At 66.9% G+C, this 55135-nt stretch carries 55 protein-coding genes, 1 tRNA gene and 2 pseudogenes; 24 read left to right on the top strand and 34 right to left on the bottom strand.

Annotated elements, in window-relative coordinates:
* Positions 1–15: 15 nt before the first annotated feature.
* The gene (locus tag K206_RS0102915) at positions 16–687 is read right to left on the bottom strand and encodes a hypothetical protein (RefSeq protein ID WP_155887924.1); all 672 of its coding nucleotides are present in this window, start codon (positions 685–687) and stop codon (positions 16–18) included.
* 202 nt (positions 688–889) lie between these two features.
* Positions 890–2542: an iron ABC transporter permease gene (locus K206_RS0102920; RefSeq protein WP_020200908.1), complete on the bottom strand. Its 1653-nt coding sequence runs from the start codon at positions 2540–2542 to the stop codon at positions 890–892.
* Positions 2543–2796: 254 nt separating this feature from the next.
* Here K206_RS0102920 and K206_RS37385 point away from each other — a divergent pair, with 254 nt between their 5' ends.
* The 5 genes from K206_RS37385 (at position 2797) to K206_RS0102945 (ending at position 8162) form a co-directional block, all read left to right on the top strand.
* Positions 2797–3915: an ABC transporter ATP-binding protein gene (locus K206_RS37385; RefSeq protein ID WP_020200909.1), complete on the top strand. Its 1119-nt coding sequence runs from the start codon at positions 2797–2799 to the stop codon at positions 3913–3915.
* 61 nt (positions 3916–3976) lie between these two features.
* Complete coding sequence (locus K206_RS37390) at positions 3977–5023, top strand: TRAP transporter substrate-binding protein (RefSeq protein WP_052165774.1); 1047 nt, start codon at positions 3977–3979, stop codon at positions 5021–5023.
* Positions 5024–5168: 145 nt separating this feature from the next.
* On the top strand, positions 5169–6521 hold the full coding sequence (locus K206_RS0102935; RefSeq protein WP_020200911.1) for a replication-associated recombination protein A: 1353 nt from the start codon (positions 5169–5171) through the stop codon (positions 6519–6521).
* 157 nt (positions 6522–6678) lie between these two features.
* The gene (gene serS / locus K206_RS0102940; protein ID WP_020200912.1) at positions 6679–7992 is read left to right on the top strand and encodes a serine--tRNA ligase; all 1314 of its coding nucleotides are present in this window, start codon (positions 6679–6681) and stop codon (positions 7990–7992) included.
* A gap of 80 nt (positions 7993–8072) precedes the next feature.
* Positions 8073–8162, top strand: a tRNA-Ser gene (locus tag K206_RS0102945).
* Positions 8163–8302: 140 nt separating this feature from the next.
* Here K206_RS0102945 and K206_RS41300 read toward each other — a convergent pair.
* On the bottom strand, positions 8303–8560 hold the full coding sequence (locus K206_RS41300) for a helix-turn-helix domain-containing protein (RefSeq protein WP_081651300.1): 258 nt from the start codon (positions 8558–8560) through the stop codon (positions 8303–8305).
* A gap of 71 nt (positions 8561–8631) precedes the next feature.
* On the opposite strand from K206_RS41300, the gene K206_RS0102955 reads away from it, so the two are divergent.
* Together K206_RS0102955 and K206_RS42590 are read left to right on the top strand one after the other, a co-directional pair.
* On the top strand, positions 8632–9051 hold the full coding sequence (locus K206_RS0102955; RefSeq protein WP_155887926.1) for a hypothetical protein: 420 nt from the start codon (positions 8632–8634) through the stop codon (positions 9049–9051).
* A gap of 92 nt (positions 9052–9143) precedes the next feature.
* The gene (locus tag K206_RS42590; protein ID WP_155887927.1) at positions 9144–9587 is read left to right on the top strand and encodes a hypothetical protein; all 444 of its coding nucleotides are present in this window, start codon (positions 9144–9146) and stop codon (positions 9585–9587) included.
* Between the two features lie 54 nt (positions 9588–9641).
* Here the strand turns inward: K206_RS42590 and K206_RS0102960 are convergent, their stop codons facing one another.
* The 8 genes from K206_RS0102960 to K206_RS0102985 all read right to left on the bottom strand — a co-directional run bounded on the left by K206_RS0102960 (position 9642) and on the right by K206_RS0102985 (position 15242).
* Positions 9642–10361: a hypothetical protein gene (locus K206_RS0102960; RefSeq protein ID WP_020200914.1), complete on the bottom strand. Its 720-nt coding sequence runs from the start codon at positions 10359–10361 to the stop codon at positions 9642–9644.
* A gap of 60 nt (positions 10362–10421) precedes the next feature.
* On the bottom strand, positions 10422–10880 hold the full coding sequence (locus K206_RS42595) for a hypothetical protein (RefSeq protein WP_155887928.1): 459 nt from the start codon (positions 10878–10880) through the stop codon (positions 10422–10424).
* A gap of 2 nt (positions 10881–10882) precedes the next feature.
* A complete protein-coding gene (locus K206_RS0102965) occupies positions 10883–11170 on the bottom strand; it encodes a hypothetical protein (RefSeq protein WP_231401534.1) in 288 nt (95 codons plus the stop codon).
* Positions 11171–11181: 11 nt separating this feature from the next.
* Positions 11182–11463, bottom strand: coding sequence for a hypothetical protein (locus K206_RS0102970; protein WP_020200916.1), 282 nt, complete (start codon positions 11461–11463; stop codon positions 11182–11184).
* Positions 11464–11528: 65 nt separating this feature from the next.
* Positions 11529–12962, bottom strand: coding sequence for an AAA family ATPase (locus tag K206_RS40780; protein ID WP_196812832.1), 1434 nt, complete (start codon positions 12960–12962; stop codon positions 11529–11531).
* A gap of 105 nt (positions 12963–13067) precedes the next feature.
* Entirely contained in the window at positions 13068–13409 is a 342-nt protein-coding gene (locus K206_RS41305; protein WP_369796861.1) for a helix-turn-helix transcriptional regulator, read from the bottom strand.
* Between the two features lie 13 nt (positions 13410–13422).
* Positions 13423–13917: a hypothetical protein gene (locus K206_RS0102980; RefSeq protein WP_020200918.1), complete on the bottom strand. Its 495-nt coding sequence runs from the start codon at positions 13915–13917 to the stop codon at positions 13423–13425.
* The gene (locus K206_RS0102985) at positions 13914–15242 is read right to left on the bottom strand and encodes an integrase arm-type DNA-binding domain-containing protein (RefSeq protein ID WP_043365230.1); all 1329 of its coding nucleotides are present in this window, start codon (positions 15240–15242) and stop codon (positions 13914–13916) included. The genes K206_RS0102980 and K206_RS0102985 overlap by 4 nt, the downstream gene beginning before the upstream one ends.
* A 762-nt stretch (positions 15243–16004) precedes the next feature.
* Between K206_RS0102985 and K206_RS41310 the strand changes: the two genes are divergently transcribed.
* Positions 16005–17411, top strand: a complete 1407-nt coding sequence (locus K206_RS41310; RefSeq protein WP_081651303.1) for a beta-propeller fold lactonase family protein — start codon at positions 16005–16007, stop codon at positions 17409–17411.
* A gap of 509 nt (positions 17412–17920) precedes the next feature.
* Here the strand turns inward: K206_RS41310 and K206_RS42600 are convergent.
* Positions 17921–18151, bottom strand: a complete 231-nt coding sequence (locus tag K206_RS42600; RefSeq protein ID WP_196812833.1) for a hypothetical protein — start codon at positions 18149–18151, stop codon at positions 17921–17923.
* Between K206_RS42600 and K206_RS44740 the strand changes: the two are divergent.
* Positions 18133–18263: pseudogene (locus K206_RS44740) on the top strand (recombinase family protein); the annotation flags it as partial. The gene K206_RS42600 and the pseudogene K206_RS44740 sit on opposite strands and share 19 nt — an antisense overlap.
* 206 nt (positions 18264–18469) lie before the next feature.
* Here K206_RS44740 and K206_RS0102995 read toward each other — a convergent pair.
* Positions 18470–19909, bottom strand: a complete 1440-nt coding sequence (locus tag K206_RS0102995) for a PepSY domain-containing protein (protein WP_020423644.1) — start codon at positions 19907–19909, stop codon at positions 18470–18472.
* Positions 19910–20238: 329 nt separating this feature from the next.
* Between K206_RS0102995 and K206_RS0103000 the strand changes: the two genes are divergently transcribed.
* A complete protein-coding gene (locus K206_RS0103000) occupies positions 20239–22314 on the top strand; it encodes a TonB-dependent siderophore receptor (protein WP_020423645.1) in 2076 nt (691 codons plus the stop codon).
* A 193-nt stretch (positions 22315–22507) separates the two neighbouring features.
* Here K206_RS0103000 and K206_RS0103005 read toward each other — a convergent pair whose 3' ends face one another.
* Positions 22508–23077: a TetR/AcrR family transcriptional regulator gene (locus K206_RS0103005; RefSeq protein WP_020200925.1), complete on the bottom strand. Its 570-nt coding sequence runs from the start codon at positions 23075–23077 to the stop codon at positions 22508–22510.
* Between the two features lie 125 nt (positions 23078–23202).
* On the opposite strand from K206_RS0103005, the gene K206_RS0103010 reads away from it, so the two are divergent.
* Genes K206_RS0103010 through K206_RS0103025 form a run of 5 tightly spaced genes read left to right on the top strand, consistent with a single transcriptional unit; the run spans position 23203 to position 27488 of the window.
* The gene (locus K206_RS0103010) at positions 23203–24054 is read left to right on the top strand and encodes an alpha/beta fold hydrolase (protein WP_020200926.1); all 852 of its coding nucleotides are present in this window, start codon (positions 23203–23205) and stop codon (positions 24052–24054) included.
* On the top strand, positions 24051–25145 hold the full coding sequence (locus tag K206_RS0103015; RefSeq protein WP_020200927.1) for an alkene reductase: 1095 nt from the start codon (positions 24051–24053) through the stop codon (positions 25143–25145). The genes K206_RS0103010 and K206_RS0103015 overlap by 4 nt, the downstream gene beginning before the upstream one ends.
* A gap of 60 nt (positions 25146–25205) precedes the next feature.
* Entirely contained in the window at positions 25206–25994 is a 789-nt protein-coding gene (locus tag K206_RS0103020) for an SDR family oxidoreductase (protein WP_020200928.1), read from the top strand.
* 43 nt (positions 25995–26037) lie between these two features.
* Positions 26038–26484 carry an SDR family NAD(P)-dependent oxidoreductase gene (locus tag K206_RS41320; RefSeq protein WP_081651304.1) on the top strand — a complete coding sequence of 149 codons (447 nt, stop codon included), beginning with the start codon at positions 26038–26040 and terminating at the stop codon, positions 26482–26484.
* A complete protein-coding gene (locus K206_RS0103025; protein WP_020200929.1) occupies positions 26481–27488 on the top strand; it encodes an NADP-dependent oxidoreductase in 1008 nt (335 codons plus the stop codon). Before K206_RS41320 ends, K206_RS0103025 begins: the two co-directional genes overlap by 4 nt.
* A gap of 144 nt (positions 27489–27632) precedes the next feature.
* Here K206_RS0103025 and K206_RS0103030 read toward each other — a convergent pair whose 3' ends face one another.
* The 7 genes from K206_RS0103030 to K206_RS0103060 all read right to left on the bottom strand — a co-directional run bounded on the left by K206_RS0103030 (position 27633) and on the right by K206_RS0103060 (position 33434).
* Complete coding sequence (locus K206_RS0103030) at positions 27633–28508, bottom strand: IclR family transcriptional regulator (RefSeq protein WP_231401538.1); 876 nt, start codon at positions 28506–28508, stop codon at positions 27633–27635.
* A 78-nt stretch (positions 28509–28586) separates the two neighbouring features.
* Positions 28587–29345: an alpha/beta fold hydrolase gene (locus K206_RS0103035; RefSeq protein ID WP_020200931.1), complete on the bottom strand. Its 759-nt coding sequence runs from the start codon at positions 29343–29345 to the stop codon at positions 28587–28589.
* Positions 29342–30259, bottom strand: a complete 918-nt coding sequence (locus K206_RS0103040; RefSeq protein WP_029043174.1) for an alpha/beta hydrolase — start codon at positions 30257–30259, stop codon at positions 29342–29344. Before K206_RS0103040 ends, K206_RS0103035 begins: the two co-directional genes overlap by 4 nt.
* Positions 30260–30270: 11 nt before the next feature.
* Positions 30271–31089 carry an enoyl-CoA hydratase/isomerase family protein gene (locus K206_RS0103045; protein WP_020200933.1) on the bottom strand — a complete coding sequence of 273 codons (819 nt, stop codon included), beginning with the start codon at positions 31087–31089 and terminating at the stop codon, positions 30271–30273.
* Between the two features lie 12 nt (positions 31090–31101).
* A complete protein-coding gene (locus tag K206_RS0103050; protein ID WP_020200934.1) occupies positions 31102–31554 on the bottom strand; it encodes a hypothetical protein in 453 nt (150 codons plus the stop codon).
* Between the two features lie 33 nt (positions 31555–31587).
* On the bottom strand, positions 31588–32577 hold the full coding sequence (locus tag K206_RS0103055; RefSeq protein ID WP_020200935.1) for a tripartite tricarboxylate transporter substrate binding protein: 990 nt from the start codon (positions 32575–32577) through the stop codon (positions 31588–31590).
* Positions 32578–32630: 53 nt separating this feature from the next.
* Positions 32631–33434: an SDR family NAD(P)-dependent oxidoreductase gene (locus tag K206_RS0103060; protein WP_020200936.1), complete on the bottom strand. Its 804-nt coding sequence runs from the start codon at positions 33432–33434 to the stop codon at positions 32631–32633.
* A gap of 430 nt (positions 33435–33864) precedes the next feature.
* Here K206_RS0103060 and K206_RS0103065 point away from each other — a divergent pair, with 430 nt between their 5' ends.
* The 5 genes and pseudogenes from K206_RS0103065 to K206_RS0103080 all read left to right on the top strand — a co-directional run bounded on the left by K206_RS0103065 (position 33865) and on the right by K206_RS0103080 (position 37558).
* Positions 33865–34647, top strand: coding sequence for a membrane protein (locus K206_RS0103065; RefSeq protein ID WP_020200937.1), 783 nt, complete (start codon positions 33865–33867; stop codon positions 34645–34647).
* A gap of 48 nt (positions 34648–34695) precedes the next feature.
* Entirely contained in the window at positions 34696–35148 is a 453-nt protein-coding gene (locus K206_RS0103070; RefSeq protein ID WP_020200938.1) for a hypothetical protein, read from the top strand.
* Between the two features lie 36 nt (positions 35149–35184).
* Positions 35185–35517 (top strand): annotated as a pseudogene (locus tag K206_RS41325) (hypothetical protein); the annotation flags it as partial.
* Positions 35518–35564: 47 nt separating this feature from the next.
* Positions 35565–36230, top strand: a complete 666-nt coding sequence (locus tag K206_RS0103075) for a response regulator transcription factor (protein WP_020200939.1) — start codon at positions 35565–35567, stop codon at positions 36228–36230.
* Entirely contained in the window at positions 36206–37558 is a 1353-nt protein-coding gene (locus tag K206_RS0103080; protein ID WP_020200940.1) for an ATP-binding protein, read from the top strand. The genes K206_RS0103075 and K206_RS0103080 overlap by 25 nt, the downstream gene beginning before the upstream one ends.
* Positions 37559–37582: 24 nt before the next feature.
* On the opposite strand, the gene K206_RS0103085 is transcribed toward K206_RS0103080, so the two are convergent.
* Positions 37583–38509, bottom strand: a complete 927-nt coding sequence (locus K206_RS0103085) for a LysR substrate-binding domain-containing protein (RefSeq protein ID WP_020200941.1) — start codon at positions 38507–38509, stop codon at positions 37583–37585.
* Between the two features lie 134 nt (positions 38510–38643).
* On the opposite strand from K206_RS0103085, the gene K206_RS0103090 reads away from it, so the two are divergent.
* Positions 38644–40047, top strand: a complete 1404-nt coding sequence (locus tag K206_RS0103090) for an FAD-binding oxidoreductase (protein WP_020200942.1) — start codon at positions 38644–38646, stop codon at positions 40045–40047.
* A 114-nt stretch (positions 40048–40161) separates the two neighbouring features.
* Here K206_RS0103090 and ybaL read toward each other — a convergent pair whose 3' ends face one another.
* The 10 genes from ybaL to atpD form a co-directional block, all read right to left on the bottom strand.
* On the bottom strand, positions 40162–41883 hold the full coding sequence (gene ybaL, locus K206_RS0103095; RefSeq protein ID WP_020200943.1) for a YbaL family putative K(+) efflux transporter: 1722 nt from the start codon (positions 41881–41883) through the stop codon (positions 40162–40164).
* A 406-nt stretch (positions 41884–42289) separates the two neighbouring features.
* The gene (locus K206_RS0103100; RefSeq protein ID WP_020200944.1) at positions 42290–43198 is read right to left on the bottom strand and encodes a F0F1 ATP synthase subunit gamma; all 909 of its coding nucleotides are present in this window, start codon (positions 43196–43198) and stop codon (positions 42290–42292) included.
* Positions 43195–44769 carry an alternate F1F0 ATPase, F1 subunit alpha gene (locus tag K206_RS0103105; protein ID WP_020200945.1) on the bottom strand — a complete coding sequence of 525 codons (1575 nt, stop codon included), beginning with the start codon at positions 44767–44769 and terminating at the stop codon, positions 43195–43197. Before K206_RS0103105 ends, K206_RS0103100 begins: the two co-directional genes overlap by 4 nt.
* A complete protein-coding gene (locus tag K206_RS0103110) occupies positions 44766–45602 on the bottom strand; it encodes a hypothetical protein (RefSeq protein WP_020200946.1) in 837 nt (278 codons plus the stop codon). The genes K206_RS0103105 and K206_RS0103110 overlap by 4 nt, the downstream gene beginning before the upstream one ends.
* Before the next feature lie 10 nt (positions 45603–45612).
* Positions 45613–45894: a F0F1 ATP synthase subunit C gene (locus tag K206_RS0103115; protein ID WP_020200947.1), complete on the bottom strand. Its 282-nt coding sequence runs from the start codon at positions 45892–45894 to the stop codon at positions 45613–45615.
* Between the two features lie 33 nt (positions 45895–45927).
* A complete protein-coding gene (locus K206_RS0103120) occupies positions 45928–46632 on the bottom strand; it encodes a F0F1 ATP synthase subunit A (protein WP_020200948.1) in 705 nt (234 codons plus the stop codon).
* Complete coding sequence (locus K206_RS0103125; protein ID WP_020200949.1) at positions 46616–46966, bottom strand: ATP synthase subunit I; 351 nt, start codon at positions 46964–46966, stop codon at positions 46616–46618. Before K206_RS0103125 ends, K206_RS0103120 begins: the two co-directional genes overlap by 17 nt.
* Entirely contained in the window at positions 46953–47369 is a 417-nt protein-coding gene (locus K206_RS37400; RefSeq protein ID WP_020200950.1) for an AtpZ/AtpI family protein, read from the bottom strand. Before K206_RS37400 ends, K206_RS0103125 begins: the two co-directional genes overlap by 14 nt.
* Positions 47366–47761 carry a F0F1 ATP synthase subunit epsilon gene (locus K206_RS0103135; RefSeq protein WP_043365265.1) on the bottom strand — a complete coding sequence of 132 codons (396 nt, stop codon included), beginning with the start codon at positions 47759–47761 and terminating at the stop codon, positions 47366–47368. Before K206_RS0103135 ends, K206_RS37400 begins: the two co-directional genes overlap by 4 nt.
* Entirely contained in the window at positions 47751–49226 is a 1476-nt protein-coding gene (gene atpD / locus K206_RS0103140; RefSeq protein WP_020200952.1) for a F0F1 ATP synthase subunit beta, read from the bottom strand. Before atpD ends, K206_RS0103135 begins: the two co-directional genes overlap by 11 nt.
* Before the next feature lie 193 nt (positions 49227–49419).
* Here atpD and K206_RS0103145 point away from each other — a divergent pair, with 193 nt between their 5' ends.
* Both K206_RS0103145 and K206_RS37405 read left to right on the top strand, forming a co-directional pair.
* A complete protein-coding gene (locus tag K206_RS0103145; protein WP_020200953.1) occupies positions 49420–50262 on the top strand; it encodes a DUF1653 domain-containing protein in 843 nt (280 codons plus the stop codon).
* A gap of 4 nt (positions 50263–50266) precedes the next feature.
* Positions 50267–51355: a phosphatase PAP2 family protein gene (locus K206_RS37405; RefSeq protein WP_020200954.1), complete on the top strand. Its 1089-nt coding sequence runs from the start codon at positions 50267–50269 to the stop codon at positions 51353–51355.
* On the opposite strand, the gene K206_RS0103155 is transcribed toward K206_RS37405, so the two are convergent.
* Positions 51249–52562: a hemolysin family protein gene (locus K206_RS0103155; RefSeq protein ID WP_020200955.1), complete on the bottom strand. Its 1314-nt coding sequence runs from the start codon at positions 52560–52562 to the stop codon at positions 51249–51251. The genes K206_RS37405 and K206_RS0103155 overlap by 107 nt on opposite strands.
* A 90-nt stretch (positions 52563–52652) precedes the next feature.
* Positions 52653–53615 carry a LysR family transcriptional regulator gene (locus K206_RS0103160; protein WP_020200956.1) on the bottom strand — a complete coding sequence of 321 codons (963 nt, stop codon included), beginning with the start codon at positions 53613–53615 and terminating at the stop codon, positions 52653–52655.
* Between the two features lie 144 nt (positions 53616–53759).
* Here K206_RS0103160 and K206_RS0103165 point away from each other — a divergent pair, with 144 nt between their 5' ends.
* Complete coding sequence (locus K206_RS0103165; RefSeq protein ID WP_020200957.1) at positions 53760–55037, top strand: D-amino acid dehydrogenase; 1278 nt, start codon at positions 53760–53762, stop codon at positions 55035–55037.
* Positions 55038–55135 lie beyond the last annotated feature (98 nt).

Genomic DNA, 55135 nt, shown 5'->3' on the forward strand with positions numbered 1-55135 from the left:
GGCGCGCCGCCATGTTCACGGCGCGGCCTTCGGCTTCGGCCGCGGCACGGCGGCCGCCTCCTTGTTTTCCTCCCCGTTTTCCACGCGCCGGAAGCGCAGCTTCGCGCCGCGCTCCTTGTGCCGCTCGAAGGCCAGCTTCAGCTGCTCGCGCCGCCGCACGCGCGTGTGGCCCACGGTGCCGTCCGCGTAAGGCAGCTTGGCGATCACCGTGCCCGCGGTCTGGCGCGCCAGCAGCACGTCCAGCGCCTGCCGCGCGCGCACCTGGGCGTGCAGCAGCGCGTCGCCCGGGTTGGCGCGGGAGCGCTCCAGGTCGTAGGGCAGCATGACCGGGCCGGCCAGCTGGCGCAGCGCCGCGCGGATGTGCGGGCTGTCCAGCCCGGACTCGTGCAGGATCCAGGCGGCGTCATGGCGCAGCCACGGATCGGGGTCGCCGAGCTTGCGCAGCAGCGCGAGCGTGATGTCGGCCTGCCGGTAGCCGTGCGCGCGCCTCACCGCGTTGAGCGCGATGCGCCTGACATGGGCGTTCTCGTGGTCGAACAGGTCCGCCACGAGGCGCTCGACCATGCCCGGTTTGTCGAGTTGTTCCGCCAACTGGCCCGCCAGGGCGATCTCATCGACCGGGCTGATCCGCTCCTGGCGGGGCAGGCGGCCCAGCTTGAACACGAGCATGCGGTAACGAAGCTGCATAACACTCCCTGAAGACGCTGCGAACAAGTACGGGGCAAGTGCGGCGATATCGCCGCAATGCAGCGCGAAGCCGGCCAGCGGCGGGGGCGGACCGGTTGGCGCGCGCGGCAACGCGCACGCGCCGGGGCGCAGCTTCGGACCAGCGATATATCGGCAGCCCGTCGGAGAACTTTAGGAAAAGAAGCGCGGCGGCCGCCCGGGCCTATTGCCGCGCGTCGCGGCGGATCGAGCGCGACAGCAGGATCACCGGCAGCAGGCCCACCGCCACGATCACCAGCGATGCCGTGGCGGCCTCGGCCAGGCGCTCGTCGGCGGCCAGGTTGTAGGCCTGCACGGCGAGCGTGTCGAAATTGAACGGGCGCATCACGAACGTCGCCGGCAGCTCCTTCATGACGTCGACGAAGACGATCAGCGCCGCGGTGAGCAGGCTGCCGCGCAGCATCGGCAGGTGCACGCGGCGCAGCGTGGCGCCCGGGCCGTGGCCGAGGCTGCGCGACGCCGCGTCCATGTCCGGCGTGATCTTCGCGAGGCCGGCGTTGACGGTCTGCAGGGCCACGCCGAGAAAGCGCACCAGGTAGGCGTAGACCAGCGCGGCGATGCCGCCGGTCAGCAGGAGCCCGGCCGGCCATCCCAGGTGCTGCTGCAGCCAGGACGACAAGGCGTTGTCGAGCCGCGCCACCGGCACCAGCACGCCCACCGCGATTACCGAGCCGGGCAGCGCGTAGCCCATGCCGCAGACCCGCGTCAGCGCGCGCAGCAGCCAGCCCCGGCCGGCCCCGATGCCGCGTCCCGCATAGCCGATCAGCAGCGCGGCCAGCACCGCCGCCAGCGCGGTGACGCTGGCCAGCAGGAAACTGTTGCGCACCAGCCCGACGAAGCGCGGGCCGAACTGCGCGTCGCCCTCGGCCAGCGCCATCCTGCACAGCATCAGCGCGGGAACGGCGAAGCCCAGCAGCACGGGCAGCAGGCATGCCAGCAGCGCCAGCGCGGCCCGCCAGCCATGCAGGCGATAGGCCGGCGCGCGGCGCTGGCCGCCGTGCACGCGCGCGCGCCCGCGGCTGACGCGCTCGGCCAGCAGGATGCCGAGCACGAATGCCAGCATGCAGGCGGACAGCTGGGCCGCGGCGTTCTTGTCGCCGAGCGAGAACCACGCGCGGTAGATGCCGGTGGAAAACGTCGGGATGCCGAAATAGGCCACGGTGCCGAAGTCGGCCAGTGTCTCCATCAGCGCCAGCGCCGTGCCGGCGACGATGCCGGGGCGCGCCAGCGGCAGCATGACGCGCCACACGCTGCCCCAGGTGCCGTAGCCGAGCAGGCGCGCCGCCTCCAGCGTGTTCAGGGTCTGCTGCAGGAAGGCCGCGCGCGCGGTCAGGTAGACATAGGGATAGAGCACCAGCGTGAACAGCACGATGGCGCCGCCCAGCGAGCGGATGTCCGGGAACCAGTATTCGCGCGCGCGCCAGCCGGTCAGCGCCCGCAGCCAGCCCTGCACCGGGCCGGCGAACTGCAGCGCGTCGGTGTACGCGTAGGCGATGACGTAGGCCGGCATGGCCAGCGGCAGCACCAGCGCCCACTCCAGCCAGCCCCGCCCGGCAAAGCGGTAGGTGCTGACCAGCCAGGCGGTGGGCACGCCCAGCAGCAGCACGCCGGCGCAGACCCCGGCCAGCAGCCACAGGGTGTTGCCGACGTATTCGGCCAGCACCGTGTCGGCGAGGTGCCGCCAGGTGTCGCCGCCGGGCGCGAGCAGGCTGCCGGCCACCTGCGCGACCGGCAGCGCGATCAGCAGCGCGGCCAGGCCCGCGACGAGGGCGAGCGGCTGCGGGCGGCTGGCATGGCGAAGGCGGGGCAGGCTCATTCGGCGGCGGGATGGCGTCGGTTGCGGTCGGTCGGCGGGCGAGGCCCGGCGGGCCGGTGCCGGCTGGCGGCACCGTTGGGCAGGCTCCGCATTCTAGCAATGGCGGCGGGCCGGCCGGGACGCGCGCCGCCCGTCCCGCCATCGACGCCGATCCCTGCGCCGATTCTTGCCCGGATCCTCGCCCCCGATTTCCTCCCCCGGTTTCCGCCCCGATCCCCGCCGCATGCGCGCGCCCGCCCCATATAATGCCTGGCATGCGAGGCCACCCTCATTCCTCCTCCGCGCCCGCGCGCGCCGATGCCGACACCGTGATCGAGGTCGACCGCATCCGTCACGGCTTCGGCAGCCACGCCGTCGTCAACGGCATGTCGTTCACCCTGGCGCGCGGCAGCATCGCCTGCCTGCTCGGCCCCAGCGGCTGCGGCAAGACCACCGTGCTGCGCGCCATCGCCGGCTTCGAGCCGCTGCGCGAAGGCCGCATCCTGCTGCAGGGGGAGGTCGTGTCGTCGCCGGGCTTCGCGGTGCCGCCCGAGCGGCGGCGGGTGGGCATGGTGTTCCAGGACTACGCGCTGTTCCCGCACCTGAGCGTGGCCGACAACGTGGGTTTCGGGCTGCGCGCCGCGCGCCGCGGCGAACGCGCCGCGCGCGTGGCGGAGATGCTCGCGCTGGTCGGCCTGGCCGGCGCCGGCGGCAAGTTCCCGCATGAATTGTCGGGCGGCCAGCAGCAGCGCGTGGCGCTGGCGCGCGCGCTGGCGCCGCGTCCCGGCCTGCTGCTGCTCGACGAGCCGTTCTCCAACCTGGACATCGACCTGCGCGAACGCCTGAGCCTGGACGTGCGCGACATCCTCAAGGCCCAGGGCACCACCGCCATCCTGGTCACGCACGATCAGTACGAAGCGTTTGCCGTGGCCGACGAGATCGGCGTGATGCATGCCGGCGCCATCGAGCAGTGGGACAACGCGCACAATCTCTATCACCGCCCCGCCACGCGCGTCGTCGCGGATTTCATCGGGCAGGGCGTGCTGATGCCGGGGCGCCTCGACGGCCCGCATGCCGTCACGCTGGAGCTCGGCACGCTGCGCAGCCGCGAGCCGCTGCGCGTGCCGCCCGCCACGGCGGAGGTCGACGTGCTGATCCGGCCCGACGACATCGTCCACGACGACGCCAGCCCGCTGCGCGCGGAGGTCCTGCACAAGGCGTTCCGGGGCGCCGAGATCCTCTACACCCTGCGCCTGGCCGGCGGCGGGCAGGTGCTGGCGCTGGTGCCCTCGCACCACGACCACGCGCTCGGCGAGCGGATCGGCATCCGCGTGGAGGTCGACGACGTGGTGGCGTTCCCGCGCGGCCAGGCCCGCGGCCACCTCGCGGCCTGATTGCCGGTTGCCTGCCCCGAAGTTTTCATTTCCCCACCCACGACCCCCAGGACCTTTTATCATGCCCGCTTCCCCGAAGTCCGCGTTCCACCCGTTGCGCCGCCGGCTGCTGCGCGCCGGCGCGCTGCTCGCGCTGATTGCCAGCGGCGCCGGCCAGGGCTGGGCGCAGCCGGCCACGGCCACGACCTGGCGCATGGCCACGGAATACCCGGCCAGCGCCATGCCCGGCGAAGGGCTGGCCACGTTCGCCGAGGAGGTCGGGGCGCGCACCGCGGGCGCGCTGGCGGTCAGGCCGAGCTACGACGCCAGCGCCGGCATCCGCTCCGCGCAGATGCCGGCCGCGGTCCGGGAAGGCAAGCTGGAGGGCGGCGATGCCTTCGGCGGCGCGCTGGGCGCGGTGGACCCGCTGTTCCTGCTGTCGTCGCTGCCGTTCGTCGCCACCTCGGTGGACGGCGCGCGGCGCCTGGCCGAGCTGGCGCGCGCCGACTACGCGCGCGCGTTCGCGGCGCAGGGCCAGCACCTGCTCTATCTCACGCCGTGGCCGCCCACCGGGCTGTGGTCGCGCGACCCGGTCGCCACGCTGGCCGGGCTGCGCGCGCTGTCGGTGCGCACCTACGACGAGACCTCCACCGAGGTCATGAAGGCCGCCGGCGCGCAGGCCACCAACCTGTCGTTCGCCGACGCCATGCCGCGCCTCAAGGACGGTTCGGTCAACGCGGTGCTGTCCTCGGGCGACGGCGGCGCGGGCCGCAAGCTGTGGGACTACCTGCCCAACTTCACGGCGATCGGCTACGCCATGCCGCTGTCGTTCACCACCGTCAACGCCGCGGCCTACGCCGCGCTGCCGCCGGCCACGCGCGCGGCCGTGGACGCCGCCGCGCAGGCCACCGAGCAGAAGCAGTGGGCGCGCCTGGACACCCGGCTGGAAGAGAACACCGCGCGCATGCGCGCCAACGGCGTGGCCATCCAGGCGAGCCCCGCGCCCGCCGTGCAGCAGGCCTTGCGCGAGGCCGGCGCCGGCGCGGTGAGCGCCTGGCGCGCGCGCGTCGGCGGCGAGCGCGCCGGCGTGCTGGATGCGTTCACGCGCAACGAGCAGGCCGCGAAGTAGAGAACGGGGAGGGCGGCGCGAAGGCGCGGGCAGGCCCGCCGCGCGGCGCGAACGCCGGGCCGCCCGCCGCGATGGTCTACACTGTCAGGTTCCAGGGCGCAGCGGCCTGCCCGTGCGCCCGCCCTGACCAAGAGGCCTGATTACCGTGGCGGATTCGCTGTTCTCCGAAGCTCCCGACCGTTCCCAACAACCGCTGGCCGAGCGCCTGCGCCCGCGCAACATCGACGAAGTCATCGGCCAGCAGCACCTGCTCGGCCCGGGCAAGCCGCTGCGCGTGGCCTTCGCCTCCGGCGAGCCGCATTCGATGATCCTGTGGGGCCCGCCCGGCGTGGGCAAGACCACGCTGGCGCGCCTCATGGCCACCGCCTTCGACGCCGAGTTCATCGCGCTCTCGGCGGTGCTGTCCGGCGTCAAGGACATCCGCGAGGCGGTCGAGCGCGCCGAGCAGTACCGCGCCCACGGCCGCCGCACGCTGGTGTTCGTCGACGAAGTGCACCGCTTCAACAAGAGCCAGCAGGACGCCTTCCTGCCGCACGTCGAAAGCGGCCTGTTCACCTTCATCGGCGCCACCACCGAGAACCCCTCGTTCGAGGTCAACGGCGCGCTGTTGTCGCGCGCGGCCGTGTACGTGCTCAAGAGCCTGGACGATGCCGAGCTCACGCAGCTCGCGCGGCGCGCCAGCGAGGAGCTCGGCGGCCTGCAGTGGGAGGACGAGGCGCTGGCGCTGGTGGTCGCGTCCGCCGACGGCGACGGCCGCAAGCTGCTCAACAACATCGAGATCGTGGCGCGCGCCGCGCGCAACGCCGGCGCCGCCAGCGTGGACACGGCGCTGCTGGGCAGCGCGCTGTCCGAGAACCTGCGCCGCTTCGACAAGGGCGGCGACGCCTTCTACGACCAGATCAGCGCGCTGCACAAGTCGGTGCGCGGCTCCGACCCCGACGCCACGCTCTACTGGTTCTGCCGCATGCTCGACGGCGGCGCCGACCCGCGCTACCTGGCGCGCCGCATCGTGCGCATGGCCTGGGAAGACGTCGGCCTGGCCGACCCGCGCGCGGCCCGCATCACGCTCGACGCGGCCGAGACCTACGAGCGCCTGGGCTCGCCCGAAGGCGAGCTGGCGCTGGCGCAGGCGCTGGTCTACCTGGCCGTGGCGCCCAAGTCCAACGCCGGCTACAACGCCTACAACGCGGCGCGCGCGTTCGTCGCCAAGGACAAGTCGCGCGGCGTGCCGGTGCACCTGCGCAACGCGCCCACCAAGCTGATGAAGGAACTCGGCTACGGCCACGCCTACCGCTACGCGCACGACGAGCCGGAAGCCTACGCGGCCGGCGAGCACTATTTCCCCGACGACCTCAAGCGCCAGGGCTGGTACCAGCCCACGCCGCGCGGGCTCGAAGGCAAGATCGGCGACAAGCTGCGCCACCTGCGCGAGCTCGACGCGCAGTGGCTGCGCCAGCAGGGCAAAGGCAAGGGCAAGGACGAGGGCGGCGAGCCCTAGCCGGCACACCCCGGCGCCGGGGCCGCCCGTCCCGCGGAACAGCGGCCGCCGCGGCCGTCTGTTCCGCGCCTGGCCGAACGGCGGGCGGCGGGGCCAGTGCAGTAAAATGGCGGGTCCGCCGGCATGTCGCCGGCCCAGCACCCTCCACACACGCAACATGCTAGACATCCAGTTGTTCCGCAAAGACATCGACGCCGTGGCGCAGCGCCTTGCCGCGCGCGGCTTCCAGCTCGACGTAGCGGCCTTCCAGGCACTCGAAGCCGAGCGCAAGCAACTGCAGACCCAGACCGAGGAACTGCAGGCGCGCCGCAACAGCCTGTCCAAGCAGATCGGCATGCTCAAGGGCAAGGGCGAGGACGCCTCGGCCGTGATGGCGGAAGTGGGCGGCATCGGCGATGCGCTCAAGGCCTCGGCCGCACGCCTGGACGAGATCCAGGCCCAGCTCGCGGAGACCATGCTGGCCATTCCCAACCTGCCGCACGACAGCGTGCCGGTGGGCCGCGACGAAACCGAGAACGTGGAAGTGCGTCGCGTCGGCACGCCGCGCAGCTTCGACTTCGAAGTGAAGGACCACGTGGACGTGGGCGCGCGGCTGGGGCTGGACTTCGACACCGCCACCAAGGTCACCGGCTCGCGCTTCGCCATGCTGCGCGGCGGCATCGCGCGCATGCACCGCGCGCTGGTGCAGCTGATGCTCGATACCCACACGCTCGAGCACGGCTACACCGAGATGTACGTGCCCTACATCGTCAACGCGGCGTCGATGCGCGGCACCGGCCAGTTGCCCAAGTTCGAGGAAGACCTGTTCAAGGTGCCGCGCAAGGTCGGCGGCGAGAACAACGAAGGCGGCGAGCGCACCGAGAACTTCTACCTGATCCCCACCGCCGAGGTGCCGCTGACCAACATCGTGCGCGACGCCATCGTGGCCGGCGACAAGCTGCCGCTGCGCTTCGTCGCCCACACGCCGTGCTTCCGCTCCGAAGCCGGCTCGTATGGCCGCGACACGCGCGGCATGATCCGCCAGCACCAGTTCGACAAGGTCGAGCTCGTGCAGGTGGTGCCGCCCGAGCAGTCGTTCGACGCGCTCGAGCAGCTCACCGGCCATGCCGAGGCGATCCTCAAGAAGCTCGACCTGCCGTTCCGCACCATCGTGCTGTGCACCGGCGACATGGGCTTCGGCAGCACCAAGACCTACGACCTCGAAGTGTGGATCCCCGCGCAGAACACCTACCGCGAGATCAGCTCGTGCTCGAACATGGGCGACTTCCAGGCGCGCCGCATGCAGGCCCGCTTCCGCACGGCGCAGGGCAAGCCCGAGCTCGTGCACACGCTCAACGGCTCCGGCCTGGCCGTGGGCCGCACGCTGGTGGCGATCCTGGAGAACTACCAGAACGCCGACGGCTCGCTGACGGTGCCTGCCGCGCTGCAGCCGTACCTCGGCGGCCTCGCGCGCCTCGAACCCGAGGCATAAATTTTCTCGCGTAAGGGACTTGCGGTCGCGGTGGACTTCACTCTATAATCTTGTTCTTCGCGACACGCGACCAAGTTACCGGAGAGGTGGCAGAGTGGTCGAATGTACCTGACTCGAAATCAGGCGTACCGGCGACGGTACCGTGGGTTCGAATCCCACCCTCTCCGCCAGATATTCAATAAAATCAAGAACTTACGACATATTCTTGGTTTTGACCCACATAGAAGCCCACAACAAAAAATCGTTGTGGGCTTTTTTTCTTGCCGCTGGCCCGTTGTCTATGTGTCAGCGCGCCTACTGGATGGCAACCTTACTTCGCGGTCTGCCGCAAGTATTCGGCTTCGACCTCTCGCACCAATTCGGCGGCAGAGACTCCCAGCGCAAGCCCCAAGCCAATGAGCGTCGTAATCGTCGGTTGCCGTATGCCGCGCTCGATTCGAGATACGAACGTTCTATCAACCCCCGCCCGAAACGCGAGTTCTTCTTGCGATACGTTCAACTCTGCACGATAGCGACGAAGAACGTCGCCGAAGATCGGCCCAACATTTTGTATTTCGGAATTCGCCATGCGGCGAATGTCGCCTTCGTGTAGCCTATAGGCACGTACCCGCCAACGGAACTCACTGAAAAGGGGCACGAATGAACAACATTGCTACGCTAGTAATGTCTGCGGCATTGCTGGCCGTAGGTACGGCCAATGTTGCATGGGCGGACGCAACCGATGATGCGAACGCCCGCGAATTGGCGAAGGCATTGCAAGAACACATGGTTTCGACGTATTCGTGCCAGAAATTTTTGGGCGGCTTGGCGCACTACCGCGCGGCAAAGACACTTGCCGTCGAAACGTACTCGCGGGTGACGGGAAATCGTAATCAAGCGGTTCTGACAATCGACGGCATCGAACAAAAGATCAAAGCTTCCAAATTCGACAAGCAGATGGAAGCCCAATTCAAGGAAATGAAGCTATCCGAAATCGACAGCATGGGAACATGCCAAGACTTAATTGCCGAAAGCTTGGATAAGGTCGAAGTCCTGCAAGCGAAGCTTCACTTGCTGTAAAACGACCCGAAACAAGGCCGGGCGGAAGTTCTACGATGGCACTTTCGTAGCTCGCTACACTGACAGCTACGACAGTTTCGAAGGGTACGACGATGCTTGAATGGTTGCAGCGCCTTCCCGAAGCAAACGCCCCTGCATGGTGGGGCGCGATACTCTCTACGATCCTTGCTGCGCTCAAAGGTTGGGAGATTTGGCGCGACCGCTTCCGTGTGGAAATCGGCGGCAGCTTCACAAGCGCCCCCGACATTGGGAACGAAGTACGTATTCGGAACCTTTCCTCCAAACCGTTGATTTTGGTGCATTGGGAAGTGTTCTACGGTTCGGGCGTCTGGCCTTTTCGCAAAGAAACGTCCATCTGCGACAGGGATTACGACGCCGGTGATTCCACCATTGCGCCTGTTTCGACGCACACGTTAACCTTCGTGGATGAATCGTACTTTTCGACTAGCTACGACAGGTTAAAGGGTCGTTCCGTTTACATTCGACTGCATATCGCCGGGCGGGGAACTATCCGCCGCAAGTTGTACCCCTTCTAGCGAAAAAAGCCCGGCACGAAGGCCGGGCAAAAGTCCCAATGGCACTTGGGTTCGTTAAATCTGAACGCGGGTCGAAGCCTTCGCGGCAAGAGTCGGGTTGTAGAAGCTGTTGCGAACGCTACCGATAGCCTTGTCGAACTTCGGTGCAAGTTCACGAAGCGCGACGCTATCAGTCATGCGCCGGTAGGCTTCCGGGGCGAACTTTTCGGCGGCTTCGTACCGCAGCTTCGAATGCGTGTCGGCGTTGATGCCCACAAGGAAGCCGGGCGAATGGAAGATGACCGCCGCAACGTCCTTCGACGCCAGCATGGCCGCGCGCACATTGGCCGGGCCGTCCGGCAGCTTCGCCTGTTCGCGGATATACGCCCGGATTTCGCTTTCAAGGCTGGCATGGCTGGCGCGCGGGGTGAATTCGCGTTCGGCCTGCGCTGCGCCGTCGCTGAACAGGACTTCGGCCCGGCTTTCAATCGCGGCTTTGGCCTTCTGCAAAGCTTCGACCGTGCGCGCGGCCACTACGCCCGCCGCTTCGTGCCGCTGAACTTCGTTGCGCGTCGCATCGTTCAGAAGCGCGGCGATGGTTGCGACGCCATCGCGCAAGGCAATGTGGGCATTGGCAATGTCCGGGCCGACGCCGCTTTCGAATTTTTCGCTATCGCCTAGAAAAGCTTTCCGGCCCGTTTCGGTGCCTGCCAGCGACAAGAACGACGACGCGGCTTCGGTTTGAACAAGGCTGTTCGGATACGACGGGGCAAGGGTGTTCGGTGCTTGGTTCATGGTGAAATTCCTTCGAAGGTTGCGGCGCTGGATGCGCCGACGCCTGAACAATCGCGGCCATCAGCCCCCTTCTGTCAGGTATTCGCCGGTTTCGCGGTCGAAAGTGCGCCCGTCCGGCAATTCGATAAACCGTTTACCCTTTTCACCCTTGCGCTTTGGTGCAGGCACGTCGCCGCTGTCGCTGTTGCCCACACTATCGGGCGCAACGTTCGCCGGTTCGTCGGTTCGGCTGCGGGCCTTCGCCAGCAAGTCGCGTTGCTGCTGTTCCGCCGCCGCTTCCCATTCCGCCGTCGTGCCGAAGTCGGGCACAAGGGCGAACCGTCCGGCGAAGGTGGACAGCGGGGCGCTGGCGGGGTTTTCGCCCGGTCGCCAATACCCGGACACCCAAACCGGCAAATCGTCGCTTACAGGGCCGTCCCCAAGGTCGGCAGGGTTGTAGCGTAGAACCCGGTTCGGGCTTGGCCCCCTACGGCGCTTTTCCAGCTTACGAAGCCTGTTGCGAAGTCCGATGCGCGCCATGTTTAGCCCCGGCCTTCCAAGGCTTCGATACGCGCTTCGAGTTCGCTATCGGTCAGGATGCGCGACAGGATGGCAAGAATGTTCGCAAGACGCGAAGCGTCTTCGACCTTGATTCCGCCGCTACGCGCTTCGCGGTACAGCTTGGCAAGTTCGCGGCTTACGTCCGTCGCGCTTGCCAGCTTGGCGCGTGCGTACACTTTCTTTCCGGCAGGGGGCGGGGGTTCCACGTTATCTTCAATGTTTACGCGGGTTTGCCAGCCGTCGCCGTGCAAATTTGTTGCGGTTTTCATGTGGGTATGCCTCAAAAGCGATTGGCCTGCATCCGCTGCATGGATGCGTCGATTTGCTGATTGACCGCCCGTTGCCGTTCGCGCTGCTGGTATTCGATACGCATTTCGTCAATGTCCAACTTGTTCACGACAAGCGCGGTCAACGTGCGCAACAGTTCGGCGTCAATCGTTCGTGCATCGCTTCCGCTTACGCGCTGCGTTAGCTTCATCGCTTCCATTGCGATCAATTCAGCGACGCAACTTTGTTCTTTGATAAGTGCGTGTACGTCTTCGAAGTGTTGGTACATAGCCATTTCGTTTTCCTCATTCCTACAAAGTAAAAATTGGCCATCGCATCGCCGGGGACATGCGACATACCCTAAAGGGTATGTGTCGCTGTCGTCCCCAAAGGCAGGCTTGCGACACGCGACACGTCGCCGGGTTGTCGCTGTCGTGTCGCCTTGTCGCGTTCGGCTTGCATGACTTCGGCGATGCACTTTTCTTCGATTGCGGCGGTATCGCCCGACAGCCGGTAAATGTTGTTTTCAACCTCGATACGGCCAAGTTCGATCAAGTCTTTGCGGGCACGTTCGAAAGCCTTTTTCTTCGCCGTGTCCGAATCTGCGGGACTCATGCGATAGAAGACCGGACGCCATCGGGCCAAATGCAGGCCGTTGAATTTGCCTTCGTCATCAAGTCCGCCGTAGACCCCTGCGGCTTCGCGGAAGGATTCAAGGGCCATCTTCTGATTTGCGGTAAGCGGCTTTTCGCCCTTTGTGGGCACAACGCTATCGGGCGTCACAACGCACGAAGTAATTACGTCGCCGTCTTCGTCCATACCGACTTCAACGATGTTCAGGCGGAAGAAATGCGCTTCACCATCGCGCCCGTCCTTGGCCTTATCGACCTTCCAGCTTCGGGCGTCGCCCATGCGTTCGACAAGAACGGCGGCGTCAAGCGCGGCGAACAAGCTTGAGTGGCCCCGAAGCCCTTTCGCCCCGTCCTTGCCAGTGTGGGCAACGAGAACGACAAGCCCGCCGATCAAGCGTTGAAGTGTCTTCGCCCCTTCGATGACGCCGCCCATGTCCTTGCTGCTGTTTTCGTCAATGTTCGGCGCAGCGCGGTTCAGCGTGTCGATAAACACGACGCAACCGGGCGGGCACATTGCGGCGAGTTCGGCCACGTCCTGCGGGTCGTTTAGGCGGAAGGGTTGCAGCAAAAACCGCATGTCTGCGGGCATGGCGCGACCTTTGTAGCGTTGCCATGCGATGACGCGGGCACGTATGCCGCCTTCGCCTTCAAGGACGACGTACAGCACGGCGACGGGCTTCGCTGCGTATCCGAAGAACGGCGAACCTTCGGCGATGGCTGCGGCGAGTTCTAAGCCCACAAAAGACTTGCCGGACGCCGACGCGCCATAGATGGCCGCGATGCCTGTAACGGGCAAAACGTACTTGACGCGCCAGTTCGGCGACGGCGTAGCTTCGACGATGGCCGCTGAAATTGGGTTAAAGCGGGCTTTCTTGGCAAGGGCGGCAATCTGCCTGTCGATAACTTCCGTCATCGCGTCGGGGTCGGCCTTAACCTTTGCCCACAATCCCTTCGCTTTGTACCGCCCGTAAGGCGTCGCCCATTCGAAGAAGATTTCTTCAAACTTCGGGCCGTGCGTCTTCAAGGCGGCGGCAACCATTCGCACGTCGTCTTCTTTCTTCGACGCAAGATGCGACAGAATTTCGCGCATCATTACCTGTTCATCATCAGGCGACGGGGCGAACCCGAAGTTCGGCGCTGGCTTGTGGGCTTCTGGTGCCATTGGTCGTTTTTCAGTTCTTTTGTGGGCTGGTATGTGGGACAAATTCATTGCCCATTCCGACAGCCCTTATAAATTCGTGAATTTGGGGGGAAACCTTCTCCGCTTCTACGCATTCGCCGTGCGCTGCTGTTCAAGCTGCGTCACAAGTTCGCGTATTTCGGCTTCGGACTTCCCGGCAATCCGGGCGGTATTGATGGCGGCGACTTCGTGCGCGGGCCATGCGGCGCAACGTTCGCCCAACTTGACCGGGGGCGTCATAAGCCGCTGTTTGATGCGAAGGTAAAGCGTGCTGCGGGTCAAGCCCGTAGCAGACATGACGGCAGGAAGCCGTAGAAGTGAAGAAGTCATATTGCACCCCGTTAGATTCCAATGAACGACGGGGCTATGGTCGCGGCGGGGGCTGTTCAAAAACAAAGCGGGGTATTTGAACCCCGCCCGCCGTCGCATGACTTCCGATGACTTATCGCGGTCGGACTACGCTTTTAAGTTCGTTCGATTCCAGTATTTCGCGTGTCTTTTCGCTGGCGTCGGCAAGTTCGGCCTTCGCTTCTTTGATGCGGCTGCGGGCGGTTCCTTCGCTTACGTCGTAAGCCGCCGCAAGATTGGCCTTCAACTTGGTTTCGGACACGGCATCGCCAAAGGCCGCGACGGTCAACGCTACGTCGCCCTTCGGAACATCTTTGCGCGGTGCGCCGCCGTCCGGGCTTCGCTTCATGTAAAGACCGTGCGCAAGCTGATTAATGCGTTCATCTTCGATACGCTTACCGTTCTTCGGCAGCTTCGTTCTGACAGCTTGCCGGAAGGCGTCGGCCAAGTAGTCGGCCAGCGCGTCGGGCATCGGTTCGCGGCTTTTCAGATAGTCGGCGGCAATCGCCAATAGTTCGATTGCGAAACCGGGATTCGAATCGACGGTTCGCAGCAGTTCGGCAATCTTCGTTGCGTGGTTCGTCATCATGCGGCCCCTTGCTTCGACATGGCAATGACGTTGCTTGCGCCGGGCTTGGCGCAGTAGCCCGCCCAATCCTGCATCATTGCGCGGCGGGCTTGGCGCATGTCGGAACGGCTGTATGCCTGTTCGACGGCGCTTCCGACCGTGTGGGCAAGCGCGATTTCTGCGGCTTCCCGCGTGTGGCCGTGCTTGTAGCCTTCGTCGTTGTACCAATCGCGGAACGCCGACCGGAAGCCGTGAACGACGGCAACGCGGCCCGATTTCGGGTCAATCCAGCCGGGCCGGTCGGCCTTCGTTTCGGCTTCGTGCATATCTCGAACAGTCTTCGTAAGCGCCATATCCGACAGTTCGCCACCACGCGGGGCCGGGAATAATAGATCGGTGCCCACAATACGCGGCAAGGCTTCAAGTAGTTTTACGGCTTCGGCGGACAGGGTAACGACGTGTTCCCGCTTGGCCTTCATGCGATTGGCCGGAACCGTCCATGTCTTCGCTTCGAAGTCGATTTCGTCCCGCTTCGCGCCGCGCACTTCGCCCGACCGTGCGGCGGTCAAGATGGCGAATTCAAGGGCGCGGGCCGATATGCCTTCGCGTTGGCGAAGTGCGGCCATGAATGCGCCCATTTGCTTGTGTGGCAACGCCGGTTGTTTTTCCTTGGCGTCCTTCTTCTGTTTGCCTAGCGAATGCTGAACGAAGGTCAACGACGCGGGGTTGTCGCCCTTGTAGGCATCTTCGTTGCGTGCATAGGTGAACACGGCTTCGATGCGCCCGCGAAGGCGCGACGCCGTTTCGCGCTTCGTTTGCCAAATGGGTTCAAGCGCCTTCGCTACGTCATGCCGCGTAAGTTCGTCGATTTTTCGACCGTCATTCAAGAAGGGATAGGCGTAGGTTTCAAGCGTCGATTGCCATTGCGCGATGGCCCTAGCGTTGCGCAGTTCGTCGGCTTTCTGCCCGATGACGACTTCGGCGCATTCTTGGAAGGTCTTTCGGCGATCGTGTTCGGCCTTGGCTTCCAGCTTCGCGCGCCGTTCGGCTTCTTTCGCTTCTAGCGGGTCAACGCCCGCCCTAACGTCCTTGCGCAGTTCGCGGGCCTTTTCGCGGGCTTCGGCCAAGGACACTTCGGGGTAACTGCCTAGCCCTATGTCTCGGCGATGCACTACGGGCTTGCCGTCGTCGTTCAGGCGGGTTCCGACCGCAACGCGCAAGACCCATGCGCGGGAACCCCCGGCAATGCGAAGGTGCAGGCCATCGACGCCGCCTACGGCATACCGCCCTTCGGCCTTCAACTTCGCTACCGCCAGTGCGGATAATTCCTTGGCCTTCTTGGGCATGGCATTTCCCCTTGTCCATCATACTGTCCCACAAAGAATAGCGGATTTCAATGGATGCAGCAAGATGCCATTAGACGATTATTTTCAGTAACTTTATGTTCTATAAGGTATTTTTAGAATTTTATGGCACGTTATCGGACAAATATTCAGGGGACACCCTCTCCGCCAGAAATACAGAAAAACCCCCGTAGATCATTGATTCTACGGGGGTTTTTGTTTTTTCGACTCACAGTGCGACTATCAAACTGATGAGTGTCATGCTGGCCGATAATTGGGCAGTTTGAGCTCCTCCACTCGAACCCGCAGCGCTGTGGTGAGTGGGACTAGGGAGAGCTGCCTAGAGGGCTGGGGATGGTCTAGGGGAGGGGTATGGCCGAGCTCGGCCACAAGCGGCCGTTTTGAAATAGGGCCCACATTGCGTGCAATCCACCGTAGAGGTGCCTCTCCGGTGCTTCGGCTGCGATCGCACGGCCGTGATGCGATAAACGCGAAGACCGGTACGGCTCCAGGGGCGGTTCAGTGGAATTCAGTTACCGGAAAGCGGCCAGTCTGATCGGTGGTAGTTGCAGTCCCGACGACCGGACGCTCGCCTTTGCTCGAGGCGCGACCTGTCCGACTATACCGAATTGAACGTGATGGTCCGATGCATGCCGAGAGGAGAATTCTTGTCGAGCAATTCGGGGCGGCGCTTACTTACAAATGCTCAAGAAACAGCTTCACATGCCGTTGGAATAGGTTCCGTCGGCAACCAAGAAGAAGGCAATGAAAAGCTCTGATCAAACTGTCCCGTTTCGCCCGGGTTCCTGGCTGATATCAGCCACGGCCTCCTTGTGCTTCTTCCTCAATGCCTGTGGCGGCGGAGATTCGCCGGCCGTTGCCACTGCCGCACCCATTTCGGCGCCAATCTCTGCCCCCAACACGTACACCATCGGTGGGACCGTTAGCGGCCTGAGCGGCTCGGGTCTGGTACTGCAGGACAATGCCGGGGATGATCTGGCGATGGCGACCAATGGCGGCTTCACCTTTGCCACTGCCTTGAGCAGCGGGGCAGGCTATGCCGTCACCATCAAGACCCAGCCAACCTCGCCGAAACAGACTTGCAGCGTGACAGCTGGGAATGGGACGGCAACGGCCAATGTGACCAATGTCACCGTCAATTGCGTGCTGGTGCCAATGCTCACCTATGTGACAAACTGGGTGGACTCCAACGTCTCGGTCTATACCGGCAATCCCACCACCGGCGCACTGACGCAGATCTCCGGATCTCCATTTGCTATCGGTGCGCATCCACAGGCCGTCGCTGTCGCTCCCAACGGGAAGTTCGCCTATATTGCGGCCAATAACATTTACGCCTACACAATCGACGCCACCACCGGTGGACTGAGCCTCGTCGCGGGATCGCCCGTTGCGGCAGGATTAAATCCGATCTCGGTCACGGTCGACCCTAGCGGAAAATTTGCTTATGCGGCGAACAATTCCAGCGCTTCCGTTTCAGCCTACACCATCAACACGGCCACCGGTGCCCTGACTCAGGTCGCAGGCTCGCCTTTTGCAGCAGGCGCCAGTCCGCGTAGCGTGACGGTCGATCCCAGCGGGAAGTTCGCCTATGTGACGAACGGCGCCTCCAATACGATCTCGGGCTACACCATCAATGCGACCACCGGTGTCTTGACCCCTATTGCCGGATCGCCATTCTCGACGCCCCTGCCGACGACAATTGCAATCGACCCCAGTGGGAAGTTTGCCTATGTGACAAGTTCAAATAACGGTACGGTCTCGGCTTTCAGCGTCGATGCAACTACCGGTGCATTGACAGCTGTCGTCGGCTCTCCTTACACGGCGGGGTCCAATCCATACGCCGTGACGATCGACCGAAGCGGAAAGTTCGCCTATGTGACGAATGACGGTGACAGCACCATCTCTGCCTACACGATCAACACCACCACTGGTGCGTTGGCGCCGATGACCGGATCTCCATTTGCGACGGGGTCAGCCCCTGAGTTCATCGCGGTCGACCCCGCCGGAAAGTTTGCCTATGTGGCGAGTCGAGGCAGCGCCAACGTCTACGCCTACAGTGTCGATGCGACCACGGGTGCATTGACGTCCATCGCAGGATCGCCTTTCGCAGCAGGGGCCGGGACGGACGGCATTGCTATCGTCGCACCGTAGCGGGACTGAGGTGCCCCCTCCCCGTGGACTGAGTCCGGGGAGGGGGGCGATCTTGCCGTAGGTCGCCGTCGCACTCGGCATGCGTGTCGCGACGGAAACGCGGCGAGCGCCGTTCAGTGGTAGCCGCCGCCGGCAACGTCTTCCAATCTATGGCAGATCTCCGCCTTGGGTCGTTGCCGCTTCGGCACCCAGACCAGCTCCTGCGCGTGTGCGCAAGCCAGCGTCTCCACAGCGCTCAAGAAAGTTGGGCTAGTAATCCGAACGCATAACCGCACTGCGTCACCCTGAATGGCCGCTTTCGGGATCGTCGATTGTCCGCTCCGGGTCGTCAGTGGCCCTCCTTGGCCAGCGGGAGTCTCCGTCTCAATATCGCAGGCGGACCTCGGCTCTCCAGGCGGCCCGTGGCCGTGGAGATGGTCATAACGGACCTTTCCGCGTTGCTGGTGCACTCGGGGCACCGGTATCTGCTAGAACGGCCCCGCGACCACGGATGTGGGCGGGCGGGGCCGTCAGCCGTTGATATCGTCGATCTGCCGAAGAGTTTCGAGTGCGTTGCCCTGCAGACCGATGGCACGCGCGCGGGACACTTGCCAGTCGCTGGGGTTGATCCGGATGAAGCGGCCGTCGCAGCGCTCGCCGAAGCGCCTGACGGTCGAAATGGCTTGTCCCGCGCCGATCTCAACGATCACAAGCCGGCCATCAATGAACAGTTTCGGGAAGAATGTTAGTCGGGTACGCAAGGGTAAGCACGCAGGAACAAGAAACACACGCTCAAACCGACGCACTGCACCAGCAGGCGTCGGTTTTATTTTTTCCGGGAAGCGGTCGGGCGGCACATTGAAGGCAGGGCCCGCGAGGCCATTTGCTCGCCGTCGAGATTCACGGCGCGATGTCCAAATCTCCCGGCCTTGCTGTCAAAGAACCTGCGATGCATGCGCCAGGAATCAGCACGATGGATTGCGTCGTGGCGCTTCCCAAGCCGCGGGTTCAGCGCATGCGCATCGCGCCGCGCTGCGCCTCCGGCATCGGCGCAGCCACCACGCCGCGATGCGCCTGCCTCACGCGGCAACGCGTTCCGACGCTGCCGGCGGCGTGCCCTTGCCGCGTGCAATCATCCGATCGATCAGCCAGACCCCTGCCAGGGTGACGCCCATCATCGGGAAGATCACGCCAAGCAACCCCAGCCCGATCACCCATGCCCGCATGGCCGGCAGCGCCGACGGATGGGACGGCGCGCCAAGCGTCCGCGCGGGCTTGCGCCGCAACCACATGACACATCCGGTGACGGCCAGCGCCATCAGGCCAATTGATATCGTCGCACAGGCGATCTGATTGGCCAGCCCGAAGTAGCGCCCCATGTGCAGCGACGTTCCGTAGGAGACGGCCTTGGCCACGGCGCCGTAGTCTGCGAACCGGATGTCCTTGACGACGTCGCCGCTATGTTGGTCGATATGCAGTGTGCGTTCACCTTGCGGATCGCTCGGGAAGCAGGAAACCGTGTAGACGGCGCTGGCCGACGCCGGCAATGCTATCTGGCAACCCGCCGACGCGCCACGCGCCTTTGCGATTTCCAGGACGCGGTCGAGCCCGACAGGCGTGTGCCCGGAGGAACCTGTCGGCACCGTCGTGAGCCCGGTGGCCCAGGGCACGTCCGTCAGCGGCAGGCTTTCCACGGTGTGGCTGCGCGAACCGCGCGCAGCAGGCGCGTCATGTGGTGCCTGCTGGCGCTGCTGTGCGACGGGATTGCCGTGCTGGTGCGCAGCCGCGCCCGTATCGGGACGGCCCAGGTTCGCCGCGGTGGTGATGGCCTTGAACTGCCTGCCCCATGATGCCGTCCACGGCAGGCCGGACAGCACGAAGGCCAGCGCGCCGAGCGCAAGCCATGCTCCCAGCAACAGGTGGATCTCCTTCCACCATCCGCGCTTGCTCGTTGCATTGGCCATCCGGAATGCCCCGATGCCGGCGGCACGCAGGCGCGGCCACCACATGGCCACGCCGGTGGCGATCATCACCAGCGTCCAGCAGCCGGCCAGTTCCATCAACAGCTCCCCGGGCTTGCCGGCCAGCAGCGCGCGGTGCAGCATCCGGACTTGCTTCATGAAACGGTCCTCGACGCTCAGGCGGCCCAGCACCTCGCCGGAATGGGGATTCAGATAGACGCTCTCGCTCATTCCCGTCGGCAGGCGGAAGATGAATTCGGCACTGGCATCGGGGCGGGGATCGATGGTGTACGTCGTCGCGATGGCGCCCGCTGGCGCGGCGGCGCGCGCGCGATCCAGCAACGCCTGCGCGGACATGGATTCACCGGCCGGACGGACCTTGAGCAGATGGGGGTAGAGCAGCGGCTCGATCTGTGGCTGGAAGCAGTAGATCGTGCCGGTGATCGCCAGCACGATCAGGAACGGCATCACGAACAGGCCGGCATAGAAATGCCAGCGCCAGAGCATGCGATAGGCGCAGGCCGCGGCAGCGACGGTTGGCGAGGGACTCTTGCTCATGGGAATGAGTGCGGGGCGGCTTTCAGGTCGCAAGCATACCGCGCACGTGATTGCGGCTCGTGCGACCAATGGCCGCGCTGGATCCTTTCCGGTTCTTCCATGCACGCCAGGCCGTCCCGGGCATGCGGATCGGACATGCCCGGGCTCACGGGCCTGACTGGTTGTGCGTCCCTGTGCCGCATGCCGTCATTGCCTCCGGATTCATACAATGCGTGCCCATTCCTCCACTTCCAGGTCGTGCATCGCCGCGTGCGGCTGCCGCCTGCTCATCCATGTCCCGCTGCCTTCCTCGCAAACGTTTTCTCGCACTGGCTGCCGGGGCCGCCTGCATGCCTCACGTCGCCGCGCACGCGGCGGAGCCCGGCGCCGACATCCGGGAGCTGGCCCCGGTCACGGTGAATGCGTCGGCCGTGTCCGGGTTGCGGGAGCCGACCACGACGGGCTCGAACCTTGGCCTGACGCTCATGCAGACGCCCGCCAGTGTCGACGTCATGACGCGAGACCGGATCGAAGAGCGCGGTGACGCTTCGCTGGTGGACGCCATCACTCGCGCGCCCGGCATGACCAGCCTTGGCCATCCGGGCAACGGCGGCGCGTCGTTGTCATCGCGCGGCTTTACCGATGCCACATCGGTCATGCGGCTCTACGACGGCCTGCGCCAGTACGGCGGCATTGGCGTGACCTTTCCGTTTGATACGTGGTCGGTCGAGCGCATCGAGGTATTGCGCGGCCCGGCCTCCGTCATCTATGGCGAGGGTGCCATCGGCGGCGTGGTCAACGTGGTGCCCAAGAAGCCCATGCGCGGCGCCATCGAGAACGAAATCCAGGCGGTCATCGGCACGGAAAACACCCAACGGCTGGCTTTCGGCAGCGGCGGTGCCGTCAACGACAAGTGGTCCTACCGGCTGGATGTGAGCGGCAATCGCTCCGATGGCTGGGTCGATTTCGGCAACTCGCGCAACTTGTCGGTCTCCGGCGCGCTGCAGTGGGACCCCACCCCGGAGTTGAGCGTGAAGCTCAGCTATGCCAAGGGATGGCAGGAGCCACCGCGATACTTCGGCGTCCCGCTCGTCAACGGGCAACAGGACCCGGCGCTGCGGACCAGGAACTACAACGTCGGCGACAGCCTGATCAAGTACGACGACCAATGGTCCGAGCTGTCCGCGCAATGGACGCCGAACAGCAACCTCACGGTCCGTTCGCGGCTGTACTACATCGACAGCAAGCGGCACTGGCGCGACGCCGAGTACTACGACTACCTTCCGGCGAGCGGACTGATCAACCGCTCCTCCTACACGGAGATCCTGCATGACCAGTGGCAGGTGGGGAACACGTCCGATGCCGCGATCCGCCATGACCTGCTCGGCATGAAGAACAACGTCTCGGCCGGTTATGACCTGAACCGCGCCTCCTTCCAGCACACGAACAATGCGCCGTACTCGGGCAGTTCCGTCGTCGATCCCGAGGTGTTCGACCGCGGCACGTTCATCAACGTGGCGGGCACCACGCCGCGCTACGCCAACCAGGCTACGCAGTACGCGCTGTTCCTCGAGGACCGGCTGGAGATCACGCCGAAATGGTCGGTGCTGGCCGGCCTGCGCTACGACCATGCCGACATCACGCGCCACGACCTGACCAGCAACCAGCAAGCCTATGACAAGTCGTTCTCGCACGTGGGGTGGCGTGCCGGCACGGTCTACAACCTGACCGACAACCTCGCTGTCTACGCGCAGTACTCGGCGGCGGCCGACCCCGTCAGCGCGCTGCTGATGCTCTCGCCAGCCAACAGCAACTTCAGCCTGTCCACGGGCCACCAGGTGGAAGTCGGCCTGAAGCAGTCGTTCTGGCGGAGCAAGGGTGAATGGACCTTCGCCGCGTACAGGATCGTGAAGAACAACCTGGTCACACGCGATGTGTTCAACCCCGCGCAGAGCGTTCAGGTGGGCCAGCAGTCCTCCAGGGGGATCGAAGCCACCGTCGGACTCGAATTCCTGCCGGGCTGGCGTCTCGATGCCAATGCCGCGCTGCTGCAGGCCCGCTACGACGACTTCACGGAGTCGGTGGGCGGCGCGCCTGTTTCACGCGCGGGCAATGTGCCGACCGACGTTCCCGAACGCGTGGCCAATGCCTGGCTGACTTGGCGTTTCCTGCCGGGCTGGACGGCTGGCGCGGGCCTGCGCTACGTGGGGCGCCGCTTCGCCGATCGCGCGAACACGCTGGAGATGCCGGCCTACACGACGACCGACGTGCTGCTGCAGTGGCGCCCGCGCAAGGATACGACGCTGTCGCTGCGCGGCTTCAATGTGTTCGACAAGCATTACGTGACGACTGCCTACTACAACCCCACGCAGTGGCTGCAGGGCTCCGGCCGCCGGGTGGAACTGGCCGTCAACTACCGCTTCTGACGACATCCGGCATCCCGTCGGTCGTGGCGGATTCCGGACGAAACCCTGGCGCTTGCCGATGCGGCGGCGCTCAGTAGACGAGCGCGCGAGACCGATCTTCGTGACCGAGGTGCCGCGCGCCGCCGCGCCGCGCCCGGCTTCAATGTCCACTGGCGGCGCCTTGCCGCATCGGTGTTTTCAAGACCGAAAACGCCTAGTTCATGTGTGGTGCGAGAAGTGCGGCGCGACAGACCTCCAGGATTTCGTCCGCCAGCGGGGAGTCGTCGGGACACGCACGCGACAGCACGACCGCCCCGATCAAATGGGCAAGCGTGTCGATCCTCCTCGCGCGTGCCTTTCGCCGATCGGCCGCGTCCAGTTCCGTGTCTTCGCGCTCCAGTACCGCCAGCAGACCTTCAATTCCGGCCGCGAACGTGGCCTTGACTGCCTCGGGCTGACGCGCGGCGTCACCGCCCAGTGCCGCTAGCGTGCAGCCGGTGGCGCGAGCATCGCGGTGTTCGCGGGAAAGGTATTGCCGGACGAACCCGGGGACGTCCACCGTACCTGTCAGGGCAACAGTCTGCGACATGCCGCAGGCCGATGCCTCCGCCATCAGGTCGGCTTTGGAGCCGAAGTGCTTGTAGAACCCGCCGTGGGTGAAGCCGGCGGCCGCCATCAAGTCCGCAACGCCCACACCGTCATAGCCGTGCTCGCGGAACAATTCGGAAGCCGTCTCGACGATGCGCGTCCGGTTCTCCTGCGCCTGTGTCTTGGTGACTTTCATGCCAGCACGCCTTTTTCTTCATCCAAAGTCTGGATACTACATTGATTACGATCATCATCAAAGTTCTTGACGGTTATGATGATGGTCATCATCATTGAGTTCCGTTGACTTGATGAGCCGATGCCATGACCGATACCCACTTGACCGCGCCGACGCGCTTCATCGAAGCCGATGGCGACCGGTTTGCCTACCGCCGCTGGGGCAACGCCGCCAGCGGCCAGCCACCGCTGTTCTTCGTCCAGCATTTCCGTGGCGGCCTGGATCACTGGGACCCGCTGCTGACCGACGGCCTGGCCGAAGGCCGGGAAGTCATCCTGTTCAACGGCCGCGGCATCGCCTCCTCGACAGGCACGCCGCGCAGCCGGATCGAAGACCTGGCCGACGACATTGCCCTGGTGATCCGGGCGCTGGGCCTGTTGCAGGTCGATGTGCTCGGCTTCTCGATTGGCGGCATGCAGGCGCAGGAGGTCGCGCTGCGCCATCCAGAACTGGTACGCAAGCTGCTGTTGCTCGGCACCGGCCTGCGTGGCGGCGATCCGACGATGGCACCCAAGGTGCTGGAAATCGCACCGAATCCCGTGCCGACCGCCGAAGACTTCCTCTACCTGTTCTTCGGCCGCTCCGATGCGGCGAAGAAGGCCGGGCTGGCCTTCTGGGAACGGCGCCATCTCCGTGCTGACCAGGACCCACCCAGTTCGGCGGCGGTTGCACAAGCGCAGGCCCAGGCACACGCGGCTTATTTCGCACCGCTGTCGGGCGAGAACCCCTATGCCTATTTGAATGCGATCAAACAGCCGACCCTGGTGCTCAACGGCACCAACGACATCATGATCGCCTCAATCAATTCCTGGCATCTGGTCCAACACATTCCCAACGCTCAGTTGCTGATCTATCCCGATGCCGGGCATGGCGCGCAATACCAGTATCCCGAGCGTTTCCTGAAGCATGCAATCCAGTTTCTGGAGGAAAAAGCATGAGTGGCAAGACGTTGTTCGATCCCTACACCCTCGGCCCGTTGACGCTTTCCAACCGGATTGTGCTGGCACCGTTGACGCGCAATCGTGCCGGTGCAGGCTTCATACCGAGTGAACTTGCCGCGACCTATTACAGCCAGCGTGCATCGGCGGGCCTGCTGATCTCCGAGGCCACGCAGATCTCGCAGCAAGGACAGGGCTACCAGGACACGCCCGGCATCTACACGCAGTCGCAGATCGACGGCTGGCGCAAGGTTACTGATGCCGTGCATACGAAGGGCGGGCGAATCTTCCTGCAACTCTGGCATGTCGGCCGCGTCTCGCACGTCGACCTGCAGGCGAACGGCGCTGCGCCGGTAGCACCGTCGGCCATTCGCGCCGAAACCAAGACCTTCGCCAACAACAGCTTCGTGGACGTTTCCGAGCCGAGGGCGCTGGCGCTCGATGAGTTGCCGGGGATCGTCAACGATTTCCGCCAGGCCGCAGCCAATGCCATCGCCGCAGGTTTCGATGGCGTGGAGATTCATGGCGCCAACGGTTATCTGCTGGAACAGTTCATCAAGGACGGGGCCAATGTCCGCACCGATGCCTACGGTGGTTCCATCGAAAACCGCGCACGGCTACTGCTGGAAGTCACCGCTGCCGTGGTGGCCGAGATCGGCGCAGGGCGCACGGGCGTACGCATCTCGCCGGTTTCGCCGGCCAACGGCATCTCCAGCAGCGATCCGCAGCCACAGTTCGATTACATCGCCGACCAGCTCAATGCCTTGGGCATCGTCTATCTGCATGTGGTCGAGGGCGCGACCGGCGGCCCGCGCGATGTGGCGCCGTTCGACTACGATGCGCTGCGCCGGCGTTTCAAGAACACCTACATCGCCAACAACGGCTATGACCTGGAACTGGCCACCTCGCGCCTCGACGAAGGCAAGGCAGATCTGTTCGCCTTCGGCCGTCCGTTCATCGCCAACCCCGATCTGGTGGAACGACTGAAGGCCGGTGCGCCGCTGGCTGCCTTCAACCCGGCCACGCTCTACGGCGGGGGCGCGGCGGGATACACCGACTACCCGGCGCTGGCCGGAACAAGCGCCCAGTAAAGCCGAAGGGGCCGTGCTTCGGCACGGCCTCGCAAACACTGAAATTCAGAGAACAAGCCCATGTCCATTCGCTCCACGGTCCTTATCACCGGCGCCTCCAGCGGCATTGGTGCAACCTATGCCGAACGCTTCGCGCGTCGTGGCCACGATCTCGTCCTTGTCGCACGCGACAAGGCCAGACTGGATGCGCTGGCCGCCCGTTTGCGCCAGGAAAACGGCGTCGCCGTCGAGGCGCTCCAGGCCGACTTGACCCGGGCCGATGACCTGCAGGCGGTCGAAGCGCGCCTGCGCAGCGACGCCCGAATTGGTGTCCTCATCAACAATGCCGGAGCCGCCCAATCGGGCGGCTTCCTTGCGCAAACAGCAGACAGCATTGATCGGCTTGTCACGCTCAACACGACGGCCCTGGCACGGCTTGCCGGCGCCATTGCCCCACGGCTGGCGCAGGCTGGTGAGGGCGCAATCGTCAACATCGGTTCGGTCGTCGGCCTGGCGCCGGAATTCGGAATGTCGATCTATGGCGCGACGAAAGCCTTCGTGCTGTTCCTCTCGCAAGGGTTGAGCCTGGAACTCTTGCCCAAGGGCGTCTATATCCAGGCCGTGCTTCCCGCGGCCACCCGCACCGAGATATGGGAACGCGCGGGCATTGACGTCAACACGCTGCCCGAAGTCATGGAAGTGAGCGAGCTGGTCGATGCCGCACTGGCCGGCTTCGATCGCCGCGAACTCGTGACCATCCCGCCGCTGCACGATGCCGAACGCTGGGAGCGCCTTGACGCCGCTCGGCAGGCCCTGCTTTCGGGTATCAGGCAGGCACATGCCGCAGAACGTTATCGGACGGTTTCCTGAGGTGCCGAACAAATGCATCTCTTATTGTGAATAGGCCAGTCCAATGAAACCAGATAACGGCACATGGGTGCTCATCTCCGGCGCATCCACCGGCTTCGGTGAAGCGTTCGCCAAGCAATATGCGCAGCTTGGCCACCAGCTGGTACTCGTTGCCCGCCGTTTGGACCGGCTTGCAGCGTTGGCGCAATCGTTGCGGGCGTATGTTCTTCGGCTTGGTGAGGCACCTCACCGGGAGTTCAAGCGTGATGGCGTGACGGTGACATCGCTTTGCCCGGGGCTGACGGATACAGGCCTCGCAAGTGTCGCGCGGCAAAGAGTGACTCCCCAACTGAAGGCCCTCATGATGCAGACGCCCTCTGTCGTTCGAGCGGGCATTCGTGCATTGGATGCCGGGCGGATCACAGGTCATGCGGGCACCGGAATCCGGGCGGCCGTTCTGGTGGAGGCCGTACTCGCATCGGCGTTTCCATTCATCGGGAAGAAGTCATGAAAGCCTTCATCATTGATCGTTACGGCAGCAAAGGCGGTGGGCGGATCGGCCAGGTGGCCGAACCTGAAGTGCGGACGGATGATGTTCTGGTGCAGATCCATGCGGCAAGCGTCAACGTCCTGGATTCAAAGATCCGGAAAGGCGAGTTCAAGCTGATCCTGCCGTATCGCTTGCCCCTGGTTCTCGGAAATGACGTGGCTGGCGTCGTCGTCCGTGTCGGGGCCAATGTGCGGGGATTCAAGCCAGGCGACGAGGTTTATGCGCGTCCGGACCAGGATCGCATTGGCACGTTCGCCGAACTTATTGCGGTAAAGGAAAGTGCGCTGGCGTTGAAGCCCAGCAACCTCAGCATGGAGGAAGCGGCCTCCATTCCTCTGGTCGGCCTGACCGCCTGGCAGGTTCTGGTCGAAACCGCGAAATTGAAAAGGGGGCAGAAGGTGCTGATCCACGCCGGTTCCGGTGGCGTGGGAACGATCGCCATTCAGCTCGCCAAGCATTTCGGCGCTTTCGTGGCCACGACCACCAGCACGAGCAACATCGACTGGGTGAAAGCCTTGGGCGCGGATATTGTCATCGACTACAGGAAACAGCACTTCGAAGATGCCTTGCATGGCTACGATGTCGTTCTGAACAGCCTTGGCAACGACGTGCTTGGGAAGTCGCTGCGCGTGCTGAAGCCCGGCGGAAAACTCATCTCCATATCCGGCCCTCCCAGCCCGGAGTTCGCGGTGGAGCAAGGCTTATCTTGGCCGTTGAAGCAGGTGATCCGCCTTCTGAGCTATCGGATCAGAAAGAAGGCCAAGCAGCAGGGCATCAGCTACTCGTTCGTGTTCATGCGTGCCAGCGGAGATCAATTGCGCGAGATTGGCTCGTTGATCGACTCCGGCGCAATCAAGCCAGTCATTGATCGAGTGTATTCGCTGGACTCCACGGCAGATGCGTTGGCCTATGTCGAGAATGGGCGATCGAAGGGAAAGGTGATCGTCAAGGTAAAGCAGCCCTGAAAGGGAGGGGCAGGCAGGGAGGGGCAGGCGGTGGCGTTCATTTCTGGTCAGCCCGAGCGGTGACTTCTCCGCGGCGCGAACCGATATGGCCGGCCGGACGAAGTCTTGGTGTCCGGAAAAAGCCCAATTGCGGGCGGATCGTCATCAGTGACGCTGATAGCGGTTCTCGATCATGCGGGCCGTGGCGATCAGCCGCGGACGGACGTCGGAGATGAAATGCCCGGCGGACATGGTTCGCGATGGCGCTGCGGCATTGATGACCACTGGCGGCAGTTCGGCACCGAGCCTGAGTGGCACCGCGATGCCGTTGATCTCCTTGTTCCATTCGCCGAACGACGTGACGCAGCCGATTTCCGACAGTTCCGAGAACGCGCGTGCAATACCTTGCTCGATGGCTGGCCACTGCGCTTCCCCCAGTGCCTGGAGCCGCTGCATGACGGAGCGCCGTTCCGCCGCGCCCATGATCGCGATGTGCGCCCGGCCCACGGCGGTTGTCCCAAGCGCCAGCCGGCTGCCGACGTCGAGGTTCAGCGTGACGGCGGTCGACTGGCTGCGACGGCAATCGATATAGAGCACCGACAGGTCATCGCGTATGCCAAGGGAAATCATGGTGTGGGTACTGTCGGCCAGCGCCTGAAGCGCCGCGTCGCTGGCCGCGCGCAGGTCCAGCCGCGCGTGCGCCACATGAGCCAGTGTCAGCGTGGCGAGGCCAATGCGATAGCGCCCGAGATCCGCGATGTGATGGAGAAAGCCGAGTGTCGTCAGCGTATAGGTCAGGCGCGTGACGGTGGACTTGGGCAAACCGCAGCGGTGGGCGATTTCGAGGTTGCTGAGCCGCTCCTCGCTGGAATGGAACGCCTGCAGGATGCGCAGGCCCCGCGCCAGTGCCTCGACGAAATTCCGGTCCGGTCCCTCGGCGATGATCGACGCCACGGCGCCCGCGTTGTCCGGCGCTTCGGATGCCGCCGCGCGCGCCGCAAGCACGCTCGGAGTTTCTGCCTTGCCCGATGCTTTTTTCACGGCGTCTCCCCTTTCCGCTGGCAGCGTTCCCGCATCGCGCGCTTGTCGTACTTGCCCACGCTCGTGCGCGGCAGCGCGTCAACGAAGTGTATCGCCTCTGGTACGGCATGCAAGGAAGCGTCTCAGCACTTCCGCAAGCGCCTCCGGTTGCTCAAGCTGCGGCCAATGGCCGGCACGCGGCACCTTCTCGAGGCTCGCATCGCTGAAGCGCGTGGCCGTGGCCGCGATGATGTCTTCGGTAAAGAACGTGTCGTCGGTCGCCACGCAGAGGACGGGGCAGGGCAAAGCCGATGGCGTCCGGCCGGCGGGGTGGCCGCCGGTCCATGCCTGCAGTTGGGCCAGCGCATCCTCCCGCCGTGTCGCCACGGTGCCATCGACGAGGATGTCCAGCGCATCGGCATCGAGCTCCACCGCCAGCCCGCGCTTGCCCGCGCCGATGGCCTCACGGTCCGTCAGCCCGGCCCGTGCGGCGAACCGTGCCATGACAGCCGGCGGCAGCGGATAGCCGGCCAGCGGTGCGGCGGTAATCAGGGCAAGGCCGGCGAGTCGGTCGCCCAGTTGCAGCGCGGCCAGTTCCGCCACCTGGGCGCCCATGCTGTGGCCAACCACGACCACCGGCACCGACGCGTCCGCTGTGATTTCCCCGATCTGACGCACCACGTCCGCGGCATAGCCTTCGAGTTGACGGTCCGGCCCGGCCCCGGCCCCGGCCGCGCCGGAGCGCAATGCCACCGGGACAATCTTCCAGCCCTGCGGCGCGAACCGGCCGATCAGGCGGCTCCAGACGCCCGGGCCGTCGAGATAGCCGTGCACGAGCACCACGATGCCCTGCGTCATGCTCTCACCTCCGGCATCAGATGTTCCAGATACCACTGCAGCGCCGCCGAGCTGGAAGCCTCGAACGACTTCCGGTATGCGTCGAAGTGGCCGCCGGCGATGAGGCGCAGCCGCTTGGGCTCCACGGCCCGCTCGTAAGCTGCCAGCGCCAGGTCGGTCGGCGTGACGACGTCGTGTTCGGCGACGACCATCAGCAAAGGCTTCGGCCCGATGCGCGGAATCCAGTGGCCGGGTTCGTAGAGCTGCGACAGCCGGGACGAGCGCAACGTCACGTATTCGCTGGGTTCGACGCCGTCGGGAATGTCGTAGGCGTTGTGGTAGTCCATCATGTCCTTCGACCGGTAGACCGCGCGCACCGCCGGGTCCAGGCTGACGACGCGCTGCATCGTCGGCGGCTCGCCGCGCAACTGCGCCCGTTCGTCGTCGTCGAACAGCGCCTGCTGGGCCGCGCGCGCGTCGGGCGCCACGCGGCGCAGGCTTTGCTCGTAGCCGCTGACGATCGGCACCTGCGCCACGACCGCGCGAATCCGCGCATCGGTGGCGCCCAGCACCACAGCGTGGCCGCCGGCGTAGCTCGTGCCCCAGATGCCGATCCGCTTCGCGTCGATGCCGTCGAGCGATGCCAGGTAGCCGATGGCGCGCCGCCAGTCGGCAATCTGCTGCCACGGGTCGATGTCGCCGCGCACCGCGCCGCCGCTCAGGCCGAAATTGCGATGATCGTGGACGAGCACCGCGAAGCCCGCGGCCGCGAAGCGCTCGGCATACTCGCGGAGTCCGCGGTATTTCAGGCCGGAGAAGCCATGCGCCATCGTGATGGCGGGAGCGGGCCCGTCGTGCTGGGCCGGCCGGAAGACCCAGGCATGCAGTTCGATTCCGCCTTCGGCCGGGATGTAGTGTTCTTCGGGTTGCATCATGTCGTTGCCTTTCATTGTCCGTGGAACGGGACTTCCGGCCGGGGCAGGCCGGCTTCGATGGCCGCGATGGCCGACTGCACGCCGCGTTGCACGTCGTCGGTGGCCAGCAGCACGGAAACCTGCTCGATCATCACTTCGTCCGCGGCCCGCACGCCGCCCGCGGACCAGGCGCCGAGCACCGACTTGGTCACGGCATGCGCGCGCGTGGGACCGGCGGCCAGCTGCATGGCATGCCGCATGGCGGTTTCGGCCAGCGCACCGTCGGGCACGACCTTGGCGACGATGTTCAGCGAGAGCGCCTCGGCCGCGGTGATTTCCTCGGACAGCATCACCAGGCGCGCCGCCACGCCGCGGCCGCAGCGCTCCGCTATGCGCTGGATGCCGCCCGCCAGAGGCGAAACCCCCAGCGTGGCTTCGGTGAAGCGGAACCGCGTCGATTCGGCGGCGAAGATCAGGTCGGTATGCAGCGCAAGCTCGAAGCCGCCGCCATAGGCGCGGCCGTTGACCTCGCAGATCGTGGGAATCGGCAACGATTCGATGGCATTGAGAATGCCGTTCGAATAGCCGAAGCGCTCGCGCCTGGCACTGTGCGTTTCAAGGTGAGGCCATTCGCGGAAATCGCCGCCCAGGCAAAAGTCGTCGAGTTCGCTGCGGAACAGCATGGCGCGCGCGCCGGCGCGCACGCCATGACGGATGGCGGCCTCGAGCTCGGCATACAGCGTCCGGGTCAGGCGGTTCTGCGGGGGGCGATTCAGCGTGACGATCGCCACGCCGTCGCGCATGGCATGGCGGATCAGCGGTTCGCCGGTGGATTGGGTGGATGCGGTCATGTCGTTGCTCCGTCAGACGGTTTCCCAGATGTCGGCGAGCGACGTGCGATCGGTCAGCGCGCTGGCGACGGACACCACGCGCCAGCCCTTGTCCGTGCGGTGGATGCCGAAATGCACGGCGCGGCGTTCGATCTCGCTCTCGTCGGCGCGCCGCCGCGACCAGATCACGTCGATCGATCCGGCGTTGTGGTTGTAGCCTTTGACGGCGCGGTCCAGCACGACGGTATGGGTGTACCGCTCGGCCTGCAGGGGGGCCTGGTTGGCCCGCAGCAGCCCGATGACCTGGTCTCCGGTGTGCAGGCATCGGGTCATGTTGACCGAAGCGGCGTGCAGCGGCGCGCCCCAGTATTTCAGGATGGCCTCGGGATCGTGGTCCGTGTCGGCCCCCATCCGCACCCAGTCGGGCAGGTAGGTGTCGAAGAACCAGCTATTCATTTCGCGGACGGCGGTGCGGTCTGTGCTCATGGCGTGGGTGTTCCTCGGGGTGAATCGATTCGGTCAATCGAGCCTGGCGCCGGATTCACGGACGACCTGCTTCCATACCGGGGCTTCGCGCCGGTAGGTGGCCGCCACGTCGACGGGGCCCTGGAAGCTGGGCGCCCACCCCAGGTCGCGGATGCGCTTCTGCACGTCGGGCTTGCGCAATGCCTTGTCGAGTTCCAGCGCCAGGCGGTCCACCACCGGCGCCGGCGTGCCGGCGGGCACGGCCACGCCGACCCAGCCCACCGCGCGCAGCAGCGCGTCGTCGATGCCGGTCTCGGTCAACGTGGGGACGTCGGGCAATGCGGCCAGCCGCGCCGGCCCGGTCACGCCGATCGGCTTGAGCCGCCCCGCGGCGATGAACTGGGGCGCCTGCGCGCCCGTGACAAAGGACACCTGGATGTTGCCGGCGACCAGATCGTTGATCATGGGCGATTCGCCGCGATAGGCAACGTGCGCCATGTCGCCGCCGAGCAGGTCGTTGAGGCGGCTGGCGCTCAGATGGGAAATCGTGCCGACGCCCCAGGAGCCGTACGACATCTTGCCCTTGTGCGACTGCACGTACTTGCGCAGGTCCGCCAGGTTGCCGACGTGGATGCCGGACGTCACGACCAGCACCAGCGGCGCCTCCGCGACCTTGGCGACGAGCTTGAGGTCCTTCTCCGGCTGGTAGGGCAGCTTCGTGTACAGAAACTGGTTGATCATGAGGTTCGAGCTCAGCGCCACGGTCAGCGTGTAGCCGTCGGCCGGCGCCTTGGCCACGACATCCACGCCAAGATTGCCGGCCGCGCCGGTCCTGTTGTCGACCACGAACGGCTGGCCCAGCGCCTGGCCGAGCGGCTGCGCCAGCGTGCGGGCGACGATGTCGATCGCGCCGCCGGCCGCGTATGGCGCCACGATCTTGACCGGCTTGGAGGGATAGTCCTGCGCCGCGATGCAAAGCGGGGCGAGCGAAAGCAAAGCGCTGCCCAGCACGCCGGCCAGCGCCGTGCGCGTTCTGTGATGCATGGTTGTCTCCTGATAGTTCTGGTTCTGGTTCTGGTTTGATGCGAAAGGCGTTGCTACATCCAGCTAAGCACCTGGCCGCCGTCGACGGGAATGACCGCCCCGGCCATGTACCGGCCGGCATCGGACGCCAGCAGCAGCATCGCGCCGTCGAGGTCCGACGGCTTGCCGAACCGGCGCATGGGAATCCGCCGGAGAATTCCCTCCTCGATGCCGCGCCCGGCGAACTCGGCGTGCATGTCCGTTTCGATGTTGCCCGGGGCGATCGCGTTGACGCGCACCCCCTTGCCGGCCAGTTCCAGCGCCATGATCTGCGTCAGGTGAATGAGCCCGGCTTTCGATGCGCCGTAGCTCGACATCTGGCCGCCGGCGCGCAGCCCCGAGGATGAAGCGATATTGATGATGCTGCCCCGCCCGCGCGCCACCATGTGGCGTGCCGCTTCCTGGGCCATCAGATAGGCCCCCTTCAGGTTGGTGTCGAAGACACGCGAGATGGCCTCGGGCGATTGCTCGACGAAGCGCGCCACGTGAATGACGCCCGCGTTGTTGACGAGGATGTCGATGGGCTGGTCCAGCGCCGCCTCGGCCGCCCGCCATGCGGGCGCGATGGCCGTGGCGTCGGTCACGTCCAGTGCCACGGCGCATGCCCTGTGTCCCGCCGAGCGCAACTCGGCGGCGACGGCTTCGAGCCGGTCGGTGCGCCGTGCCGCCAGCGCCACCGCCGCCCCCGCTTCGGCAAGCATGCGCGCGGTGTGCAGGCCGATGCCGCTCGAAGCGCCGGAGATGAAGGCGGCGCGGCCTTGAAGATCGAATGGTGATGCGTGCAGGTGCATGGAGACGGCTTCCTGGCCGTCGCCCATGACGTGCCGGAAGTCGGGCCATGCGGGCGGCGGTGTGGAAAGTCTAGGGGGCGCCGGACCGCGCGCCAACGGCGCGTTCCGCTGTGCGGTCCGGCGTTGCGTCCGCGCTCGCCGGCGGCGGCGCTCCTTCCGTGCCGTGGCGATGACCCACCTTCCAGCCGGCGAAGTCGTTCCGCCAGCGTTTGGAACGGCCGGTCTTCATCGTCATATGGCCTCCGCTCGACCCGAAGGAGACGAACGCCGAGGCGCCGGGGCGGCGACGGTTTCCGGGGACGCAGCAGCCGTTCGTCGGCCAACTGGCCTGTCCGAGTCGCGGCGGGCCGACCGCGCCGGGATGGGTTCGCGGGTGAGCCGATGGTGAGCCTATGGCAGGGCTAAGTCAGCCTGGCCAGACTGATGGCAACCCATTTCACCTCGGCGGAATAACACCATGAACAACTTGCCCACGGCCAGTTCCACGGGCTGGCTCAACAAAGTTCCGGAAGTCGCGCTGTCGTTCTGGATCATCAAGATCATGTCCACCACGGTGGGGGAGACGGGCGCCGATTTCCTGGCGGTCGACGCGGGCTGGGGCCAGGGCATGACCCGCGCGGTCATGGCCGCCTTGCTGGCGGCCGCCTTGTTCACGCAGTTGCGTACCCGCCGCCATACCCCGTGGATTTACTGGCTGACGGTGGTATTGGTCAGCGTGGTCGGTACCCAGATCACCGACCTGCTGACCGATGGCCTGGGCGTCAGCCTGTACGTCAGTACTTCGGCCTTCGCGGTGACGCTTGCCGCGATCTTCCTCGTCTGGTATCGGGTCGAGCGCACCCTGTCCATCCACGACATCGTGACGCGCCGCCGCGAATTGTTCTATTGGGCCGCCATCCTCTGCACGTTTGCTCTGGGCACCGCCGCCGGCGATCTGGCGACCGAGGCACTGGGCCTGGGCTTCACCTGGGGCGCCGTCGCGTTCGGCGCGCTGATCGGCATCACCTACACCGCCTGGCGCATGGGAGGCAATGCCGTGCTGACCTTCTGGATTGGATACATCCTGACCCGTCCCTTCGGCGCGGCGCTCGGCGACCTGCTGACGCAGGCCAAGACCTACGGCGGCCTCGGCATGGGGGCCATGTGGACCAGTGTCCTGTTCCTTTCGGTGATCGTCATGCTTGTGGCTCTTGCACAGATCGGCATGAACGGAAGCGGCGCCGCGCAAGCCGCCGAGTAACCCCCTTTAACTCCCTTTTAACCCCCTTCCCAAGCTCAAGGAGAAATCATGACCATGCAGCACTCGATCGTTCGTCCTGTGGCCGCCGTGTCGGCAGCCGTGCTCCTGGCCTTGGCGGCCGGTTGTTCCAAGCCAGCCGATCAGAGTCACGCCGGCGCAGCACCTGCCACGCCGGCCCGGACTGCCCCGGCACCGCAGGGCAAGACGGCCTCCAGACTGGGCGACCTGTCGGCCTTCCGCGGCATCGCCGCCGATGTGGCCGCCATCGTTGACAAGGGGGATCTACCCGCGGCCAGGACCCGCATCAAGGATCTGGAAGTCTCCTGGGATTCGGCCGAGGCCGGTTTGAAACCGCGAGCAGCCGAAGACTGGCATGTGCTCGACAAGGCCATCGACAAGTCGCTTGCGGCGCTGCGCGCCGATACGCCAAGCCAGCCCGACTGCAAGGCAGCGCTGGGCGCCCTGCTGAAAACCTTGGACACGCTCGAAGGCAAAGCCTGACCCGCGAGCGCGCCCCATGCACGCACTGAACACGCGCTGGCCAAAGTCCCCGAAGTCACGCTGGGCTTCTGGCTTATCAAGATTGCCGCCACCACGCTCGGCGAAACCGGCGGCGATGCCGTTTCGACGTCCATGAACCTGGGCACCTGGTCGGCACGGGCATCTTCGCGGCGATCTTCCTGGCCGCCGTGATCGCGCAGGCCAGGGCCAAGGGCTTCCATCCCTTCCTCTACTGGCGCACCATCATCGCCACCGCCAGGGTCGGCACGACCCTGGCCGATTTGCGGATCGTTCGCTGGGAATCGGGTACATTCGGCGTCGGCCGCGCTGCTGGCCTTCATGCTGACGGCAATCCTGCTGTTCAGGCAGCGGGCGGCCAGGGCGGCGCATTGCACATCGCTTGAAAGGAGGGGGGGATGCGGGTATTGCTGGTCGAAGACGACCCCATGATCGGCGAAGCGATTCAGGGCGCATTGAAGGATGCGTCCTATGCGGCTGACTGGGTCAAAGACGGACAGACGGCGCTCGCGACACTGGGAAGCCAGCACTACGACCTGGTGCTGCTCGATCTGGGCCTGCCCGGCAAGGATGGGCTGGCGGTGCTGACCAGCATCCGAGCCAGGGACAATCCGATTTCCCTGCTCATCATCACGGCACGCGATGGCCTGGATGATCGCCTGCGCGGCCTGGACGGCGGGGCCGACGACTACGTCTCCAAGCCTTTCCAGATGGCGGAGCTGCTGGCGCGGATGCGCGCCGTCCTGCGGCGCAAAGGCGGCACGGCGGCGCCTGTTTTCGGCAACGGCGTGGTGTCCCTCGATCCGGCCACCAGGGAAGCCAGCGTCAACGGCGGTTCCCCGCAGCAATTGTCCAACCGCGAGTTCTCGCTGCTGCAAGCCCTGCTGGTTCGGCCGGGAGCGATCCTCTCGCGCAGCGAACTGGAGGACCGGATCTACGGCTGGGGGGAAGAGGTCGAAAGCAACGCGGTCGAATATCTGATCCACGCGCTGCGGCGCAAGCTCGGCGGCGAGGTCATCAAGAACGTCAGGGGGGTCGGATGGATGGTCTCGAAAGGCGCCTGAACGAATCGATTCAACTGAAGCTGTCCTTCATCCTGTCGCTGGCCATCCTTGTCGTGGCCATGGTGGCCGGCGTCTTCTCGTTCCTGTCCGCCTTCGACGAAGCGCACGAGCTACAGGATGACGTTCTGCGCCAGGTGGCGCAGCTCATGGATCGGCAGCGCCTGTCACCGGCCACTCCGATTGCCGACGCTCGCCCTAACGATGCGGATGAAGAATCGCGCGTGATCGTCCAGCGCCTGGGCGAGGCCAGGCCCTCTCCGGCCGGCGTGGATGCTGGAGGAACACTCCCGCTGCCGGCCACGCTGTCCGATGGATTGCATACGCTGGAGGTCGGCGGCGAGACATTCCGCGTGCTGGTCAAGACCACGGCCGCCAACGAACGCATCGCCGTGGCCCAGGAAGCGGGCTTTCGCAATGAAATCGCCCGCGATGGCGCGCTGCGCACCGTGATGCCTTTCCTGATTCTCGTTCCAGTTCTGCTGCTGATCGTCGCCGATCTGGTGCGCAAGATGTTCCGGCCCATTGCCACGCTCTCCAGGGAAATCGACCAGCGCGCCGAGCGGGAGCTGCACCCCGTCGAAGACCGCCACCTTCCAGTCGAGGTGCGCCCGTTTGCCGTGGCGATCAATCGCCTGCTTGCCCGTGTCGGCCAGTCCATGGCGTCTCAGCGCCGCTTCGTGGCCGATGCCGCGCACGAGCTGCGCTCCCCGCTGACCGCCTTGTCGCTGCAGGCAGAGCGATTGGCGGACACGGAGATGTCGGAGCGAGCACGCGAACGGCTGTCGGTGCTACGCCAGGGGATCGAGCGCGGCCGGGGCCTGCTGGATCAGCTCCTGACCCTGGCCAGGGCGCAGTCCGCCACTGACACGCCGAAGTCACCGGTATCCGTCCAGGGTATCTACCGCCGCGTGTTGGAGGACCTCATGCCGCTGGCCGAGGCCAAGCACATCGACATCGGTGTGGAAGGCATGCAGGACGCCGAAGTATGGGTGAGCGAACTGGACATGATCGCCGTGGTCAGGAACCTGGTCGACAACGCCATCCGCTACACGCCGGAGGGCGGGCGAGTTGACCTTTCCCTGGGGGTATCGAACGGGAAGGCCGACTTGCATATCCAGGACAACGGACCCGGTATCCCCCTGGCTGAACGGGACCGGGTTTTCGATCCCTTCTACCGTACGCTGGGCAGCGAGCAGATCGGTTCCGGACTTGGACTGTCCATCGTCCAGGCGATCACCAATCGCATCGGCGCGGAAATTCGCCTCGACTTCGCTGACAAAGCACGGCAAACCGGTTTGAGCGTTACCGTTATCGTTCCAGTCAGATAACGATTTCGGCAATGCGGATCGGCGTTACATCGACTCGGTCTTCAACGCCGTCGACCGGATCCAGCCCGCGAAGGCGTCGATGGACGCCTGCCTCGGATGATGCGCGGTCGTCACCAGGTAGAACCCATAGCCCGGCAAGGAAAGGGGATGCGCCTTGACCAAGGTCCCCGCGCGCAGTTCATCGCCGATCACGACATCACTGCATATTGCGATTCCCTGTCCGGCAACCACTGCGTCGATCGCATGCAGTTCCTCGCGGAAGCTCAGGCCGCACTTGACGGTGAGGTGCGTCATCATCGGGTCGATCATGCCCGCGGTAGCCAGCCATTTGTGCCACGTGGGGGCGTGCGGATCCCGGTTCATCCAGTCGAAATGGATCAGCGGAAAGCGCAGCAGATCTGCGGCGCACTGAACGGGCCGGCCATCCGTGGCGAGCAGTTCCGGCCGGCAGATGGGGAAGAAGGCGTCCCGGCCGATCTCCTGCGCGGCATGATCGGACGGCGAGGTTCGCGCGTAGCGGATCGCGATATCGGACTCGCCCGCCCGCAAGTCCAGGACAGCATCGGTGCCGATGATTTCCAGCGCGATCCCGGGGTGCAAGGCACGCCACTCGGGTAGTCGGGGAACCAGCCATCGGCTCGCGAACGCGTTCGAGCTCGTCACGCGCAGCGGGAGCTGGTGGTCGGCCGCCGCGATCGATGCCACGGCGCTCGCCAGGGCATCGAAGCCGTTGCGCAGCGCCGGGAACAGCTGCGCGCCCGCGCCAGTCAGGGCCAGCGGGCGGGGGCGCCGCTGGAACAGCGTCTGGCCGCAGGTTTCCTCCAGCAACCGGATTTGATGGCTAATGGCAGTCGGCGTCACACCGAGTTCCGCGGCGGCGGCCTTGAAGCTCCTGTGCCGGGCCGCGGCCTCGAAAGCGCGCAGCGAACGTAGCGGTGGCAGTTTGCGCATGAACTGAGTGTAGATGAGTGGAGCTCATCTGCCAGATGAGTTCTTCGAGCTTGCTTCGTTTCCCGCTTGCGTCAAGCATGTCACTGGAAACCGCGGCGCACAGGCCGCTGTGCCGGACATGGAAAGGGGGCTGCATGGATACGCATCTCATCTCCGGGAGTGCCGGAAGCAGGCCGGAGCATGCCGGCCTGGGCATGGAACGGTTCCGCCAGAGCCTGAACGGCGAAGCGATCCTGCGCGGAGAAGACGGATATGACAAGGCGCGCCAGGTCTGGAACGGCGCTATCGACAAGCGGCCGGCGATGATCGTCCATTGCGCCGATGCCGACGATGTCAGCCGTGCCGTGACGTTCGCCCGGGCAGGCGGCTATCTGGTCGCCGTGCGCAGCGGAGGCCATAACGTCGCCGGCTTGTCCGTCTGCGACGACGGCATCGTGATCGATCTGGCGCGCCTGAAACGGATCGAGATCGATCCGGTACGCCGCATTGCGCGTGCGGGCGCGGGCCTGAGCCTGGGCGAATTCGACAGCGCGACCCAGTCGCACGGGCTGGCGACGACGATGGGGGTCAACAGCGATACGGGCATCGCCGGGCTGACGCTTGGCGGCGGCTTCGGCAGGCTAGGCCGCAAACATGGCCTGGCATGCGATAACCTGATCGCGGCCGAGATCGTGCTGGCCGATGGCCGCATGCTGAGAGCCAGTGCCACCGAGAACGCGGATCTGCTATGGGGCCTTCGCGGCGGCGGCGGGAACTTCGGCATTGTGACGGCGTTCGAGTACCGGCTTCATCCTGTCGGGCCGATCCTTCTGACCGGATCCGTGCTGCATCGCTACGACCACGCGCGGGACGCCTTGCGCTTCTACCATGCGTTTGCGAGCCAGGCGCCGGACGAACTCAGCGTCGACGCCGCCCTCGTGACCACGCCGTCCGGCGAGCGCTTCCTGAGCCTCTCGGCATGCTATGCCGGACCGGTCACGGAAGGCGAGCGAGTGCTCGCGCCGCTCAGGGACCATGGCGTCCCGGCCGCGTGCCGGTTTGAGGCGATCCCTTACCTGCAGATCCAGCGTGCCGGCGACGCCATCTTTCCCCGCGGGCGCCGCTACTACTGGAAGGCGCAGTTCCTGCGCGAGCTCGCGGATGCGGCCATCGATACGCTGCTCGATGCCTATGCGAACGCGCGTGGCGGCATGCCACTGCTGGTCTTGCAGCACGTCGGCGGCGCGATTGCCCGGGTCCCGAGGACGGAGACACCCTATGTAAACCGCGATGCGCTTTATGACTGCTTCCCCATCTCGATCTGGGACGATCCGGCAGACGATGAAGCGAATGTACGGTGGGCGCGTGAAACGTGGGACGCCATCCGGCCGTTCTCGACGGGCGGGGTTTATGCGAACAATCTGGGCGAGGAAGGAGAGGACAGGGTACGGGCCGCCTATGGGGAGAACTACCAAAGGCTCGTCGAGATCAAGAACAAATACGACCCGGCCAACTTCTTTCGCCTGAACCAGAATGTCCGGCCCGGGCCGGTGGCCTGAGAGAATCTCCGGCGGCGGCGGCCACGCTGGCGCGCCGTCGCCTGCCACGTAGCGTCCGGCCAATGGCGGGCCGCAAAAGAGGGGGCAATTGCCGTTCGTGCCGTCTTGATCGTCTCAATGCCAGGCAGCCGAATGATTCGACCGCGGCGCGAAGCGTTGGAGTACATGGCAAGTCATGCTCTTGGCCAGTTCCTCCTCGCCGAAGAAGACCGTTCCGATCCCTTCCTTGCGCAACATCAGTGACTCGTCCTCGTTGTGCGTGCGCATGACGATCTCGATTCTCGGATTGAGTGCGCGCGCCGTGTCGGCTATCTGGCGGACATTGAGCGAATCGGGCATGGCCACCACGAGCATGGCCGCGTCGGCGACGTGGGCCTGAATCAGTACCGAGGGGTCGGTGGCGTTGCCCGACACGGCCACCATGCCCTTCTTGCGCAAATCCTCGACCAGTTCCCGGTTCTGTTCCGCCACCACATAGGGGATGCCGCGCTCATCCAGTGCACTGGCGATCCGTTTGCCCACCCGGCCATACCCTACCAGCACGACCTGCCCCTCCAGATACTTGCGCTCGGTGTCCACCGGCAGTTCGGCGTAGGGGTCGCCTCGCCGCTCCAGGCGGCGAGCCAGTTCCGAGCGTCGGAGCACCCAGCGGCGCAACGGCTCGATGGCCGCGAAAAGCATGGGGTTCAGGGCAATGGAAATGAGCGCGCCGGCCAGCACCAGGCTCATGCCTTCGGCCGGCAGCAGGCCGAGGGAAAGCCCCAGCCCGGCCAGGATGAACGAGAATTCGCCGATCTGCGCCAGGCTGGCGGAGACCGTCAGCGCGGTGTTGAGCGGGTAGCGGAAAGCCAGTACGAGGGCCAGTGCCCCAATGGATTTGCCGACGATGATGATGGCCACCACGCCGAGCACGTGCAGCGGCTGTGCCATCACGATAGCCGGCTCGAACAGCATGCCCACCGACACAAAGAAGAGCACGGAAAAAGCGTCGCGCAGCGGCAGGGATTCCTGAGCCGCCCGGTGGCTGAACTCGGATTCCCGCATGACCATCCCGGCAAAGAACGCGCCCAGAGCGAATGAGACGCTGAACAGCTGGGCGGCACCGTAGGCGATGCCAATGGCCGCGGTGATCGTCGACAGGGTGAACAATTCACGTGAGCCAGTCTTCGAGATCTGCCACAACAGCCAGGGCAGCACCCGGCGGCCGGCGATGAGCATCAGGGCAATGAAGGCCGACACCTGCAACAGGGTTTGCCCAATGGTCATCCACAAGGGTTGCGATTCGGCTGCCGGCACTCCCGCCGTGCCGCCCAGGACGCCGGCCAGCGGCGGCAGCAAGACCAGCACCAGCACGGTGGCCAGGTCCTCGACCACCAGCCAGCCGACCGCGATGCGGCCGTTCATGCTTTCGAGCACGCCACGGGCTTCCAGGGCCTTGAGCAACACCACGGTACTGGCGCACGACAGGGCCAGGCCGAAGATCAGACTGCTGCCCCAGCTCCATCCCCACCACCGCGCCACCAGCATGCCCAGCACCGTAGCCAATGCCATCTGCACCACGGCACCAGGCACGGCGATGCGTTTGACCGCCAGGAGGTCGTTGACCGAGAAGTGCAGGCCGACGCCGAACATCAGCAGCATGACGCCTATCTCGGAGAGCTGGGAGGCCAGATGCGCATCGGCCACGAAACCGGGCGTGCTGGGGCCGATGATGATACCGGCCACCAGATAGCCGACCAGCGCCGGCACCTTGATGCGCTCGGCAAGGAACCCGAGGATCAGGGCGATGCTGAAGCCAGCGGCGAGCGTGGTGATCAGGGGGATGCTGTCTTCCATTCCGGGGCCGCGAAAGTTGGACGAATCGGATCCTCGCAGCCGCTGCAGCGGCAGGTGTGGCCTGCAGCTCAGATATGACGATCTCGACCACGCCGTACAAGGATATCGTATCGGCTGCCGACTTTCCGTCTCGCCGAGGTCGGTGCCCTGGCACTCACGGCGTCATGTCTCGGGGCCAAAGCTGCGTTTGCATCACGGTGGCGAGTCGTCCCGCATGCGGGACACGTCCATTCATGCACCGGCGGTAAGTCGTCGTGGTCTCGGCGGCCACCGGCGCGCAGACAGTCTGCGGGCGGCGCGTGGTGCCGGGCACGTCGCGCGGCTGGGTGCCAGCGGTGTCCCGGCAGATGCCGGAGATCGGGCCGGCCGCGGCCGCCTTCGCGCCGCGACGCGCAGCCGCCGCGACTCACAGCCCGCCGTCGGCGGTCCCCGCCTGCGACAGCGCCTCATATCCGGCCGTCACGTCGAACAGTTCCTCGTCGATCGCGCTTTGCCGTTCGCTGTGGAAGCGGCTGCGCAGGCTGTCCAGCAGTTCGTCGATGTTCTTGTCGGCGCGCTCCATCGCCGCCAGGCGGCTGGCGTTCTCGCTGGCGAGCGATTCGGCGCACGCGCTGAACAGCGAGATAAAGAGATGCTCGCGGATCAGCGCGCGCAGCGTCGCGGTGCCGTCGCCGATCACCTGCGGCGGGTTGCGCGTGGGCCAGCGCTGCGCGAGCAGGGCGGCCAGCCATTGCGCGTCGAGCGGCAGCAGGCGCTGCGCCACCGGCCGGAACTGTGCGCCGGGCTGGGGCTGGTTGTAGAACACGTGGATGCGGGCCTGCTCCGGCTGGCTCCGCTGCGTTTCGGTGTCGAGCTGGAGGCGGTCGACCAGCCGGGCGATGGCCTCGACCGAGCCGGGCACCGCATAGGCGCCGGCCACCGCCACGCCGGCGTCCTCGAGGCGCGCGCGCACGCGCTCGCCGACGGCCCATACCGTGCGCTTGCCGGGCAGGGCCCGCAGCGCCGCGACCGCGTAATCGGCGATGATCTCGTTGAACTGGCCCACCAGCCCCTGGTCGGAGCCGAACACGATGGCGCCGAGGCTGTCCGCCGCGGTGGCCTTTTCTTCCCGGAGCGTGGAGACCGCGGCGCCGAGCGGGCGCAGGCACGCGCCCAGGCTCAGCGTGACCGCGCGCCGGTAGTCGGCCAGCGCGAGCACGGACTGCTCGTACTGGCTGATGCTCGATGCCGCCAGCGCGCGCATGGTGCGCACCACGCCTTGCAGCTCGGTGGCGCTGTCGATCTGGTGGCGCAGCGTGGCGGTGGTGTCGCTCATGGCGTCGTGCCGGGGCTGGCGGGCGGCGCGGCGCTGCCCGCCGCGGGCTGGAACGGCGCCAGCGCCGCGCGCGCGATGGCGACGACCGCCTGCGTGTCTTCCTTGCCCGGCTTGCCTGGCGCCTCGAGGCGGGCGGCGAGGGCGTCCGGGATGGCGGCCGCCGCCGCGCACACGGCGCGCTGGGCTGCTTCCATGCGCTCCAGCGGCACGGTGTCGAACAGGCCCGCGCTGAGCGCGCTGAGGATGGCGACCTGGGCGGGCACCGGAACCGGCTCGGACTCGGCCTGCATGAGGCAGGCGCGGATATGCTGGCCGTGCGCGATGGCCTGGCGGCTGTCGTCGTCGAGGCGGGCGCCGAAGCGGGAGAACGTCTCGAGTTCCTCGAACTGCGCGTAGGCCAGCTTGAGGTCGCCGGCCACGGCGCGGAAGCTGCCGTGCTGCGCCTTGCCGCCGACGCGCGACACCGACTTGCCGACGTCCACCGCCGGCAGCACGCCGAGCTCGAACAGCGTGGGCGAGAGGTAGATCTGGCCGTCGGTGATCGAGATCAGGTTGGTCGGGATGTAGGCCGACATGTCCTGCGCTTCGGTCTCGATGATCGGCAGCGCGGTGAGCGAGCCGCCGCCGCGCGCGGCGCCGAGATGGGTGGCCCGCTCGAGCAGCCGCGAGTGGATGTAGAAGATGTCGCCGGGGAACGCCTCGCGGCCCGGCGGCCGGCGCAGCAGCAGCGACAGCTCGCGGTAGGCGCGGGCGTGCTGGGTGAGGTCGTCGTAGACGACCAGCACGTCGCGCCCGGCTTCCATGAAATGCTCGGCGATGCTGGTGGCGGCGTAGGGCGCGATGTAGGCCAGCCCGGGCGGCTGGTCGCCTTCGGTGACGACCACCACGGTGTAGTCGAGCGCGCCGTTGGCGCGCAGCGTGGCCACGGCCTTGGCCACGGCGGAGGCGCGCTGGCCGATGGCGCAGTAGACGCACAGCACGTCGCGCCCGCGCTGGTTGAGGATGGTGTCGATGGCGATGGCGGTCTTGCCGGTCTGGCGGTCGCCGAGGATCAGCTCGCGCTGCCCGCGCCCGACCGGGATCAGCGCGTCGATGACCTTGACGCCGGTCTGCAGCGGCACCGTGACGGGGGCGCGCTCGAGGATCGGCGCGGCGGCGCGCTCGATCGGCAGCCGCGCGTGCGCCGCCACCGGGCCGAGGCCGTCGAGGGGCCGGCCGAGCGGGTCGATCACGCGCCCGAGCAGGGCCTCGCCGACCGCCACGTCCATCACGCGGCCGGTGCGCTCGACCTGGTCGCCGGCGCCGAGCCGCCAGTAGTCGTCGAGCAGCACCACGCCGACTTCGTCCTCGTCGATGTTGAACGCGATGCCGTACACGTCGCCGGGGAAGCGCACCAGTTCGTCGAAGCCGACGCCGGGCAGGCCCGAGACGTGCGCGACGCCGGTCGCCACGCTGACGACGGTGCCGATTTCCTGCGTGTCCAGCGGCGGCGCGAAGCGCTCGCGCGCCTCGCGCATGGCCGAGAACGCGTGCTCGATGGCGGCCCGCGGAGCGGGCAGGGCGGCGCTCATGGCTGGCCCGCCGCGGCTTGCGGGGCGGGGGCCGCCGGGGCGGCCGGGGTGGCCGGGCTGGCCTGCGCCGCCGCGCGGTCCACGTTCAGCAGCTCGCCGGCGGCGTGTTCCAGCGCGTCGAGGTAATGGTCGACGTTCCACGCCAGCTTCTGGCCGCCGCCGACCAGCTCGATGCCGCCCACCAGTTCCGGGGCGGTCTCGAAGGCCGGCGCAATGCCGCCGCCCAGGCATTCGTCGAGCGCGGCCCGGATGGCGGCGCGCTGCGCCTGCGGCAGGTCGAACGCGCTGCGCACCGCGATGCGCGCCGGCGCCGTCCCGAGCGCGGCGGCGAGGCCGCGCCGGGCCGGCTCGTCGAGCGCGCGCAGGCGCCGCACGAAGACCGCCGCCACGCGCTCCTCGAGGCTGGCCGAGGCCAGGTCTTCCAGCGCGCGGCGCGCGATGGCGAACACCTCGCGCCGCGCCAGCTCGCCGAGCGAGCGCGTCAGTTGCCCGGCCTCGTTGCGCAGCGCGTCCTGGCGCTTGGCGCCGAGATCGTCGGCGGCCTGCCGGGCCGCGTCCATGAGTTGCCGGCGCAGGGCGTCGGCCTCGGCGGTGGCCTGCGCCACCAGCGCCGCGCGCTCACGGTCGAAGGCTTCGTTTTTCCGCCGGAAGGCGTCGCCCTGCTGGCGCGCGGCGGCATCCTTTGCCTCGGCATCGGCGATCTGCGCGGCGATGCGGCTCTCGCGGGCATCGATGGCGTCGAGCACGGGCTGGTAGAGAAAGCGCTTGAGCAGCCAGACCAGCACGACGAAGTTGAGTGCCTGCGCACCGACGGTGAACCAGTCGATCAACATGACTCACCTCTCACCTGAGCGCGGCGCGGGCAATGGCGGCGTTCCAGAACGGATTGGCGAAGATCAGGATCATCGAGACGACGAAGCAGTAGATCGCGGTCGACTCGATCATCGCCAGGCCGACGAAGAGCGTGCGCGTGATGGTGGCGGAGGCGTCGGGCTGCTGCGCCAGCGAGGTGAGGGCGGTGGCGACCGCGCGGCCTTCGGCGAGCGCGGGTCCCATGCAGCCGAAGCCGGTGCACAGGCCGGCGATGGCGATCGACGCTACCGCGATGATGGTCAGGCTGTCCATGAGCTGTTTCCTTGGTTGGGGGTTCGGTTGGATTCAGTTGGGTTCGGGCGACGGGGCCGGTGCCGGCTCCGTCTCGCCGGTGTGGGTGGCGGCCGCGAGATAGACCGCCGCCAGGATGCTGAAGATGTAGGCCTGCACCATGCCGGTGAGCAGGCCGAGCGCGGTCATGACGATGGGAAAGAGGAACGGCGTGATGGTCAGCAGGATGGCGATGATCATCGCCCCGCTCATCATGTTGCCGAACAGGCGCACCGCCAGCGCCAGCGTGCGCGACAGCTCGCTGATGATGTTGAACGGCAGCATCATCACGGTCGGCTCCAGGTACGAGCGCAGGTAGCCGCGCAGCCCCTGGTCGCGGATGCCGTACAGCGGCACCGCCACGAACACGCACAGCGCCAGCGCCAGCGTGGTCGAGAGCGAGCCGGTGGGCGGATCGTAGCCGGGCACGATGGTGCACAGGCTCGCCGCCGCGACGAACAGGAACAGCGTGCCGAGGAAGCCGAGGTAGCGGCGCGGCTGGCGCAGGCCCACGTCCGCGATCTGCTGCTCGATGCCGGTGATGACGATCTCCAGCAGGTTCTGCCAGCGCGAGCGGCGGTGGTCCGGCGAGAGCCGCCGCGTGACCAGCCACGAGCCCAGCCACAGCAGCAGCATCAGCGCCCACGTGAACACGATGGTGGCATTGAGCTTGACGAAGCCGTGCTGCCAGAAGATCCACTGGTCAGGGCTGAGGCGCATGGCTGCCCTCCCCGCGGCCGGCCGCCTGTTGCGCGGTCTGCTCCGCCGGTTCCGTGCGCGTCATGCGCATCACGACGAAGCGCGCCGCGGTGAAGCCCGCCAGGCACGCCGCCATGCGTTCCCATTGTCCCGCGCCGATCCAGTAGAAGCCCAGCAGCGTGACGCCCGTGCGCAGCAGCAGGCTGCCCAGTTGCCACAGCGCCGCGCGGCCCGGCGACAGGCCCGGCGAGAGGGTTTGCCGCACCGTCCACCACAGCCCGCCGAAGAAGAAGGCGCCGAGCGCGCCGCCGGCCAGCCCCGCGAGCAGCAACGCCGCCATGTCATGCATCTGCATCGTCCTGACCTTCCTTGTCTTGCCGCATGGCCGCGTCTTCCCGTGCGACCCAGCGCCATGCATTGAAACAGCCGAGCACCAGCCCGGCCACCAGCAGCGCCAGCACCCACGAGTGCCGGCCCGGATAATGCTCGTCCAGCCAGATGCCCAGCGCCGCGCCGAGCAGCGTCGGCACCACCACCGACCAGCCGACCAGCCCCATCATGCCGAGCCCGGACCAGACCCCGGGCACGCGCTGGCGCCGCGCCCACAGCTTGCGCCGCGCCTTGGCGCCGACCTTGCCGGCCAGCGTGGGCGCGGGCTCCGGCGGCGGCGCCTGCGGTCCCGCTTCCGGTCCCGCTTTCGGCTCCGTTTCTTTCGGCTCCGCCCTGTGCCCCGGCCGCGGTCCCGGCGGCGCCGTCATGGCGCCGTCCCGCGCAGCCTGGCGATGCGGGACAGGAAGCCCGTCTCCAGCTTGGCCATGACCGTGCGCAGGCTCAGCGCCTGCTCGTCGAGCGCGAGGAACTCGCGCTCCACCGTGCGGCGCAGCTGCGCGAGGTCGGTGCCGGCCATCGCCTGGCGCACCGACACGCGCACCTCGAGTCCGGTCTTCACCAGCACGCCCTGGTCGATGGCGATGAACACCTCGCCTTCGTCCGGCGTCTCGAACACCAGGATGCCGGGCGCGAGCGCGGCCACGCAGTCGAGGCGGTGCGGCAGCATGCCGAACGAGCCTTCGGCGGTTTCCGCGACGATGCGCGACACCCCGGGCTTGCGCAGGAACACGCGGAAGGGCAGCAGCACTTCAAGCTGCATGCTGTCCGGCGGCATCCGGCACCTCGGCGGGTTGGGGGGTGGCGGGCTTGCTTCTGGCCTCGGAGATCGGCCCGATCATGTAGAGCGCGCTCTCCGGGTAGTCCTTGAATTCGTCGCGCAGGATGCGCTCGCAGCCGTCGAGCGCGTCCGCCAGGCTGACGGTCTTGCCCGGGATGCCGGTGAACTGCTCGGTGGTGAAGAACGGCTGCGTCAGGAAGCGTTCCAGGCGGCGCGCGCGCGCCACCACGTTGCGGTCGGACGCGGAGAGCTGCTCGAGCCCGAGCATGGCGATGATGTCCTTGAGCTCGGCGTACTGCGCCAGCGTGCGCCGGATGTCCTGCGCCAGTTGATAGTGGTGCGCGCCGACGATGCCGGGCGTGGCCATCATGGAGTTCGACTGCAGCGGATCGACGGCCGGGTAGAGGCCTTCGCTGGCGCGCTTGCGCGACAGCACGATGGAGGCGGACAGGTGCGAGAACGTATGCACGGCCGCCGGGTCGGTGAAGTCGTCGGCCGGCACGTAGACCGCCTGGATCGAGGTGATGGCGCCGGTGTCGGTGTTGGCGATGCGCTCCTCCAGCCCCGACAGCTCCGTGCCCAGCGTCGGCTGGTAGCCGAGGCGCGACGGCATCTGGCCCATCAGCCCGGAGACCTCCGAGCCGGCCTGGATGAAGCGGAAGATGTTGTCGATCAGCAGCAGCACGTCGCGATGCTCGTCGTCGCGGAAATACTCGGCCATCGTCAGCGCCGCGTGGCCGACGCGGAAGCGCGCGCCCGGCGGCTCGTTCATCTGGCCGAAGACCATCACCATGTCGGCCAGCACGCCGGCCTCGCGCATGTCGTGGTAGAGCTCCTCGCCTTCGCGGCAGCGCTCGCCGATGCCGCAGAAGATGCTCACGCCCTGGTGGTGGCCGACCATGTTGTGGATCAGCTCGGTGAGCAGCACGGTCTTGCCCACGCCGGCACCGCCGAACAGCCCGGCCTTGCCGCCGGTCTCGAGCGGCAGCAGCACGTCGATGGCCTTGATGCCGGTCTCGAACACGACCGAGCGCGTGGAGCGTCGCGCCAGCGGCGGCGGCGCGCGGTGCACCGAGCGCCAGCGCACGTCCTGCGGCGGCGGCAGGCGGTCGATGGGCTGGCCGAACACGTCGAACATGCGCGACAGGATGCTCGCGCCGACCGGCGCCTGCAGCGGCGCGCCGCTGTCGCGCACCGCCATGCCGCGCGCCAGCCCCTGGGTGGAGGTCAGCGCGATGCAGCGCACGTGGCGCGCGTCGAGCTGGGACAGCACCTCGATGGCGATGCGGCCGTCCTCGCCGGCGCGCAGCAGCGTGCGGATCGGCGGCAGCGCGGCCTCGAAGCGCACGTCGACCACGCTGCCGCGCACCGCGGCGATCACGCCGCGACTGGTCTCGCCGCCCGTGCCGTCACCCGTGCCCGCCGGCGCCTGCCATGTCGGTTCCACACTGTCTCTCACACCGTCCTCCACGGGCATTTGTGCCACTGCACAATCATGCGCTCCCGTCATCGGGGGAAGTTGACGCATGTCAACTTTCGGAGCGCGCCCCGCCTGCGCGGCCGCCGGCGCGGCAAGTGCGCGTTGCGCCGCGCGGCCCATGCACTATCATGGCGCAGCCCCGACCCAGACCGCAAGCATCATGACCCTGCCTCCGACCCCGCCCGCCACCGGCGACTTCCTGCCCGGCATGCCCTTCCGCCACTACAAGGGCGGCGCCTACGCCATCACCGGGCTCGGCCTGCTCGAGTCCGACCTGTCGCGCGTGGTGGTGTACCAGTCGATGCGCGACCGCAGCGAGCTGTGGGTGCGCCCGCTCGCCGTGTTCACCGAGACCGTGGCGACGCCGCAGGGCGCGCAGCCGCGCTTCGCGCCGGATTGGCCGGCGGCGCTGGCCTGCCTGGACTTCCTGCCGCGCGCCGCGGTGCTGCAGGCGCTGGCCTGCTACGACGCGCCGTACCGCCGCTACCACGACCGCCGCCACGTGCTGGAGATGTTCGCCGTGGCGCAGGCGCGCGGCCTCGCGCTCTCGCCCGCGCAGGCGCTGGCGGTGCTGTGCCACGACGCGGTCTACGTGCCGGGGTGCGAGCACAACGAGGCCGCCTCCGCGGCGCTGATCGAGACCGTGGCCGGCGGCGCGGATGCCGCGGTCATGGCGCTGGCCGCGCGCATCGTGATGGATACCCGCGGGCATCGCGCCTCGGTGCCCGAATCGGAACCGGTGCTGGACCTCGACCTGTGGCGCCTGGCTGCGCCGGCGGCGGATTTCGACGCCTACACCGAGGCGGTGTTCGAGGAAAACCGCGCGCTGCTGGCCAGCCGCTCGGGCTTGTCCGGCGAGGCGTTGCGGGCGGACTTCATGGCGCGCCGCGTCGCCTTCCTGCAGGCGATGGCGCGGCGCGAGCGCCTGTTCCTGACGCCGGCCTTCGCCGATTGCGAGGCGCGGGCGCGCGCCAACATCGCGCGCATGGCGGCCGGGGCCTGAGGCGATGGAGGCCGTCCGTGGCGCCGATGCGTGGCTCACGCCGCTTGCCGCGCTGGGCGCGGTCGGCCTGCTGGCCGTGTTCGTGCTGTTGCTGCTGGGCGTGGTGCGCGGCCTGCTGCTGGTGATCCGGCCGCTGGTGCGCCGGCTCGACGGCGCGCGCCTGCGCGGGCGCGACGCGCTGCTGGCGCGCGCCGGGCCGCCGTGGCCGCGCCTGCTGCGCGTGCTGGAGCGCGTGCTGGAGCGGGATGTGGCCGAGCTGCTGTTGCTGGCCACCGCCGGCGCATTGCTGCTGGCGTGCGCCGCGGCGCTGCTGTGGCTGGGCGCGGCCATCGCCCACGGCGCGCCGCTGGTGCGGCTGGACGAGGCCGTGTTCGCGCAGTTGCGCGCGTGGCGGCGGGACTGGCTCGACGTGGCGATGGTGGCCATCACCGAACTGGGCGGCGCGCGCGTGTCGGTGGCGGTGGCGCTGGCCGTGCTGGCGTGGCTGGCATGGCGCCGCGCGTGGGTGGCCGCGGCCTACTGGGTGGGCGCGCTGCTCGGCGCGCGCGCCTGCGTGATGGTGCTCAAGCTGGCGCTGGCGCGCGGGCGGCCCGCCAGCATCTACGATGGCCTGGAGTCGTTCTCGTTCCCGAGCGGCCACGCCGCCAGCAGCATGGTGACGTATGGCTTCCTGGCCTTCCTGCTGTGCCTGCGTCAGCCGTGGCGCGTGCGCATGCCGGTGGTGGCGCTGACCGCGGTGGCGGTGGCGCTGATCTGCCTGTCGCGACTCTACCTGGGCATGCACTGGCTGTCCGACGTGCTGGCCGGCTGCGCGCTGGGTTTCGCGTGGATCGTGCTGCTGGGCACCGCCTACGCGGCGCTGCACGCGCCGGAGCGGCTGGCGCCGCTGCGCCTGGGCGCGCTTGCCGCGGCCGCGGCGCTGGCGGCGGGCGCGTGGATCCTGGTGTTCCGGCTGGACGAGACGGTGGAGCGCTACCGCCGCGCGCTCACGGCTGGGACGGCGCCGGCGGCGGCAGCCTCGACACCAGCAGCTGGTCGATCTTGTGATGGTCGATGTCCAGCACTTCGAAGCGGTAGCCCGCCGCCTCGATGAACTCGGACTTCTTCGGGATGCGCTTGAGCGAGTAGATCACCAGTCCGGCGGCGGTGTCGACGTAGTCCTCGCCGGGCAGATCGTCGAGCTCCAGCGCCTTCTTGAGGTCCACCAGCGGCGTCAGGCCGTCCACCAGCCACGAACCGTCGTCGCGCCGCACGATCTGCTCGTCCTCGCTGGAATAGATGATGTTGCCCATCAGCGCGCCGACGATGTCGTCCAGCGTGACGATGCCCACCACCAGCCCGTACTCGTTCATCACCACCGCGAAGCTCTGGTGCATCTCGCGAAAGCGCGTGAGCGCCTCGGTCAGCGTGAGCGTGTCGGGGATCACCAGCACGTTCTTGTCGTGGTGCTTGCCGATGTTGCCGATGTTGCCGATCACGCCGGTGGTGTCGTCGGCCAGGAACATCTGCAGGATGTCCTTGGAGTCGATGTAGCCGAGCACGTCGTCGAGGTTGTGCCCGCACACCGGGTACTGCGCGTGCGGGTGGTTGACCAGCTTGCGGCGCAGGCTGTCGGCGGGCTCGTCCAGGCCGATGTAGACCACGTCGTCGCGCGGCGTCATCACCGCGGTGACGTTCTTGGCGTCGAGCTCGAACACGTTCTCGATCAGGTGGATCTCGTGCTTGTGCAGCACGCCGGCCTCGGCGCCGGCGTCCACCATCGCCGCGATGTCTTCCGAGGTGATCTGGTCGATCTGCTTGGTGGGCAGGCCGAACAGGCGCAGGGTGGCGTCGGCGCTGGCGTTGAACACCCAGACCAGCGGCTTGAAGACCTTGATCATGGTCAGCATCGGCCCGATCACCAGCAGCGCGCAGGGCTCGGGAAAGCTCATGGCGATGCGCTTGGGGATCAGGTCGGCGAACTGGATGAACAGCAGCGTGACCACCAGGAACGAGCCGACGTTGGCGATCTGCCCGGCGGCCGCGGCGTCGAAGTAGGGCAGCAGCGCCGCGTGCAGCAGGTCGGAGACGTGCTTCTCGCCGACGATACCGGCGAGGATGGCCACGCTGTTGACGCCGATCTGCACGATGGTGAAGAAATTCCCGGGCTCTTCCTTGAGCAGCATGATCTTGGTGGCGCGGCGGTCGCCGCGCTCGGACAGCGTCTGCAGCTTGGTGCGGCGCGATGCGGTCAGCGCGATCTCGGAGGTCGAGAAGAAGGCGCTGATCAGGATGAGCAGGAGCAGGATTAGGGCGAACATAGGTTTCAGGAAGCACCAGATGGGCGCTTCAGGCTGTCTGATGATGGTGCACGGCGCATGGGGCTGTCAAATTCCGGGCGCCGGCGGGCGCTACCTGGGGACGTGTTCGAAGCTGACCGCCGGCGCTTCCAGGCGCGCGGGCAGCGTGGCCGCGAGCTGCAGCGCGGCGCCGGCGAACTGCGCGCGCATGTCGTCGGCCAGGCTGGAGCTGCCGCGGTGGCTGGCGCGCAGGGCCTGGATCTCGAAGGCCAGCGCCGGCTTGACCGTGTGCAGCGAGACCCGTTCCGGGCTGGCGCCGAGCGCGGTGTACTGGTCGAGCAGGGTCAGGCCGAGGCCCGCGTCGACCAGCGCCAGCGCCAGCGAGTAGGTCTGGACTTCCAGCATCGAGCGCGGCTCGAGCGCGTTGCGCGCGAGCGTCTGGCGCACCAGCAGGCCGAGCGAGCTGTTGTCGTCGTAGGCGATGAAGGGGCGCTCCACCAGCCGCTGCATCGGCACGTCGGCGCGCCGCGCGCGCGGCGAGGACGGCAAGAGCGGCTCGCCGCGCGGCACCGCCAGCAGCATCTGCCCGCTGGCCACCGGCTCGCTGGCGATGGCCTCGTGGCGCGGCGGCGCGAAGGCGAAGCCGAGGTCGATCTGGTTGGCCAGCAGGCCCTGCACGATCTCGTCGGTATGGTGGGTCAGCACCTGCACCTGGGTGTCCGGGTGGCGCGCGCAGAAGCGGCGCACGGCGGGCACCAGCAGCGGGTTGGCGAGGCTGGGCGTGGCCGCCACGCGCAGCCGGCCCGCGCCCTTGTGGCGCAGGCTCTCCGAGACGCGCCGCACGCGCTCGATCTCGCCGTAGAGCCGCTCCACGTCGCCGTACAGCGCGGTGGCCTCCGGCGTGGCCTGCAGGCGGCCCTTGACGCGCTCGAACAGGCGGAAGCCGAGCGTGGCCTCGGCGTGCTGCAGCACGCGCGTCACCACGGGCTGGGAGACGTGCAGCAGGCGCGCGGCCTCGCTGACGGTGCCGGTCAGCATGACGGCGCGGAAGATCTCGATCTGGCGCAGGCGCATCGGAGGTGGGCGTGGACGGGAAAGGGAAGGGGCGGCCGGGCATCCATAGCCTGAGGACATATTCTGGCACGTATTCGCATTAGGCAAGCCGGCGCGGCTGGTCTACGCTCTCGCGGATCGGATCGAATGGCGGCGAGGCAGGCAATGAAGGTGGTGATCGTGGGGGCGGGGGTGATCGGCATGAGCACGGCGTGGCGGCTGGCGGCCGACGGGCACGAGGTCGCGGTGCTGGAGCGCCGCGCCGGCCCGGGCGAGGAAACCAGCTTCGCCAACGGCGGCCAGCTGAGCTACAGCTACGTGGCGCCGCTGGCCGGGCCGGGCGTGCTGGGCAAGGTGCCGGGCTGGCTGCTGCGCGCCGATTCGCCGATGCGCTTCCGGCCCTCGCCGGACCCGGCGCAATGGCGCTGGCTGGCGGCGTTCGCGCGCGCCTGCAACGCCGCCGCCAGCGAGGCCACCACGCGCAAGCTGCTGCGCCTGGCGTTCCATTCGCGCGACCTGATGCGGGCTTTCGTCGACGGCGGGCCGGACGACTTCGGCTTCGCGCGGCGCGGCAAGCTGATCGTGCACCGCGACGCCGCGAGCTTTGCCGCGGCGTGCCGCCTGCTCGACTACCAGGCCAGCCTGGGCTGCGAGCAGCAGGCGCTGGACCGCGACGCCACCGTGGCGCTGGAGCCGGCGCTGGCGGGCATCCGCGGCGAGATCGCCGGCGCCATCCATACGCCGAGCGAGGAAGTGGCGGACTGCCATCGCTTCTGCCTGTCGCTGGCACGCTTGCTGCATGACCGTCCCGGCGTGTCGCTGCGCTTCGGCACCGACGTGCGGGGCATCGAGCGCGAGGGCGGACGCGAGGATGGACGTGTCACAGGCGTGCGCACCGCCGCCGGCGTCGAGCGCGCCGACGCGGTGGTGGTGGCCGGCGGCATGGGCAGCGTGGGCCTGCTGCGCCCGCTGGGCCTGCGCGTGCCGCTGTGGCCGCTCAAGGGCTACAGCATCACGGTGCCGATCCGCGACGGCGCCGGCGCGCCGCACATCAGCATCACCGACTTCGCGCGCAAGATCGTCTATGCCCGCATCGGCAACACGCTGCGCGTGGCGGGCATGGCCGACCTCGTGCGCGGCGATACCGCGATCGACCGCCGCCGCATCGCCACGCTGGCCGGCGAGACCCGCGCGCTGTTCGCCGGGGTGGCGCCCGACGCGCAGTCGCCCGCGCAACTGCAGCCGTGGGCCGGCCTGCGCCCGGCCACGCCCAGCGGGCTGCCGCTGGTGGGGCCGTCGCGCGTGCGCGGGCTGTGGCTCAACCTCGGCCACGGCGCGCTGGGCTTCACGCTGGCGCTGGGCAGCGCGAGCCTGCTGGCCGACCGGCTGGCCGGGCGCAAGCCGGCGGTCGAGGCCGAGGATTTCAGCGCGATGGCGGCGTAGCGCCCGCGGCGCGCAGCCAGGACGGGTCCGCTTTGCCGTCGCTTTTTTTACCGCATTCCCTGGCCGTACCGCGGCAACGTCCGCACCGCGCCTGACAA

It is taken from the genome of Cupriavidus sp. WS (assembly GCF_000395345.1).
Lineage (GTDB): Bacteria > Pseudomonadota > Gammaproteobacteria > Burkholderiales > Burkholderiaceae > Cupriavidus > Cupriavidus basilensis_B.

Bases quoted from the DNA above. Each gene is read 5' to 3' on its own strand.
- K206_RS0102915 (WP_155887924.1), bottom strand. From the start codon at position 687: ATGCAGCTTCGTTACCGCATGCTCGTGTTCAAGCTGGGCCGCCTGCCC.
- K206_RS0102920 (WP_020200908.1), bottom strand. From the start codon at position 2,542: ATGAGCCTGCCCCGCCTTCGCCATGCCAGCCGCCCGCAGCCGCTCGCC.
- K206_RS37385 (WP_020200909.1), top strand. From the start codon at position 2,797: ATGCGAGGCCACCCTCATTCCTCCTCCGCGCCCGCGCGCGCCGATGCC.
- K206_RS37390 (WP_052165774.1), top strand. From the start codon at position 3,977: ATGCCCGCTTCCCCGAAGTCCGCGTTCCACCCGTTGCGCCGCCGGCTG.
- serS (WP_020200912.1), top strand. From the start codon at position 6,679: ATGCTAGACATCCAGTTGTTCCGCAAAGACATCGACGCCGTGGCGCAG.
- K206_RS41300 (WP_081651300.1), bottom strand. From the start codon at position 8,560: ATGGCGAATTCCGAAATACAAAATGTTGGGCCGATCTTCGGCGACGTT.
- K206_RS0102955 (WP_155887926.1), top strand. From the start codon at position 8,632: ATGAACAACATTGCTACGCTAGTAATGTCTGCGGCATTGCTGGCCGTA.
- K206_RS42590 (WP_155887927.1), top strand. From the start codon at position 9,144: ATGCTTGAATGGTTGCAGCGCCTTCCCGAAGCAAACGCCCCTGCATGG.
- K206_RS0102960 (WP_020200914.1), bottom strand. From the start codon at position 10,361: ATGAACCAAGCACCGAACACCCTTGCCCCGTCGTATCCGAACAGCCTT.
- K206_RS42595 (WP_155887928.1), bottom strand. From the start codon at position 10,880: ATGGCGCGCATCGGACTTCGCAACAGGCTTCGTAAGCTGGAAAAGCGC.
- K206_RS0102965 (WP_231401534.1), bottom strand. From the start codon at position 11,170: ATGAAAACCGCAACAAATTTGCACGGCGACGGCTGGCAAACCCGCGTA.
- K206_RS0102970 (WP_020200916.1), bottom strand. From the start codon at position 11,463: ATGGCTATGTACCAACACTTCGAAGACGTACACGCACTTATCAAAGAA.
- K206_RS40780 (WP_196812832.1), bottom strand. From the start codon at position 12,962: ATGGCACCAGAAGCCCACAAGCCAGCGCCGAACTTCGGGTTCGCCCCG.
- K206_RS41305 (WP_369796861.1), bottom strand. From the start codon at position 13,409: ATGCGACGGCGGGCGGGGTTCAAATACCCCGCTTTGTTTTTGAACAGC.
- K206_RS0102980 (WP_020200918.1), bottom strand. From the start codon at position 13,917: ATGATGACGAACCACGCAACGAAGATTGCCGAACTGCTGCGAACCGTC.
- K206_RS0102985 (WP_043365230.1), bottom strand. From the start codon at position 15,242: ATGCCCAAGAAGGCCAAGGAATTATCCGCACTGGCGGTAGCGAAGTTG.
- K206_RS41310 (WP_081651303.1), top strand. From the start codon at position 16,005: ATGAAAAGCTCTGATCAAACTGTCCCGTTTCGCCCGGGTTCCTGGCTG.
- K206_RS0102995 (WP_020423644.1), bottom strand. From the start codon at position 19,909: ATGAGCAAGAGTCCCTCGCCAACCGTCGCTGCCGCGGCCTGCGCCTAT.
- K206_RS0103000 (WP_020423645.1), top strand. From the start codon at position 20,239: ATGCCTCACGTCGCCGCGCACGCGGCGGAGCCCGGCGCCGACATCCGG.
- K206_RS0103005 (WP_020200925.1), bottom strand. From the start codon at position 23,077: ATGAAAGTCACCAAGACACAGGCGCAGGAGAACCGGACGCGCATCGTC.
- K206_RS0103010 (WP_020200926.1), top strand. From the start codon at position 23,203: ATGACCGATACCCACTTGACCGCGCCGACGCGCTTCATCGAAGCCGAT.
- K206_RS0103015 (WP_020200927.1), top strand. From the start codon at position 24,051: ATGAGTGGCAAGACGTTGTTCGATCCCTACACCCTCGGCCCGTTGACG.
- K206_RS0103020 (WP_020200928.1), top strand. From the start codon at position 25,206: ATGTCCATTCGCTCCACGGTCCTTATCACCGGCGCCTCCAGCGGCATT.
- K206_RS41320 (WP_081651304.1), top strand. From the start codon at position 26,038: ATGAAACCAGATAACGGCACATGGGTGCTCATCTCCGGCGCATCCACC.
- K206_RS0103025 (WP_020200929.1), top strand. From the start codon at position 26,481: ATGAAAGCCTTCATCATTGATCGTTACGGCAGCAAAGGCGGTGGGCGG.
- K206_RS0103035 (WP_020200931.1), bottom strand. From the start codon at position 29,345: ATGACGCAGGGCATCGTGGTGCTCGTGCACGGCTATCTCGACGGCCCG.
- K206_RS0103040 (WP_029043174.1), bottom strand. From the start codon at position 30,259: ATGATGCAACCCGAAGAACACTACATCCCGGCCGAAGGCGGAATCGAA.
- K206_RS0103045 (WP_020200933.1), bottom strand. From the start codon at position 31,089: ATGACCGCATCCACCCAATCCACCGGCGAACCGCTGATCCGCCATGCC.
- K206_RS0103050 (WP_020200934.1), bottom strand. From the start codon at position 31,554: ATGAGCACAGACCGCACCGCCGTCCGCGAAATGAATAGCTGGTTCTTC.
- K206_RS0103055 (WP_020200935.1), bottom strand. From the start codon at position 32,577: ATGCATCACAGAACGCGCACGGCGCTGGCCGGCGTGCTGGGCAGCGCT.
- K206_RS0103060 (WP_020200936.1), bottom strand. From the start codon at position 33,434: ATGGGCGACGGCCAGGAAGCCGTCTCCATGCACCTGCACGCATCACCA.
- K206_RS0103065 (WP_020200937.1), top strand. From the start codon at position 33,865: ATGAACAACTTGCCCACGGCCAGTTCCACGGGCTGGCTCAACAAAGTT.
- K206_RS0103070 (WP_020200938.1), top strand. From the start codon at position 34,696: ATGACCATGCAGCACTCGATCGTTCGTCCTGTGGCCGCCGTGTCGGCA.
- K206_RS0103075 (WP_020200939.1), top strand. From the start codon at position 35,565: ATGCGGGTATTGCTGGTCGAAGACGACCCCATGATCGGCGAAGCGATT.
- K206_RS0103080 (WP_020200940.1), top strand. From the start codon at position 36,206: ATGGATGGTCTCGAAAGGCGCCTGAACGAATCGATTCAACTGAAGCTG.
- K206_RS0103085 (WP_020200941.1), bottom strand. From the start codon at position 38,509: ATGCGCAAACTGCCACCGCTACGTTCGCTGCGCGCTTTCGAGGCCGCG.
- K206_RS0103090 (WP_020200942.1), top strand. From the start codon at position 38,644: ATGGATACGCATCTCATCTCCGGGAGTGCCGGAAGCAGGCCGGAGCAT.
- ybaL (WP_020200943.1), bottom strand. From the start codon at position 41,883: ATGGAAGACAGCATCCCCCTGATCACCACGCTCGCCGCTGGCTTCAGC.
- K206_RS0103100 (WP_020200944.1), bottom strand. From the start codon at position 43,198: ATGAGCGACACCACCGCCACGCTGCGCCACCAGATCGACAGCGCCACC.
- K206_RS0103105 (WP_020200945.1), bottom strand. From the start codon at position 44,769: ATGAGCGCCGCCCTGCCCGCTCCGCGGGCCGCCATCGAGCACGCGTTC.
- K206_RS0103110 (WP_020200946.1), bottom strand. From the start codon at position 45,602: ATGTTGATCGACTGGTTCACCGTCGGTGCGCAGGCACTCAACTTCGTC.
- K206_RS0103115 (WP_020200947.1), bottom strand. From the start codon at position 45,894: ATGGACAGCCTGACCATCATCGCGGTAGCGTCGATCGCCATCGCCGGC.
- K206_RS0103120 (WP_020200948.1), bottom strand. From the start codon at position 46,632: ATGCGCCTCAGCCCTGACCAGTGGATCTTCTGGCAGCACGGCTTCGTC.
- K206_RS0103125 (WP_020200949.1), bottom strand. From the start codon at position 46,966: ATGCAGATGCATGACATGGCGGCGTTGCTGCTCGCGGGGCTGGCCGGC.
- K206_RS37400 (WP_020200950.1), bottom strand. From the start codon at position 47,369: ATGACGGCGCCGCCGGGACCGCGGCCGGGGCACAGGGCGGAGCCGAAA.
- K206_RS0103135 (WP_043365265.1), bottom strand. From the start codon at position 47,761: ATGCAGCTTGAAGTGCTGCTGCCCTTCCGCGTGTTCCTGCGCAAGCCC.
- K206_RS0103145 (WP_020200953.1), top strand. From the start codon at position 49,420: ATGACCCTGCCTCCGACCCCGCCCGCCACCGGCGACTTCCTGCCCGGC.
- K206_RS37405 (WP_020200954.1), top strand. From the start codon at position 50,267: ATGGAGGCCGTCCGTGGCGCCGATGCGTGGCTCACGCCGCTTGCCGCG.
- K206_RS0103155 (WP_020200955.1), bottom strand. From the start codon at position 52,562: ATGTTCGCCCTAATCCTGCTCCTGCTCATCCTGATCAGCGCCTTCTTC.
- K206_RS0103160 (WP_020200956.1), bottom strand. From the start codon at position 53,615: ATGCGCCTGCGCCAGATCGAGATCTTCCGCGCCGTCATGCTGACCGGC.
- K206_RS0103165 (WP_020200957.1), top strand. From the start codon at position 53,760: ATGAAGGTGGTGATCGTGGGGGCGGGGGTGATCGGCATGAGCACGGCG.